Source organism: Nocardioides sp. zg-1308 (genome assembly GCF_013155375.1).
In the GTDB taxonomy this organism is placed as follows: Bacteria; Actinomycetota; Actinomycetes; order Propionibacteriales; family Nocardioidaceae; genus Nocardioides; species Nocardioides renjunii.
In genome coordinates this window covers 339,964-394,934 of record NZ_JABJQY010000002.1, presented here as the reverse complement: position 1 = coordinate 394,934, position 54,971 = coordinate 339,964, and the positions used below count along the sequence as shown (strand labels likewise).

Below are 54,971 nucleotides of genomic sequence, written 5' to 3'. Positions count from 1 at the left end.
ACGCGCTGAGCCTGTCGTTCGCGCTCGAGACGGGCCTGGTGCTGGAGGAGCGAGGCGACGACACGGGCCGCCACTCGCTGCTCCCGGTGACCCGCGACGCGACGTACGTCCTGGTGCCCGTCGGCGGCGGCTGGAAGGTCGTCGACTGGGAGGCGAAGTTCACGCACGGCCCCGTCCGGCTCGTCTCGGGTTAGTCAAGAAGGTGCCGATCCCACCCGTAAGGGCGCATACTGGGTCAGATGAGCAACCCGAGCGGCTCGCGGCCGAAACACCTGAAGAGCAGCCCCTTCGCTCCCGCCCCCGAGGTCGTCGTGGAGAACTACGACATCGGCGACCGGGTGTCCCATGACCTCTACGGTCTCGGCACGGTGACCAAGGTCGACAGTCACGCCGTGACCGTCGACTTCGGCTCCCAGGCGGTGCGGATCAAGCCGCCCTTCGCCAAGATGCAGCACCTCTGACCCGACTCTCCTGACCCGGCAGGTGACGCGGACGCACTCGGGCGTCCGTTCGTCGTCGCTGGACAGTCTTACCTGACCGACGTACTTTTTACTCGTGTCAGTAACTCGCTCCGCCACCTCCGCGGCACGGCGTGCGCAGATCCTCGACGCGACCATCGAGGTCATCGCCGAGGAGGGCTTCGCCCGGGCGAGCTTCGCCCGCATCGCCGAGCGTGCAGGTCTGTCGAGCACCCGGCTGATCTCCTACCACTTCGCCGGCAAGGACGAGCTCGTCGCAGCCTTGGTGGAGCACGTGGTCAGCGGGATCGGCGAGCACGTCGGCGCCCTGGTGGGCGCCGAGACGACGGCGCGCGGTCGGCTGCGGGCGTACGTCGAGGGGGTCGTGGGCCACGCCGACAGCCACCGCGCGCAGATGAGCGCCCTCCTGCAGGTCGTGCTGTCCGGGGCGTGGGGCGCCGGCGGCCCGGTCGGACCGAGCGACGCCAGCCACCTCGAGCGGATCCTGCGGCAGGGGCAGGAGGCAGGCGAGCTGCGGGACTTCGACGTCCGCGTGGTGGCGGCGACCGTCCAGCGGGCCGTCGAGGGGGTGCCGCTGCAGCTGCAGGCCGACCCGGGCCTGGACTGCGCGGCGTACGCCGCCGAGCTGGTCGAGCTGTTCGACCGCGCGACCCGGGCGGACCCGTGACGCTGCTGCGGCCGGTCGTCGGCATCGTCGGGTCGACCGCGCTCTACTACCTGTTGCGCCACCTCGGGGTCAGCGTCTACGCGGCGCTCGTCGTCGGCGCGGTCCTCTCGCTGGTGCCGGCCTGTGTCGCGCTGGTGCGGGGCAGTCGGCCGGGCGGGCTCGAGGCCTTCTTCACCGTCCTGCTGTTCGCGAGCTTCGCGATCTCGCTCGTGCCGGGCGACGAGCGGTTCCTGCTCGCCAAGGACGCGCTGGTCACCGGGGGTGTCGGCGCCTGGTTCCTCGCCAGCCTGCGGTGGGCGGACCGCCCGCTGGCCTACCAGTTCGCCCGGCCGATGGTCGAGGGCCGCCTCGGCTGGCCGGGGGACTGGGAGGGCCTGTGGGAGCGCGAGGCGTGGTGGCGCCGGATGTGGCGGACCTCGAGCATCCTCTGGGCGATCGGCACCCTGGTCGACGCCGCGGCCCGGGTCGTGATGGCCTACACCCTCCCTCCCGACGCCGTGCCGGGGCTCAACCTCGCGCTCTACGTCGGCACGGCCGTGCTGCTCAACGTCGTCACGACGGTGGTGTACGTCCGCGCGGGGGCGGTCGGCCGCCGACGCGAGCGGACCCCGGCCTGACCGGCGTACGGTCGGAGCATGGCTGACCTCGAGGCTGCCCTCCGCCCGCACGTCGACTCCGGCGCGATCCCGGGGCTCGTGGCCCTCGTCGCACGTCATGACGAGGAGGAGGTCGTGGCCCTCGGTCGGCAGGGCACGAGCGGCAGGCCGATGGAGCGCGGCTCGATCTTCCGCGGCGCCTCGATCACCAAGCCCGTCACCGCCGCCCTGGCGATGGTGCTGGTCGACGAGGGGCGGCTCGACCTCGACGCCCCGGTCGCCGACCTGCTGCCCGAGCTCGCCGAGCCGCGGGTGCTGCGGACGCTGGGGAGCGAGCTGGACGACACGGTCGCGTGCGAGCGCCCGATCACCGCCCGGCACCTGCTCACCGGGACGGCCGGCCACGGCTTCGCCACCTGGGACTCCACCGTCGTGCCGCTCCTGCTCGAGCGGCTGGGCCAGGCCTCCGACGACATCGGCGAGGTGCCGCCTCCCGACGAGTGGATGCGCCGGCTCGCGGAGATCCCGCTCATGCACCAGCCCGGCGACGGCTGGACCTACAACGCGTCCTACGACGTCCTCGGCGTGCTGCTCGCCCGCGCCGCCGGTCAGGACCTCCCGGACCTCATGGCCGAGCGCCTGCTCGAGCCGCTCGGGATGGTCGACACCGGCTTCTCCGTGCCGCCCGAGAGCCTCGACCGCTTCACCACGCTCTACAGCCACGACGACGCCGGCGTGCTGCAGGTCAGCGACGAGCCCGACGGCGTCTTCACCACGATGCCCTCCTTCCCGTCCGGCAGCGGCGGCCTGGTGACCACCGTCGACGACTGGCTCGCCTTCGGCCGGATGCTGCTCGCCGAGGGCGAGAGCCCGGACGGCCGCGTGCTGTCGGCGGAGGCGGTGCGCCGGATGACGACCGACCAGGTCAGTGCGCAGCACCGCGAGATGGGCGGCTTCTTCCTCGACGGCCAGGGCTGGGGGTTCGGCGGCGGCGTCGACACCGAGCTCATCGACCCGTGGAACGTCGTCGGCCGCTACGGCTGGGTCGGCGGCACGGGCACGTCGGCGTACGTCCACCCGCGCGAGGGCGTCGTCGCGGTCCTGCTCAGCCAGGCCGGGCTCGACGGGTCCGTGCTCGAGCTGTTGCAGGCGTTCTGGAGGGTGTCGGCGGCCTGAGCGGAGCCGGGTCCGGGGGATGGGACACCCCGACGGGCGTGGTGCGTGCCAGTGCCCTCGTTACGGTGGAGCGCATGACCGACGAAGTGCAGCAGGCAGCGATCGAGGCAGCTCAGCGCGTGGTCGAGGAGGTGAGCTCCTGGGAGTACAGCGCCGAGGACGGCATCATCGCCCGGCAGCTCGACGACGGCCTGCAGAAGGCCGGCGTACGCCTCGACGACGACGAGCGCGAGCGCATCCTCGCCGAGATCGACGGCATGAAGGACGAGCAGTCGAGCGCACCGCAGGTCCGGTCCGCGACGCCGGTGGAGTGACGCGGCCATGGATGTCCGCGGCGTGCTGACCGAGGGCTTCGGCCGCATCACCGAGCTCTACGCGAGCGTGGCCGAGGACCTCGACGAGGAGACCCTGCACCACCGCCCGGGCGGCACCGGCAACCCGGTCGGCTGGCTGCTGTGGCACCTCGCACGGGTCCAGGACGACCACGTCGCCCACCTGGCCGGTGAGTCGCAGGTGTGGGAGAGGTTCCAGGACCGCTTCGGCCTGCCCAACGGCACCGACGACATCGGCTACGGGCACAGCAGCGAGCAGGTCGACGCCATCCGCATCGAGGACCCCGCACTGCTCGTGGACTACCACCACGAGGTCACCCTGGCGACCGCGCGCTACCTGCAGACCGTCGACGAGGCGGAGCTCGAGCGCGAGGTCGACCAGAGCTGGGACCCGCCCGTCACCGCCGGGCAGCGGTTGATCAGCATCCAGGGCGACTGCCTGCAGCACCTCGGGCAGGCGGCGTACGTCAAGGGCCTGCTCCGGTCCTGACCGGAGGTCCGCCGTGAACCGCAGCCGACGCGCGTCCGTCGTCGCGACGGGCCCGCTGCTCCTCGCGCTCTCGCTCGGCCTGGCTGCGTGCAGCGACGACGACGAGCCTCCGGCGGACCGGCCCGACGCGCCGGCAGCGGACGAGGGCGGAGGAGCCGAGGACCCGCAGGACGAGCCGGGTGACGGCGGGTCGGGCGCGGAGGACGGCGGCACGGGTGCAGGCGCTCCGGCGGGCGACACGAAGGCCGGGCTTGCGGCCCGGACTGCGCTCGGCGAGGTGGACGGGACGGTCTTCGCGATCGAGCTCGACGACGGTGCCTGGTCCGTCACGGTCGTGACGCCCGACGGCGTCGAGAACGAGGTGGAGCTCTCCGCCGACGCCACGACCGTCGTCGGCGACCCGGTGGCCGAGCCCGACGACGACCCGCAGGAGGCCGCCGAGCGCGAGCGCCTCCTCGACGTGCCCGTCGACCACCTGGCGGCGATCGAGGCCGCCCTCGCCGCGGTGCGCGGCTCGGTGTCGACCGTCGAGCTGTCCGAGGACGACGGCGCCGCGGTCTGGGAGGTCGTGCTCGACGAGGACCGGCCCGGCGAGACCACGGTCGAGGTCGACGCCCGCACCGGCGAGGTGCTGCGGACCGAGCGCGACGACTGAGCCCGCTGCCAGACTGAGGACCGTGCCTCCCGAGCTGGTCGTCCGCGCGGTCGGCTTCGCGCCGGTCAAGGGCATGCGCCACCTCGGCCTCGACCACGTCCGGCTCGACGAGCAGGGCCCGGTCGGGGACCGGCAGTGGTGCCTGGTCGACGTCGTCGCGCGGCGCGTGCTGCGTACGGTCCAGCACCCGTCGCTGATCGGGGTCGTGGCACGCACCGAGGGACCGGTGCTGTCGATGACGCTGCCCTCGGGGGACTCGGTCGCCGCGGAGCCGGTGGCCACCGGCGAGACCGTGACCTGCGACTACTGGGGCCGACCGGTCGACCTGGCGCTGACGGACGGCCCGCACGCCGGCCTCGTGTCCGACCATCTCGGGCGCGACGTGCGCCTCGCAGCCGCGCCGCGGGGCGGCGTCGTCTTCAACGCGCCCGTGACGCTCGTCGGCACCGCCTCGATCGAGCACCTCGCGCGGACCGCCGCTCACCCGGCCCTGGTCCGCGAGGCGGGGCGGTTCCGCGCCACGCTCGTGGTGGAGACCGACGAGCCGTTCGTCGAGGACACGTGGCTCGGCACGGAGGTCGCCGCCGGACAGGCACGCCTGCGCGTCGGCGGGCCGGTCCCGCGGTGCGCCGTGGTGGACAGCCATCCCGTGACGGGCGAGAAGGACGTCCGGCTGCTCAGGGCGATGACCGGGTCACGGCCGACCAACGCGGCGGGGGAGCCGATGCTCGGGATGTACGCCGCGTGCGTGGCGCCCGGCGCCGTGCCGGTCGGCTGAGCCGCGGTCGGCTGGGCAACGCCGGCCGACAGGCAAGGCGTAGGTCAGCCTCTCCTTACTGGAATCGTTCAAGAAAAGGGTGTTGAGTAGGTGCCGACCGACAGAGCCGACAGAGAGGAAGCTCCCATGACCCAGACGGCCAACCGGACCTCCGCGACCCACACCTCCCACCCTGCCTTCCAGGCCTCCGAGCGTCTCGCCGGACACCTGCAGCAGCTGCTCGTCGACCTGACCGACCTCCACATCCAGGGCAAGCAGGCCCACTGGAACGTGGTCGGCAAGAACTTCCGCGACCTCCACCTCGTCCTCGACGAGGTCGTCGAGGCCGCACGCGGGTTCTCCGACGACGTCGCCGAGCGCATGCGCGCCGTGTACGTCACCCCCGACGCCCGGGCGAAGTCCGTGGCGGCCCAGACCTCGCTGCCGGAGTTCCCCTCCGACGAGGTCAACACCGGCGACTGCGTCGACCTCATCGTCGCCGCGCTCTACGCCGTCGCGGGCACGGGTCGCCGCATCCACGACGAGGTGGACGCCGAGGACCCGACGTCCGCCGACATGATCCACGCGATCCTCGAGCGCCTCGAGCAGCTCGCGTGGATGATCGACGCGGAGAACCGCGTCGCCAACAGCAGCCTGCCCCGCTCCTGGAGCGAGTGAGCAGCGCAGCAACACGTCGGAGGGGGTCGGCTCGGTGAGCCGGCCCCCTCGGCACGTCCGGGTCAGCCGCAGGGCACCGAGCCCAGGCGGGCCAGTCCCTCGCGGTCGCCCGGCCCCAGCTCCACCTGGCCGGTGCTGTCAGCGAACATGAGCTCCAACGGCTCCTCGACGTGGTCGAGCCCGACCACGTGGGCCAGCTCGTGGAGCACGATCGCCTCCATCAGCCGCGGCACCTGGTCGACGGAGGCGTCGGTGAACACGTCGATGTCGAGCACGACGCCACCGGTCACGTAGTAGCGACGCCCGCGACCGCCCTCCTCCGAGGCCGCGCCACCGATGCCGGCGACCGCTCCCTCGAGCTGGGGGAACTCGACGTCGTCGGCCCAGCCGATGACGACCGGCTGGCTCCCGCCGAGCGGGACGAACGACCCGGTGAAGGGCCGGCGGTCCGTGTCGCCGTCGTCCTCGAAGGCCAGGCCGGTGGCCGCCGAGATCCGGCTGACGGCGCGGTCGACGAGCGCCCGCGCGCCCTCGGGCATCCCGGCCGGGTTGACGGCGTACGGCACCGGCGAGCACGGGTCCCAGGCGACCGGCTGGTCCGAGCCGCGCTGCGTGGCCGCGAAGGCGTACGCCCCCCGGGATGCCTCGATGGGCGGCGCCGGGAGGATGCGCTCGCCGCCGATGCCGACGAGGCGGCGCACGGAGCCCATCTGGGCGGAGGGGTGGAAGACGACGACCGCGGCCAGGAGCGCCGCGGTCACGACGAACGACAGCACGGTCGAGGTCGTCGGTCGGGGCACCCGACGAGTATCGCCCGGGACCCCTGAGGGACGGGGCGGAACCGGCTCAGCGCAGCAGTGCCGGGAGCAGGGCGTCGACCCGGCCGGTGAGCACCGCGAGCGCGTCCTCGCGGGCCTCGACGGGACCGGCCGCCCAGGCGAGCAGGATCTGGGCGAAGAGCCCGTCGAGCATGCCGTAGCAGGTGGAGGAGTCGACGGCGGGCTGCTGGTCGGCGAGCGTGGCGTAGCGGGAGACGACCCGCCAGATCATCGCCTCGAGCTGGCCGTCGATCTCGAGGACCACCTCCCGGAGCGCCGGCTCGAACATCGACTGGTTGCGCAGGTCGTACCAGAGCTGGTGCATCGGACCCTCCTCGCGGATGGTCTCGGCGAGCTTGGCGGCGAAGCGCGTCCGGAGCTCGTCGGCCGACGTCGAGGTCTCGACGATCTCGTCGTAGCGGGTCACGCAGCTGCGCTTGTAGTAGCGCACGCAGTAGGTGATGAGCTCCTGCTTGTCGGCGAAGTAGTAGTGCACGACGCCGTGCGAGAAGGGGGAGTGCTGGGCGATCTCGCGCAGCGAGGTCCGGGCGTAGCCCAGCTTGCCGAGCGTCACCAGCGCGGACTCCGCGAGCTGGTCGCGGCGGTTGTCGTGCTTGCTCACGCGCGCGGCCGCCGACGCCACGGGATCGGCGACGGAGGAGGCGGAGCGGGCGGCCATGCGGCTGATCCTACGCACACGGGCCGCGTCTTGACATGTGACCGAAGATTTCCTTGACACTTGTCAAGACACAGGAGCAGTGTGACGGCCATCACCCACCAGCCTCCTGAGGAGACCTCGATGAGCGGAACCGACCTGACCGGACGCGTCGCACTCGTGACGGGAGGCGCGCAGGGGCTGGGCGAGGGCATGGCCCGCGCGCTGGCCGCCGCCGGGGCCCGCGTGATGATCGCCGACGTCAACGAGGCGGGCTCGGAGACGGCCACGAGCCTGGGCGACGGACACGGGTTCGTGCACCTCGACGTGACCGACGAGGCCGGCTGGGAGGCGGCGACCAGCGCCTGCGTCGACCGGCTCGGCGGCCTCGACGTCCTGGTCAACAACGCGGGCATCGAGATCAGCAGCCTCATCACCGAGGTCGAGGTCGACGACATCCGCAGGATGCTCGAGGTCAACGTGCTCGGCACCACCCTCGGGCTCAAGCACGGCCTCCGCACGATGCGCCCGGACGGGGCCGCCGGCAAGGGCGGCACCATCATCAACATCTCCTCGGTGGCCGCGACCATCGCCTTCCCGGCGATCTCGGTCTACAGCGGCACCAAGTCGGCGGTCGACCGGCTCACCCGCGTCGCCGCGATGGAGTCCGGCAAGCTCGGCTACGGCGTACGCGTCAACTGCGTCTATCCCGGACTCGTGCCGACCGCGATGGGCGCGGGCCTCGCCGACGACATGGCGCGGCTCGGGCTCTACGGCAGCGCCGAGGAGGCGGTGGGCGCCGTCATCGAGCTCACGCCGTCCGGGCGCCTCGGCGAGGTGCAGGACATGGCGGACGCCGTCGTGTTCCTCGCCTCCGACGCGGCCCGCTTCATCAACGGCGCCGGCATCCCCGTCGACGGCGGGATGGGCATGTGACCAGCCCTCGTCCCCTCCGTCCGTCCGCCGTCCCCACCGCCCGAGAGGCACAGTCATGAGCGAGAAGAAGGTCGTCGTCTACGGAGCGTCCGGCTACACCGGTCGCCTGATCTGCGAGTACCTGCGCGAGCACCACGTCCCGTTCGTCGCGGCCGGGCGCAGCCAGGAGAAGCTCGAGTCCTCGCTGGCCCACAACGTCGCCGGCGTCGAGACCGCCGACTACGAGGTGAGGAAGGTCGAGCACGACGTCGAGAGCATCGCCGAGCTCCTCGACGGCGCCTCCGTCGTGCTCAACACGGTGGGTCCGTTCAGCACGCTCGGCCCCACCGTCGTCGAGGCGGCGCTGCGGGCGGGGGTGCACTACACCGACACCACCGGCGAGCAGGACTGGCTGATGGCGTGCGACGAGCAGTGGGGCGAGCGGTACGCCGAGGCCGGGCTGCTGCTGTCGCCCGGGATCGCGCAGATGTACACCACCGGCGAGATCGCCGCGCAGCTCTGCCTCGAGAAGCCGGGCCTGGACACCCTCGACATCGCCGTCTTCTGGGGCGGCTCCCCGACCATCGCCTCCACCGAGACGATCCTCGTCAACGCCGCCTCGTCGGCCGCGCACTACCTCGAGCAGAACGCGTACGTCCCCTTCGACCCCGCGCAGGGGCTGGTGCCGCTGGTCGTCCCCGGCCAGCACGAGCTCGCCCAGTCCCTGCCGTGGGGCGGCACGTCGCACCCGGTGTGGTTCCGCCGCGACCCGCGGGTGGCCACCTGCAAGGCGCAGGGAGGCGTCTTCAACGCGGCGCTGATGAACGGCGTGCCGCAGATCGTCGCCGGCGCGCTCGAGGCGACCAAGGACATGAACGCCGACGACCGCGCGGCCGCGCTGACCGCCACGGCGCGCCAGGTGATGGACCAGATGCCGCCGCGCGAGAACCCGCGGGTCAACAAGTCGCTCGACTCGGTGCACGCGTCGGGTCCGCTCGGCCGCGCGCACTGCGTCATCCACGGCAACTCCAACTACAAGCAGACCGGCCTCCTGCAGGCCTATGCCGCCTACGCGCTGCTGCAGCAGCCGCCGCGGCGGGTCGGCTTCGCCTCGGGCTGCCAGGCGTTCGGCCACCACGAGCTGCTCGGGGTGCTGCGCTCGTTCGGCCTGGTGTCCGCGCCCGTGCTCACCACGCAGGACTGAGCCGGCCCCATGCGGCTGCACGACTACCTCGACAAGGGCGCCAGCCTCGGCGCGGACCGCCCCTGCCTGACCACCGACGGCACCTCGTCGTCGTACGCCGAGGTGGTGGCGCTGTCGCACCGGGTCGCAGCCGCGCTGGTGGCCCGCGGTCTCGGCGACGGCGGCCGGGTCGCGATCCTCTCGGCCAACGACCCGGTGGCGTTCACCTGCGTCTTCGGGATCAGCCGCGCCGGCGGCGTGTGGTGCCCCATCAACCCGCGCAACGAGGCGGCGGAGAACCGGGAGCTGCTCGCGCTCTTCGACGCCGAGGTCGTCGTCTACGCATCCGGCTTCGCCCCGCTCGTCGCCGCGATCCGCGACGACCTGCCCGACGTGCACACGTGGGTCTGCCTCGACGCCCCGGACGCCGGCGCGCTCACGTGGCAGGCCTTCCTCGACCACGGCACGTCCACCGTCGTGGCCGACCGCCCCTTACTCCCCGGTGTCGACGGGCAATCAATGCTGGTCGGCACCGGGGGCACCACCGGTCGGCCGAAGGGTGTCATGCTGACGCCGACCAACCTGGAGACGATGACCGCGCTCACGCTGATGGGCTACCCGTTCGACGGGCGCCCGGTCTACCTCGCGCTGGCGCCGCTCACCCACGCGGCCGGCGTGCTGTGCTTCCCGGTGCTGGCGCTCGGCGGCGAGGTCGTCATCATGCGCACGCCCGACGTCGAGGGCTTCCTCCGGCTGGTGGAGGCCCACGGGGTCACCCACACGTTCCTGCCACCGACGCTGATCTACATGGTGCTCGGCAGCCCGTCGCTGGACTCGACGGACCTCAGCAGCCTGCAGTGCTTCTGGTACGGCGCCGCGCCGATGTCGGCCTCGCGGCTCGAGGAGGCGCTGGTGCGGATCGGGCCGGTCATGGCGCAGCTGTTCGGCCAGACCGAGGCGCCGATGATGATCTCGATGATGCCGCCGGCCGACCACTTCCGCGCCGACGGGACGATCGCCGTCGAGCGGCTCACCAGCGCCGGTCGTCCCGCGCCCCTCGTGACCGTCGCGATCCTCGACCCGTCCGACCGGCCGGTCGCGACCGGGGAGCGCGGCGAGATCTGCGCGCGGTCGTCGCTGGTGATGGCGGGCTACTGGAAGGACCCGGTCGAGACCGCGACCACGCTTCGCAACGGCTGGCTGCACACCGGCGACATCGGGTTCCTCGACGAGGAGGGCTTCCTCCACATCGTCGACCGCGCGAAGGACATGATCATCACCGGCGGGTTCAACGTGTACTCGACCGAGGTCGAGCAGGCGGTCCTCGCCCACGCCGCCGTCCAGGACTGCGCCGTCATCGGGCTGCCCGACGACAAGTGGGGCGAGCGCGTGGTGGTCGTCGTCCAGGCCCACCCGGGGGCGTCCGTGGACACCGACGAGCTGACCGCCTTCGTGAAGCAGCGGATCGGGTCGGTGAAGGCGCCCAAGGAGGTCCACGTCTGGTCCGACCTGCCCCGGTCGAAGGTGGGGAAGGTGTTGAAGACGGAGATCAAGCGGGAGCTGGTGGGGTGATCAGCTGAGCTCGCCGGGGTGGGTGAGCAGCCCGAGGTCGTCGGCGACCTGGGTCAGCTCCGGACCGAGCCGCGCGAGCAACGGGGCGCCTTCGGGCCGGTAGGGGATGGCCTCGACGAAGCCCAGCCCGATCAGGTCCTTCTCGGCCGGTTCCGCTCGCACGTACTCGACCTCCAGCCAGTCCACGACGTCTCCGACCGCTTGCGGCTGTGACGCGTACGTCGCCTGGGCCCACCGTGCGACGTCGGCGAGGAGCAGGTAGGGGAGCAGCTCCCCTTCCTGGTCTGCGAGGTGCTCGTCCATGAGTGGAGTCAGGCGTGGGAAGTCGTGCACAAGCCGGGTTGCCAGTTCCTGGGACGGTGTCATGACGCCAGCGCCTCTCGCAGTTCCGAGGCGAGCTTCTGCGCCAGGCTGCGGTCCGACGCAGGGGCATGAGGATTGTTCTGCAACCACTTCTCCAGTCCGCGCAGGGTTTCTTCGCCCTTGATGATGTGTCGCCGATTGTGCACCGTCTCGCCCGTCCGCAGCTCGTGACGAATTGCGTCCATCGTGGTTCCGTCCCCGGTGCGGCGTGGGTTGTCGACACCTTTGAAGAGCTGCTCGACGTAGTTGTTCAGCTTCGGGTCCTCGACGTCCGGCCGTCGGCGCCCGGTTTGCGGTCCCGCCCCAGCCAGCTGGTCGGGTGCTTCATGCTGCCGCGCTCACCTCGCGCCGGCACGCGGACGAACCTCTCGGCGCGTGACCTGATGACAACGAGCTCGTCGACGGCCCGGTCGAGGCGGGCGGCGGCCGTCGTCACGCCGGCGCTGAGCGCTGTGAGGAGGGCGTAGAAGCGAGGCGCCTGCGCGCGGACCCGCGCCGCCGCGGCGCCGAGTGCCGCCCCGCCGGCCAGGCCGCCGGTCAGGCCGGTGACGATCGCCGACACGGCCGCGCCCTCGACGATCATCTGGGCGATCTCCGCCAGCAGGGCTCGGGTGCGTTCCCGTGCGGCCTCGACCGCGTCGGCGTACTCCTCGCACGCAGTCGCCACGGACGACAGCTCCCAGGCGGTGTCGCCCACGAGTGATCCGAGGTCGGTCAGCGCGTCGACCGCGAGCGGCACCTCGGGGGAGCGTTGCAGCTCGACGAGCGCCACGGCGGCCTCGAGGTGGTCGACCAGCCCGGCGGTCGCCGCCGCGGCCCGTCGCCACTCGGCAGCCGCCGACCGCAGTCCGTCCACGTCGGCGGAGGGCCAGACGAAGCCCTCGACCTGGTCGAGGATCCAGGCGTCCACGGTGCCGAGGGAGGGTTCCTGGCCGCCGACGCCCGGGGGCAGCCGTGGCGGCTGCACCCGGACGTACGAGTCGGCCAGTCCGCCGCCGACGTAGGCAGCGGTGCGCACCCCGGCCGAGGCCGACTCCGCGGCCGCGTGCTCGGCGCTGGTCGCCTCGAGCAGGCGGCCGGCACCGATGAAGGCGTGGGTGAGGTCGGCGAGTGCGGCGAGCGACTCATGGGCACCCGAGTCGTACGCACGGGCGACGGTGGCGGACGTCGCGTCGTTGCCGGCCATGCCGCCGTGGTGGCCGAGGCGCACGGCGAGCGCCTGCGTGAGCACTGCCGCGGTCTGGTTGGCGGTTAGGCAGGCGTCCGCAGCCCGGGTGAACCCGCCGCACTCCACACTGATCTGCACCCCTCCACCTTGATGCGGTCGGCGGGCCCCCGCCATCCCTCTGTCGCAATCTGTGGAGAGGAACGGTTGCGACTCTATTCGAACACAGGTACGATGTGAGAAGCACGTCGATCCACCCGGTCCAGAGCGTCCGGCAGTCCCGGCTCCTCGAGGAGAAGGTCGGGCTGAGGGTCGGGACAGTCGTCCAGAGAACTCCGGTTGGTGCTCCGGAGACGCCACCTGGCTCACGGGCGACGAGCTGGCAGCCGAGCCGACATGCCTCACCGCCCACCCCGGAGACCGGGTGGAGTCCGTGGAGTGTGTCGAGGAGGTGACCCCGATGGAAGCAGTGAACGCCTACGTCGCGTGTGCCGACGACATCGCCGCGGCCATCAAGGGCGTCGCCCACCTCGAGCCGATGTTCCTCGCCACCGCTGACAAGGAAGCGGCGCTCCTGGCGCTCGCGGAGGCGCGGTCCCGCCTCGACGCCCTCGCGTTGCGGGTGCTGGCCGCATCCGACGATGTCGGGGAGGCGCACGGGCTCAAGGACGCTGCTGCCTGGCTCGCAGTGGAGAGCCGCTCGACCCGACGGGCGACGCGCGCCGACCTGGCGCTGGCGCGCGCACTCGAGCAGCACGGCGAGGTGGCCGACGCCCTGGCCTCGGGTGTGCTGCGCACGGAGCAGGCCCGATCGATCGTCGGCGCCGTCGACGCGCTGCCGCGCTCGGTCACCACGCAGACACGTGAGCTGGCCCGCGACACGATGCTCGGGCTGGCGGCGGCCCACCACGACGCCCACGACCTGCGCCAGATCGGCAAGCGGATCCTCGACGTCGTGGCGCCCGAGGTGGGGGAGTGCCACGAGGCGAGGCTGCTCGCTGAGGAGGAGGCCCGGGCGGCCGCTACCGTCGAGCTGTCGCTCGTCGACGACGGCGAGGGTCGGTGCCGTGGTCGGTTCACGGTGCCCTCCCACGTCGGCGCGATGCTCCGACGGCACCTGCTGGCGCTGGCCAACCCCGCCCGCCACACGCAGGAGGAGCTCACGGACGAGGGCGGCGCCTGGAAGCCCCTGGGCCGGCGACTCGGCGAGGCGTTCGTCGAGTACGTCGAGCGCTACCCCGTCGACCACACGCCGCAGACGGCCGGGGTCAACGCCACCGTGGTGGTCACCATGACGCTCGAGCAGCTTGCGGGCGAGCACGCGACGGCCCTCCTCGACGACGGCAGCCGGATGAGCGCCGGCGAGGCGCGTCGGCTGGCCTGCGAGGCAGGCATCATCCCGGCCGTCCTCGGCACGGCGTCGCAGCCCCTCGACCTCGGCCGTACGGCCCGCCTCTTCACCAAGGCGCAACGCGTCGCTCTCGGGCTACGCGATCACGGCTGCACCGCCCGCGGTTGCGACACCACGGCATCCGGCTGCCACGCCCACCACGACGCCCCGTGGTCGCGCCGGGGGCTGACGGACCTCACCAACGGACGGTTGCTCTGTCCCCGGCACCACCGGCTCGCGCACGACGCCCGCTACGAGATGGAGGTCCATGCGGACAACTCCGTGACCTACGTCAGACGCAGATAGGCCGACCGTGGCGGGAGGTGAACAACACGTCCCGAAATCCATGCGGCTGTCAGCGCGAGGTGATCCAATCTGGCGCGCCAGATCGTGCAGACCCAATTCACAGGAGTTGTCGTGCAGTCCCGAGGTCGCTCATCCATGCCCACCAGTCGCGCCCTGCCCCTGGGGGTGATCGTTGCCACGGTGACGATGGTCGCGAGCGTGCTGTCGCTGCCGGCGAACGCCGAGCCGTCCCTGGCGGGCAGCGTCATCCGTGTCGTCGACGGCGACACCATCGAGGCCGGTGTCGGGTCCGGAACCGAGCGAGTGCGGTTCCTCAACATCGACACGCCCGAGGTCGGCACCTGCATGGCAGACCGCGCGACGGCCTTCACCGAGCGACAGCTTCCTGCCGGGCGGGAGGTGCAGCTGCGGGTGGACCGGGATCGTCGCGATCCGTACGACCGCCTCCTCGCGCTGGTCAAGCCCACCGGTGGTGAGTGGCTGTCCGTCTCGCTGGCCGAGCGCGGACTCGGGTTCCCGCTCGCCATCGCCCCCAACACGCGCTACTACCCGAGGGTCGTGGCGGCGGCGTCCCGGGCCGAGCGGCAGGGCGTCGGGATGTTCGACCCGCGTCGCTCCTGCACCCCCGTGTCGCGTGCTCGTCGAGCCAGCACCCTGACCTCCGAGGCCCAGGCCATGCCGGTCCGGTCGAGGACGCAGTACCGAGCGGCGATGGGCAAGCTGGACAAGGCCGCCGCACTCCTCACGTTGGTGACGGCCGCCAGGTACGGCGCAACGGCGTCGTCCTGGTTCACCTCGTACGCCCGTGGCCTCCGTGTGCCGGCGCAGAAGCGGGTCCGCGCCGTGCGCGCCGCCAAGACCCGACAGTGGCACGCCGCCGCGAACGCCTCGAACAACGGCGGCAGCGGCACCAACGGCGGCAGCGGCAACAACGGCAGCACGTCGTCGAACAACTCGCACGACGGCTGGTGGCCTCCCGGAGTGCCACACAGCTACAACGGTCCGCGGTGCTACCAGCCCGGTGGTGTCGTCTGGTACCCCTGCTGACAGATCGGACCGTACGGCCGGGCGCGGGACTCAGGCCGTGACCTGCGCCCACCGGGCGAGGTTGGCGTCGACGGCCCGCGAGTAGTGCTCGTCGGCTGCCGTGGCGATCGCCGTCAGCGCGGCGAGGGCTGCCACCATGTCGGCGCGCCGGCCGCGCCAAGCGTCGTACGACGCTTCCTCCGCCGCGCTCGCCTGCCCGGACCACCCGGCCTGCAGCTGGTCGTGGGTCTGGTCGACGTCGTAGGCGAGGGCCAGGAGGCCGCGGTGGCAGGAGGCCAGCTCGCTCACGGCACGGCGCAGCTCGTCGAGGTCCACGTCGAAGGCGGTCACCCGAGCCGCCCGCCGAGGTCGGTCGCCCGGTCGGCGCCGTGGGACTCGGCCGTCTCGACGTCGCGGCGGGCGAGGTCGATGGCGCCGAGCAGTGCGGACAGCGAGTCGACGACCTCCGCGGCGGCGTCGTCCCACTCCCGCCACCGCGTGGCGAAATGGGTAGCGGCGTCGCCGCGCCAGGAGGCGAGGAGCGCGTCGACGGTGCGCTCGGCGGCGTGGCGCCGCTCGTCGAGCTCGGCCAGGCGCGCGGCGAGGCGGGGTGTGGCCGCGTCGTGCGCGGCGAGGTCGTAGGCGAGGCTTCCCGAGAGGATCACGTACCGACCCTGACCCGGGGCGGCGTGCCGGCGACACCCCCTCCGTGCGATCTGTGGAGAACGTCGTCGTCCCTCTCCACAGGTCTGGGTGGACGGGTTTCCGTCCGCCCGCGACGGGCAGAGGCTGGCCACGTTCGACGACGAGGAGTACCCATGCTCGACGCACTCGGCTTCACCGGCTCCGTCCGGGTCGCACCGCCGCTCAACCCGGCGGAGACCGGCTTCCTCCGCGCGCTCACGGACTCGGGACGCACGCTGCGCAGCACGCCGACGGGGCGGGGCAACGACGCCGTGCCGTTCGCCCGGCTCGCCTGGGTCGCCTGCCTGCGCGGGTGCTGCCTAGAGTGGGACGGGTCCGAGGCGACGCGGTGGATGGCGCCGTCCCTCGAGTTCCTCGTCGAGCACCTGCTGGCCCCGGGCGCCCTCGGCAAGGGCCGCCCGCGGTTCGAGGACTTCACCTTCGACCACGTCCTCGACGGGGCGGTGGTCGGTCGGTCGTACGACGACGCGGAGCCCTGGCTCGTGGAGGTCACGGGCAACCGGACGTCAGGTCGTACGCTGCGCGCGCCGTGCGGCGAGGAAGCCGACGAGGACGACGCGGACGCGTCGCCGTCCGCGATGCCGACGCTCGCCGCCAACGTCATCGCCTTCCGGCCGCGCCGCGCCTGAGGCGGCAGCGAGGGTGTTCAGCTCTGTCGCCGCGACGCCCTAGGGTGAGGCAACCCCACCTCGGAGGTACACGTGGACACCATGACGCCCGTCTACAGCTCGGGCACCCTGCTGCTGATCGCCGCGGCCGCCGTCGCCATCCTGCTCGTCCTCATCATCGTCCTCCGGATGCACGCGTTCATCGCGCTCGTCCTGGTCAGCTTCGGCACCGCGGTCGCGGCCGGCGTGCCGGTCGCCGAGGTGCCGGTGGTCGCCATAGCCGCGTTCAGCACCACGCTCGGGACGGTCGCGTTGCTGGTCGCGCTCGGCGTGATGATCGGCCGGCTGCTCGAGGCGACGGGCGGCGCCCAGGTCCTGGCCGACACGCTGATCAGCCGTTTCGGCGAGAAGCGCGCCCCGATGGCGCTGGGTGTCGCCGCCCTGCTGTTCGGCCTGCCGATCTTCTTCGACGCGGGCCTCGTGGTGTTCCTGCCGATCATCTTCGCCGTCGCCAAGCGCTTCGGCGGCTCCGTGCTGATGTACGCCCTCCCGGCCGCCGGAGCGTTCGCGGCCATGCACGCCATCGTTCCGCCTCACCCGGGACCGGTCACCGCCGCGACCGAGCTCGGCGCCAGCATCGGCCTGACGCTGCTCGTGGGCGTCGTGGTGGCCGTCGTCGCGTGGTTCGTGGGTGTCTACCTCGTGACCATCACGTGGCTGGGCAAGGTCCAGGTCCCGATCGACGACTCGGTGCTGACCGGTGGGCAGCAGGCCGACCACGACAACCCGCCGGCCTTCTGGCACGTGCTCGCGATCCTGCTGCTGCCGCTGGTGCTGATCGGCGCCAACACCATCCTGACCACGCTGCGCACCAACGGCTCGATCGCCGAGGAGGGCACCTTCGTCGACATCCTGGTCTTCGTCGGCCAGACGCCGGTCGCCCTGCTCATCGCGCTCCTCGTGGCGACCTACACGCTCGCCATCCGGCGATACTCCCGCGGCGAGATCGAGACGCTGCTCAACGACTCCCTCGGCCCTATCTGCGCGATCATCCTCATCACCGGCGCCGGCGGGATGTTCGGCGGCGTGCTGCGCTACAGCGGGATCGGCGAGGCGCTGTCGGACTCCCTCGCCGACCTCGGCCTGCCGCTGATCGTGTCGGCCTTCGTGATCGCGACGATCCTCCGCGTCGCCCAGGGCTCCGCGACCGTGGCGCTGACGACCACGGCAGGGCTCATCTCCGCCGGTGTCGCCGACGCCGACCCGTCGTCGCTGCAGCTGGTCGCGCTGGTCCTGGCGATCGCCGCGGGTGCCACTGTCCTCTCGCACGTCAACGACTCGGGCTTCTGGCTGGTCGGCCGGTTCTTCGGGATGGACGTGAAGACCACGCTGCGCACGTGGACGGTCATGGAGACCACGCTCGGTGTCTCGATCTTCGTGCTGGCCCTCGGCATCTGGGCCGTCGGATGACCAAGGACGCGTCGGCCGACGGTGGCGCGGACCGACCGCTGCACCTCGTCTTCATGGGCGTGTCCGGCTCGGGGAAGTCCACCGTCGCCCAGGCGGTCCGCGAGCGGCTGGGCTGGGAGTTCGCCGAGGGCGACGACTTCCACCCCCCGGCGAACGTCGCGAAGATGCGCGAGGGCCGGCCGCTCACCGACTCCGACCGCTGGGGCTGGCTCGAGTCGCTGGCCGACTGGACCGCGGAGCGCGACGGGCGTGGCGAGCCGACGATCATCACGTGCAGCGCCCTGCGCAAGGCCTACCGCGACGTGCTGCGCCGCGGCGGCGAGGCGACGTTCTTCGTGCACTGCACCGGCGACAAGCACATGTTCCTCGAGCGGATGAGCTCCCGCGACCACTTCATGCCGCCGAGCCTGCTCGAGTCGCAGCTCGACACCCTCGAGCCGCTCCAGCGCGACGAGCAGGGGATGGACGTCGATCCCGCTCTCCCGGTCGACCGGCTCGCGGCGCTGGTCCTGGCGCGGCTCGACCTGTCCGGCCGACCGGACTGACCCGGCCGACCGGACTGACCCGCCGACCGGCCTGACCCGCCGACCGACCTGACCCGCCGTCAGTTGAGGACGACGATCCCCGCGGTGAGGGCCGTCGCGAAGCACACCCACGCCAGGTAGGGCACCAGCAGCCACGCCGCCGCGCGCGAGCGGTGCCACGACCACGCGATCAGCAGCACGACGGCGGCCGCCAGCACGACGATCTCGACCAGCGCCACGGTGTAGAGGTCGGCGGCGAAGAACAGCGGCGTCCACGCGAGGTTGAGCAGCAGCTGCGCCACCCACAGCCACATGACCCGGTCCCAGCCGCCGGCGCGCCACAGCAGCCAGCCCGCGACGCCGATGCCGAGGTAGAGCACCGACCACACCGGCCCGAAGAGCCACGACGGCGGGGCGTACGGCGGCAGGTCGAGCGCGCGGTACGTCGCCTGCGAGCCGGCCGCCGCCAGCCCGCCGAGCCCCGCCACCGCGGTCACCGCGGCGAGGAACGGGATCAGCGTCCACCACTGACGGGCCGGCGGCACGAGGGGCATGTCCCGAGAGGTCATGCCTCCATCATGCCGACCGGCACCGACCGGCGCCGCGCTCGGAGCACCGCGTCGGCCAGGGCGATCTCCTCGCCGGTGTGCGGGTGCGCCTGCGTGCGGGGACGCGACTCGCAGACCTCGACCTCCCACTCGTCGTCGAGCGCCGGCAGCAGCTGCTCGGCGGTGAAGAGGTAGGAGTGGTGGCCGTGCCGCAACCCGGTGGCGAGGTCCTCGGGGTGGTGGCCCACCACGAGCAGCGTGCCGCCCGGGGCGACCGCCGAGCCGAGCCGGCGTACGAGGTCGGTGATCGCGCCGTCGGGGAGGTGGACGAAGTGGGAGGTGACCAGGTCCCAGGTCTCGCCGTCGGGCTCGAAGGTGCGTACGTCGACGCGGCGGGTGGTGATCCGCTCGCCGACGCCGGCCTCCCGGGCGTGCTCGGCCGTCCGGGCGAGCGCGGCATCCGCGAAGTCCACGGCCGTCACGTCCCAGCCCTGGGAGGCGAGCCAGATCGCGTCGCCGCCCTCGCCGCACCCGACCTCGAGCGCCCGACCCGGCGGCAGGCCGGTGACCTCGGCCACGAGCTGGGCGTTGGCCCGGCCGCTCCACACCTTGTCGCCGGAGTAGCGCTCCTCCCACGCGGGGCGCTCGAAGTGCTCGGCGCGCCGCTCGGCGACGGCCCGGGTGGCGTCCGCGGACGCGAGCTCGGCGTTGACGAAGGCGCCGACGCGCATGCCGTGGGCGGCCGAGGCCATCAGCGTCATCGAGATGTCGGTGGCGTTGCCGGCCGCGAAGACGCCCGGCACCACCGTGGCGCCGGTCGGCTCGACGGCGAGGACGGTCCCGAAGGGGACACCGTTCATCTCGAAGGGCTGCGGCTCGATGCCGAGCGGCGCGAGCCAGTCGGCCCGCACGTGGGGCTTGGAGGCCACCACGATGGCCTGCCGCTCGAGGACCGACCCGTCGGCCAGCCGCAGCCCGACGAGGGTGTCGCCGTCGGTCACGACCTCCTGCGGGGTGCCGTGCGCGACGCGGACGCCGATGGCGCCCATCTTCTCGAGCTCCTCGTCGGGCAGCTCGACGCCGTCGTGGACGACCAGCACCACGTCGTCGGACAGCTGGCGGAAGAGCAGGCCCTGGTGGCCGGCCATCGGCGAGGTGGCGAGGACCGCGATCGCCTTGTCGCGCACCTCCCAGCCGTGGCAGTAGGGGCAGTGCAGCACGTCGACGCCCCACCGCTCGGCGAGGCCGGGCACGTCGGGCAGCTCGTCCACCACCCCGCCGGTCACCAGCACGCGGCGTCCGCGGAAGCGCCGGCCGCCCTCGGTGGTGACGAGGAAGTCGTCGGCCGCGCCCGAGAGGCCGACGACGCGGTCGCGCACCACCTCGACGCCGTACGCCGCCACCTCGGCGCGGCCCGTCTCGAGCAGCTCCAGGGGAGGGACCCCCTCGCGCCCCAGGTAGTTGTGGGCGTGGTCGGCGGGTGCGTTGCGGGGCTCGCCCGCGTCGACGACCACCACCGACCGCCTGGAGCGGCCCAGGGCCATCGCACCACTCAGGCCGGCTGCGCCACCGCCGACCACCACCACGTCGTACATGTCCGTGCTCCTGCTGTCCGTGTTCTCGCTCATGTCGTCCATGGTGCGCAGGTGATCGCCACTATGACAAACATCCTTGCTGGATCGGCAAAGCGTGTGCACACTGGAGCGCATGGACGACGAAGGAGTGCTGCGCGGGGTCGGTCCCCGGTTGCGTCAGCTGCGGCTCGAGCGCGAGGCCACGCTGACCGACCTGGCCGAGGAGACCGGCATCTCGGTGAGCACCCTCTCCCGGCTCGAGGCGGGCCAGCGCAAGCCCACCCTCGAGCTGCTGCTGCCGCTCGCGCGCGCCCACCGCGTCGCGCTCGACGAGCTGGTGGACGCGCCGGAGACGGGGGACCCGCGGATCCGCTCGAAGCCGGTCGTGCGGCACGGCCGCACCTTCATCTCCCTGACCCGGCGGCCGGGCGGGCTGCAGTCCTTCAAGATGGTGCTGCCGGTCGACAACACCCCGCCGCCGACCCTGCAGACCCACGAGGGCTACGAGTGGCTCTACGTCCTCAGCGGCAAGGTGCGTCTGCTCCTCGGCAACCGCGACATCACCCTCGAGCCGGGCGAGGTCGTCGAGTTCGACACGCGCACGCCGCACTGGGTGGGCAACCCCGGGCCGACGCCGGCCGAGGTGCTGGCGATCTTCGGGCCCCAGGGTGAGCGGATGCACGTCCGCTCCTGAGGGGTGGTCCGCGGCTGGGGGCCGCGTGGCACCGTGGGCCCATGGCGATCCGCACCGGCACGACCGTGAAGTGGAAGTGGGGCCGCTCGTGGGCGGAGGGCAAGGTCACCGAGGTGCACCACGGCGACGTGTCCCGCACGACGAAGGGGGCGGAGATCACGCGCCACGGCAGCGACGACGACCCCGCCTACGTCATCGAGCAGGAGGACGGCACGGTCGTCCTCAAGCTGCAGAGCGAGGTCGAGCGGGCCTGACCACTCCACTTCGACGGACCCGACGCACCGGGCGCCGGCCATGACCACGCGATGGCTCTTCGGCGACCAGCTGGGCCCCCACTTCGCCGACGACCACCAGGGCCCGCTGCTGATGGTGGAGTCGATCGGCGTGCTGCGCCGGCGCCGGTTCCACCGCGCCAAGGCCCATCTGGTGCTGAGCGCGATGCGCCACCGGGCCGCCGAGGCGGGCGAGCGGATGACCTACGTGCAGGCGGACACCTACACCGAGGTGGTCGTGCAGCACCAGGATGCCGGTGACGTCGAGGTCCTGCACCCGACGTCGTACGCCGCGCTGGGGCTGGTCGAGCGGCTCGGCGTGACGGTGCTGCCGGCCCGCGGCTACGCGACGGCGCGCGAGGACTTCGAGCGCTGGGCCGAGGGGCGGGGGAGCAGGCGGCTCCTGATGGAGGACTTCTACCGGCGCGCCCGGCTGGCGCACGGCGTGCTGGTCGACGGCGGGGAGCCGGTCGGCGGCAGGTGGAACTTCGACCACGACAACCGGCTGCCACCGCCGAAGGGCGCCGAGACGCTCGGCGTCACCGACCCGTGGTGGCCGACCGAGGACGAGATCGACGCCGAGGTGCGCGAGGACCTCGACCGGTGGGAGCGCGACGGGACCGTCCGGACCATCGGCAGCGACGGCCCGCGCCTCTTCGCCGCCACCCGGGCGGAGGCGCTGGCCGCGCTGGAGCACTTCGTCGAGCACCGGCTGCCCGAGTTCGGTGCCTACGAGGACGCGATCCTCGAGGGCGACCCGTGGATGGCGCACAGCCTCATCAGCGCCTCGATGAACCTCGGCCTCCTCGACCCGCTCGAGGTCGTCGAGCGCGCCGAACAGGCGTACCGCAGCGGCGCGGCGCCCATCGCGAGCGTCGAGGGGTTCGTGCGGCAGGTGATCGGCTGGCGCGACTACGTGTGGCACACCTACTGGAACCAGGGCGACGACTACCGCCACGAGAACGCGCTCGGCGCGCGGCAGCGGCTGCCGCAGTGGTTCGCCGAGCTCGACGCGGACGCCACGGACGCGCGCTGCCTCTCGCACACGCTCGGTCGTCTCTCCGAGCACGGCTGGGTGCACCACATCCCGCGGCTGATGGTGCTGGGGTCGTACGCCCTGCAGCGCGGCTGGTCGCCGCAGCAGCTCACCGACTGGTTCCACCGGGCGTTCGTGGACGGCTACGACTGGGTGATGGTGGCCAACGTCGTCGGCATGTCGCAGCACGCCGACGGCGGGGTGATGATGACCAAGCCCTACACGTCGGGCGGTGCCTACATCAACAAGATGTCGGACCACTGCGGCTCCTGCCGCTTCGACCCCAAGGTCCGCGTCGGGGACGACGCCTGCCCCTTCACCGCCGGCTACTGGTGGTTCCTCGACCGGCACCGCGAGACGTTCGCCGGCAACCACCGGATGGGCCGCGCGCTGCAGGGCCTGGACCGGCTCAAGGACCTCCCGCTCCTCGTGGAGCAGGAGGAGCGGCGCGGCAACCGGGCACCCCGCGTCAGCGACCAGACGGACTAGCCCCGGCGCGCGGCCTTCTTGGCCTCGGCCTCGGCACGGCGCTCGACGAAGCGCGTCGCCTCGCCGTCGAGGGCGGCCACCGCGGCGGCGAGCTCGTCGCGGGCCTTCTCGCCGTCCTCGTCGAGGTGCTCGAGGTCCCACACGCCCCACTGCCGCAGCAGCGGCGTGACGATGTCGTCGTGGTGGATGCGCAGGTCGTAGATCCCGGCCTTGGCCATCTGCACCGCCTTGCGCGCGAAGCCGGGGATCACGCTGCCGGGCATCTGGAAGTCGACGACCTCCTCGGTGATCGCCCGCATCGTCTGGCTGGGCGCCACCTGCAGCGCGGCGGAGACGATGTTGCGGTAGAAGATCATGTGGAGGTTCTCGTCCTTCGCGACCCGGCTGAGCAGCTTCTCGGCGATCGGCTCCTCGGTGTAGCGGCCGGTGTTGCGGTGCGAGATGCGGGTGGCGAGCTCCTGGAACGAGACGTACGCGCACACGTTGAGCAGCGACTTGTCGAGCGCCTCGTAGCCCGTCTCCATCGTCTCCATCCGGGCCCGCTCGAGCTCGACGGGGTCGACGCCGCGGGTGACGAGCAGGTAGTCGCGGATGCAGAAGGCGTGCCGGCCCTCCTCGGCGGTCCACCGGTTGACCCAGGTGCCCCACGCGCTGTCGCGGCCGAAGGCGCGGTCGATCTCGCGGTGGTAGCTCGGCAGGTTGTCCTCGGTGAGCAGGTTGACCTCGAGCGCGGTCCGTGCGATCGGCGAGAGCTGCGACTGCGCGACCTCCCAGGGATCGCCGCCCAGGTCGGCGAAGTCGCGCCCCAGGCTCCACGGCACGTACTCGTGCGGCATCCACTCGTCCGCGAGCCCGAGGTGGCGGTTGAGGTTCTCCTCCACCGTCGGCTCGAGCTCGGCCATCAGCTGGGTGGTGTCGAGAGCGGCCATGGATCCATCTCCTCAGGTCGTGAGGAGCGGTGTCCTCGGGTCCCTGCCTACACCCGTGCGACCGGCCTGACCAGAGGGCCGTCCCATCCGGCAGCAAGCCTGAGGCGGAAGTGGTCCAGACGCCCTTACACCGGCGCCACCCCAGTTCTGCGAAAACGCCACGGAATGTCGCGCGACTCTTTAGGTTGAGTCTCGCTCCGGTCCCCCGACCGGGGCGGTTTCGTCGTCAGAGCCGCTCACCACACGCGAGGCACACATGACTCAGGATGCAGCCCGGCCCCGGAAGGGCGCTGGGAACACGGTCGCCGGTTGGCCACTGGGCCGCAAGATGGCCCTGGCCCTGGCGATCCCGCTGCTGCTCGCGGCGGTCCTCGGTGCGCTGCGCGTGGTCGGCGACTACACCGACTCGCGCCAGGCCGCCAGCAGCGCCAAGCAGGTCACCGTCATCGCCCCCGCGATCGACTACCTGACCGCCGCCGAGTCGGCGATGGTCGCGGCGCAGTCCGACGACGCGGCGAGCCAGGGCGACCTGATCGACGCCATCGACGACATCGCGACCACCTCCGAGGCGCTGGTGCAGTCGCGCGGCGAGGCCGACCTCAACGACCGCCAGTCCGAGCAGATCGACGCACTGCTCGACCTCAGCCAGGCGATGCGCGCCGAGGGTGCCGAGAACCTCGGCCCCGCCACCTGGATCGCCCTGGTCCGCCAGCTCGAGTCGAGCGTCTCCCAGCTCGTCACCAGCGTCAACGCCGCGCAGGAGACGCCCGAGCCCCGCCTCGAGCAGATCTCGCAGGCCATGAGCGGCCGGCTCTCCCTCGCCCTCCAGCAGGGCCTCATCGCCACCACGCTCGCGCAGTCCAGCTCGCAGGACCTCTTCTCGGAGATCGGTGTGGAGGCGGCCGCCATCGACCGTCTCGCCGGCTCCGTCGAGGGCTCGGACGAGCAGACCGCCCTGCTGCGTACGCAGAACACCCGCCACGCCGGGGAGATCCGCGACGACGCGGCCACCGACCTCGGCGGACGCGACGCGTACGCCCCCTACGACGAGATCACGTCCTCGCTGGTCAGCGGCGTGACCACCACCCTCGACGAGGCGGCCTCCGACGCTCAGCGCAACGCCCTCATCGGCGCGCTCTTCACGCTGCTCGCGCTCACCGCGGCCGTCCTGCTCGCCCTCTTCATCGCCCGCAGCCTCCTCGAGCCCATCGGCAAGGTCCGTGAGGGCGCGCTCGCCGTGGCCCGTCACCGGCTGCCCGACGCGGTCGCCCGGATCCGTGCCGGCCAGGAGCCGGAGCCGATCAAGACGATCGACGTCCACACCAACGAGGAGATCGGCCAGGTCGCGCGAGCGGTCGACGACCTCCACCGCCAGGCCATCCACCTCGCCTCGGGTGAGGCCCAGCTCCGCCAGACCGTGAACGCGATGTTCGTGACGCTGTCGCGCCGCTCCACCTCGCTGGTCAACCAGCAGCTCGCGCAGATCGAGCGCCTCGAGCACGACGAGGAGGACCCGAAGCGCCTGGAGTCGCTCTTCCGCCTCGACCACCTCGCCTCGCGGATGCGTCGTACGGCCGACTCGCTGCTGATCCTCGCCGACGCCCCGAACCGCGCGGCCGGCCAGTTCAGCCTCACCGTGGGCGAGGCCCTCCAGGCCGCGACCTCCGGCGTGCAGGACTACCAGCGCGTGCAGATCCTCTCGCACCTCAACACCCGGGTGGGCGACGAGGCCGCGGCCGACGTGGTCCACCTGCTCACCGAGCTGGTCGACAACGCCCTGACCTACTCCCCGCCCGTCGAGCCGGTCCGCCTCGCCGCCAAGCTCGGCCCCGACGGCGTCACCATCACGATCACCGACTCGGGCCTCGGCGTGCCGCAGGCCGAGCTGGAGCAGCTCAACAGCGACCTCCAGCACGGTGCCGAGGCAACGCCCGACACCGCCCGACGGATGGGCCTGTTCGTGGTCTCCCGCCTCGCCGAGCGCCACGACATCCAGGCCCGCCTGGCGCGCAACCCCGGTGGCGGCATGACGGCCACCGTGCTGCTCCCGCCGTCGGTGCTGCCCGACCTCCCGCAGGTCGCGGCTCCCGCCGCCCCGGCCGCCGCTGCCGCGACGACCCCGGAGGTCCTCGAGACCGCCTCGGTCGCCGCCCCCGCCGCCGCTGCCGAGTCCAAGCGCGAGTCCCGCTCTCGCTCCCGCGCCGAGAAGGCCGAGGCCAAGGCTGCGGAGCGCGCCGCCGCCGCCGAGGCGAAGGCCGCGAAGAGGGAGGCCGAGAAGGAGGCCGAGCTCGAGCCGCAGCCCGCTGCCGCCGCGGCCGCTGCTGCTCCTGCCGTCACCCCGGACCGGCCCTCCCTCGAGAGCCTGCTCCCGCGGCGCGAGCCCGGCGCCAACATGCCGCGCACCGGCGCCGAGGCGTTCCTGCCTCCGGAGACATCCGGGGCCACCGGTCCGCTCTTCGGCAAGCGCAGCGAGCCCGCCGCGCCCGCCGCCTCGACCCCGGCTGCCACGACCGATGCCGCCTCGACGGACGCCGCCGCCGACCTGACGCCCGACGTCGAGCCGGCCGAGCCGACCACGCCCGAGAAGGTCGCGCCGGTCGTCCCGATCACCGCCCTCGCCTCGCGCCAGCGCCAGGCCGTCGAGGAGGCCCGGGCCGCCGAGCCCGTCTCCGAGCCCGAGCCCGAGCAGGTCTCCGAGCCGGTGGTCGAGCCCGAGCCGGTCGCGGAGCAGGTGTCGGAGCCGACCCCGGTCGCCGAGGAGCCCGCCCGCGTCTCCGACCCGCTGTCCGACCCGCTCTCCGACCCCCTGCCCGTCGACGCCTTCGGCGACGACCGCCCGTCCGCCGAGGCAGAGGTCGAGCCCGAGCCCGAGCCGGTCACCGAGCCCGAGCCCGAGCCCGTCTCCTCCGGGGAGCCGGCCGCCGCGGATGACCTGCACGTCGACGCCAGTGACCCGCTGGGCCTGGGCACTCCTGCCCGCGAGCCCGAGCCGGTCCAGGCCGTCGCCGAGCCGGAGGCCGAGCCGGCCCAGCCGGTCCACGAGCCCGTGGTCGAGCCCGAGCCCGAGCCCGCCCCGGCGGCGTACGAGGCGCCGTTCCCGACGCCGTACGAGGCGCCCGCCGCGTTCGCCGGCGACTCGCTCAACGGTCACCTGAACGGTCACCGCAACGGTGAGCTGAACGGCCACGACGGGCTCAACGGCCACCTCGAGGCCCAGAACGGCAACGGCCTGCTCCACGACGGCGCCGAGCCGGCGCGCGTCAGTGGCGACTCGCCGATCTTCAAGTCGATGCGCTCGGGCTGGCTGACCGGTGAGGCCGGCGAGTTCCACGAGACCGAGGTCGACCGCGGCTGGGAGATCGCCGAGCAGGTCGCCGAGGAGTCCCCGGTCGTGGAGTCGACCGTCACCGGACTTCCGCGCCGCGCCCCCGGGGAGCGTCTCGTCCCCGGTAGCGTTACCCCGCCCACGGCAGCCAAGACGCGTGACCCCGAGGCCATCCGTCGCCGGCTCCAGGCACACACCGCGGGAGTCTCCCGTGGTCGACGAGCAGCCCAAAGTCCCCCTCAGCACACGGAAGCAGGCCCCGCATGACGTACGAATCCGCCGCCCCCGCCGCCAGCTCCGCTGGTGACGACCGCGACCTCGACTGGGTGATGTCGCGCTTCGTCGAGGAGGTCCCCGACGCCGCGCATGCCATCCTCGTCTCGGCCGACGGCCTCCTCATGGCCTCGAGCACCAGCATCCCCGGTGAGCGCGCCGAGCAGGTCGCCGCCGTCTCCTCCGGTCTCGCCAGCCTCGCGGTGGGAGCCGCGCGCCTGTTCGAGGGCGGGTCCGTCATGCAGACCATCGTGGAGATGGAGATGGGCTTCCTGATGCTCATGAGCGTCGGCGACGGCTCCAACCTCACGGTCCTCACGACCGAGGAGGCCGACATCGGCCAGGTGGGCTACGAGATGGCCCTGCTGGTCGACCGCGTGGGACGTACCGTCGAGGCCCAGGCCCGCGTCGGTACGGGCGGCTGAGCCGGCCCCGTGCGATGACGCCGCCTGTCGAGCCGGAGGACGAGGGCTACCGCCCACGCCTCATCCGCTCCTACACCATCACCGCTGGTCGGACGGCCACCAAGGTCGATCTGGCCATGGAGGCGACACTTCGTCTCCAGGCTGGTGCTGAGGCGCCCGTCCTCACCCCCTCTGCCGCGCAGGTTCTCGAGGTCTGCGACCGGCGATCCGTGGCCGAGGTGTCGGCTCTGACCAAGATGCCGATCGGCGTCACCCGGGTGCTGCTGGGTGACCTGATCGAGCAGGGCCTGGTCCGCATCCAGGCCACCATCACCGAGAAGACGTCGACAGATGAGCGACTCGAGCTCATCGAAAGGACCCTCCGTGGACTTCGAAACTACTAAGGCACAGCGAGCGGCTGCGTCGACGAAGATCGTCATTGCTGGCGGCTTCGGCGTCGGCAAGTCGACGCTCGTCGGCGCCGTCTCGGAGATCGATCCGCTGCGCACCGAGGCACTCGTCACCAACGAGTCCGAGGGCGTCGACGATCTCGCTGCCGTGCCCACCAAGGCGACCACCACGGTCGCGATGGACTTCGGCCGACTGACCCTGGCCGAGGACCTGGTCCTGTACCTCTTCGGTACGCCGGGCCAGCGACGGTTCTGGTTCATGTGGGACGACCTGTGCCGCGGCGCCATCGGCGCCATCGTGCTGGTCGACGTGGCGCGGCTCGACGAGTCGTTCTCGCCCCTGGACTACTTCGAGTCCAAGGGCATCCCCTTCATCGTGGCCGTCAACGAGTTCGACGGCGTGCCGCGCTACCCCGCCGAGGAGATCGCCGCCGCGCTGGCCCTGCCCGCCGACGTGCCGATCATCAGCCTCGACGCTCGCGACCGCGAGCAGGCCAAGGGTGCGCTCGTGAAGATCACCGAATACTCCCTCATGCGACTTCGTGAGTCGCTCACCGCGAATGCGAACTAGACCCATGGCCCAGCCGATCCGACGCTCCCGTCCCGCCCGCACCGCGGCAGCCGCCCTCTCCTCCGTGGCCCTCCTGGCCACGCTGGGCGCCTGCGGTGGTGCCGCCAGCGGCGAGTCCGCCGACGCGCTCACCGACGTCCAGCTCGCCTTCAACGGCGCGCTGACGGTGTGCACCGACAGCCCGTACGCCCCGTTCGTCTACGAGGAGAAGGGCAAGCTGGTCGGCTTCGACGTCGACCTCGGCAAGGAGATCGCCAAGGCGCTGAAGGTCGACGTCGACGTCCTCGACGTCGCCTTCGACGACATCACCTCGGGCGACTCGCTCAACAACGACGTGTGCGACGTGGCCATCTCGGCCATGACGATCACCGGCGAGCGGGCGCGCGTGCTCGACTTCTCCAGCCCTTACTTCGACGCCAGGCAGGCGCTCGTCGTGCCGCGTGGCTCGGGCCTGGACGAGATCTCCGAGCTCGGCGGTCAGCGGGTCGGCGTCCAGAAGGACACCACCGGCGAGACCTACGTGAGCGACTACGCCCCCGAGTCCACCAAGGTGACGGCCTACGACGACGCGGCGGCACTGCAGGCTGCGCTGGGCGCCGGTGAGCTCGACGCGGCGCTGCTCGACAACACCGTGTCCGGCGCGTTCGTCGCCGAGAACCCCAACCTGAAGCTGTCGCGGGAGTTCGAGACCGGTGAGCAGTACGGCATGGCGGTGAAGAAGGACGGCAACATCCCGCTCCTCCGCACGATCAACGGCACCCTCGCGGACCTCCGCGAGGACGGCACCTACGACGAGATCTACGACCAGTACTTCGGCTGATCGCGAGCCGCGACGCCGGCCGGGCTGCTGCCCGGTCGGCGTCGTCGGCATTTCGGGCGCGTACGACGTCAGGGCGCGATCGTCAGGAACAGGAACGACGCCAGCAGGACGAGGTGCACGCCGCCCTGGAGCGGCTTGGCCCGGCCGGGCACCACGGTGAGGATGGCGACCGCGGCGGTGAGCAGCAGCAGGACGCTCTGCAGCTGGTTGAGGCCGAGCGCCAGCGGACCGTCGAGCCAGATGCTGGCGACCGCGATGGCCGGGATCGTCAGCCCGATGGACGCCATCGCCGAGCCGAGCGCGAGGTTGAGGCTCACCTGGACACGGTTGCGGGCCGCAGCCCGCACCGCGGCGATCGTCTCGGGAGCGAGCACGAGCAGCGCGATCACGACACCGACGACCGCCTGCGGGAAGCCGAGCGCCGCGACCCCGGACTCGATGGCGGGGGACTCGATCTTCGCCAACCCGACGACCGCGACCAGCGACACGACCAGCAGGCCGAGGCTGACGAACGAGGCACGGTTGCTCGGCGGGTCGGCGTGGCCGTCGTCGTCGAGGTCGAGCCGCTCGTGCTCGAAGGAGTCCCCGCCGCCCGCCGAGGTCACCACGGGCGAGTGCTGGCCCTGGGTCACCGGCAGGAAGAAGTCGCGGTGCCGGATGGTCTGGGTGAACACGAACATCCCGTAGAGCGCCAGGGACGCGACCGCCGCGAACGCGAGCTGCGCACCGGTGAACTCCGGTCCCGGCTCCGACGTCGTGACGGACGGCACCACGAGGCACAGCACGGCCAGGGCGATCACCGTGCCGAGGGCGGCGCCCGTGCCCTCGGGGTTGAAGACGGCGAGGTGGTGCTTGAGCGCCCCCACGAGCAGCGAGATGCCGACGATGCCGTTGAGGGTGATCATCACCGCCGCGAAGACGGTGTCACGCGCCAGGCCGGATGCGTCCTTGTCGGCGGTCACCATCAGGGTGACGATCAGGCCGACCTCGATGATCGTGACCGCCACCGCGAGGACGAGCGAGCCGTAGGGCTCACCCACGCGGTGCGCCACCACCTCGGCGTGGTGGACCGCCGCGAGCACGGCAGCGACCAGCAGCACCGCCAGGGCGCCCAGCACGAGGCCCTTCGGGTGTGCGAGCCAGGCCGGCACCAGCGCCACGACGGCCAACACGGGGGCGAGGGTCGTCCAGGATGGCCGCTGCATGCCTTCACCCTAGGGGCGACGCCCCAGCAGGCACTCAGGTCTCAGGAGTGCTGAGCTTCTCCAGCCGCGCGCGCAGCAGCGGGACGCGGTGGCTGTTGCCCGCGAGGGTGACGTACTGCTCGCCGAAGATCGCCAGCAGGGCGTCGTCGAGGCGGCGTACGGCGCCGGCGGGGTAGCGGTAACCCATCCGCCGGATGACCGCGTCGGCGTCCACGGACGTCAGGAGGTCGGCGAGGTCGTCGACGGTGTCGATGCCGAGCTCGGTGAGCAGCCCGGCGATCCAGTCGTAGTGGTCGGTGTGCGACCAGCCCGCGTCGCTGTAGTGGCCGGCGAGGAAGGTGGCGAGGTCCTGGCCGACGATGTGGTCGGCCTCGGGCTCGGTCGTGCTGCCGGGCGCCGCCGCCTGGATGCGCTCGCGGATCGTGGCGAACTCGCGGTCGGCGAGCTCGATGAGCCCCGCGGCCAGCGTGAAGCGGCGGTCGAGGTCGGCGGCGGCGTCCTCCGGCACGTTGCCCTTGTAGCGGATGTCGTGCTCGAACTCCGCCCACGCGTGCTGCAGCACGGTCCGCACCTGGACGCTCGCGCGCTCGCCGGCCAGGGCGAGGTCGTCCGCCTCGTCGCCAGCGTCGTCCCCCGCGTCCTCCGCGTCGTGGTCGCCGTCGACCCGGACGAGCAGGTGGCGGCTGGCGTAGCCGAAGCGACCGGACCGCGCCGTCTCCTCACCCAGGTCGCGGTCGTCGAGGATGGTGAGCTGGTCGGCCAGCAGCTCGGCCACCGCGGCCACGTCGTTGTGGACGTAGGTGATGACGCGCACGCCGATCTGGTCGGTGATCTGCTCGAGCGGCTCGGGGTAGAGCGGCACCCCCGCCTCGGTGCGGTTGGCCTTGGCCGAGAACGACGCGACGCTCTTGGTCCGGCCGGTGACGCTCAGGTAGTCGATCCCCGCGTCGTCGAGCAGGGTGCGGATCAGGGTCACGTAGCCGGCCGTGGCCGCCGTCAGCTGCGGCTGGCGGGCGGCGTACGCGCGCACGGCCTCGCGCACCGGCTCGGTCTGGATACCGCTGGTCATGGCGCCAGCCTGCCAGTGGGACGGCTACGCCGTCGACGTCGCCACCGGCCGGAGCCGCGTCGCGCCTGGCGGGGGAGCGGTCCGGGGTTGGTTATCGTCCAAGCACCATGACCACCCTGACGTCGCCCTCGTCCCACCGCTCGAGCGGCCGGACCGCCGCCCTGCTCGCCGGCCTGGCCCTGGCCGCCGGGCTCACCGCCTGCGGGTCCGAGGGGGACGACACGGCCACCGACCCGGCCGGGTTGTCGAGCTCCCCGACGCCCTCGGAGACAGCCACGGAGACTCCCGCACAGACGGAGTCCCCGACCGACGAGCCGACCGAGAGCACCCCGACCGACGCGGGCGGCGGGGCCGCGGCCACGATCCCCGCCACCGGCTCGGCGGGGGTGACCGAGGCCTCGCTCGTGAGCGCCACGGAGGGCGGGGGCGCCACGTCGACGATGGCGTTCGCGCTGGACGGCGACCAAGCGGTGGCGGACTTCGTCACCGGGCTCGGGGCGGGGCTCCCCGACACCGTGGCCGCCACGGTGCGCGACCTCGCGCAGCAGACGCCGGACGCGACGCCCTACGGCGCGGTCGTCGCGGTCGGGTGCGAGGCGCCCACGGGCGTGACGATCGAGGCGGGCGAGGCCGGCTTCGAGGTCGTCCCGCAGCTGCCCAAGGCGACCGTCCAGTGCCTGGCGCCGGTGACGTACGTCGTGGTGTTCGCGGCGCCCGACGCCTGACGCGGGTCAGCCCGGCGGCGGCGGGACCGTCGGGGTGACGGTCGGGGTCGGCGTCGGCGTCGGGGTCGGCGTCGGGGTCGGCAGGATCGGCACGACGGGCGGCAGGGGCGCGTTGTAGAACACGCCGAAGCCGTTGGGCACCCGGCGCTCGCTGCCGTCGGACGGCTCGTTGACGACCGCCATCGCCCCGGTGCCGTTGCGGGTGTACATCGCGGAGGAGCCGCCGCCGTCGAGGTTGATGGCGTTCTCGGCGCCGAGGGCGGTCATGAAGTCGGCGAGCTCGACCATCGTGTAGCCGCGGCTCGCGGCGGAGCGACCGTCGACGACCAGGACGTGCAGGCGACGTCCGTCGGCGTCGATGCCGACCGCGGTGCGCGGGTGGGCGATCGTGTTGTTGATGACGGTGCGCACGCCGTTGACCAGCAGCGGCCGGTCACCGCTGATGGCGGCGGTCGGGCGGCCGCCCTCGATGCGCTGCGCGAGCGTCACGCGCTGGCGGGGCTTGAGCGTCTTGAGCTGCTTGGCGCCCCGGCCGACGCCGATCAGCACGCGGTCCTTCTTGCGGATCTTCTGGCCGAGGGAGAGCGTGGAGCGGTTCGACACCACGCGGTTCTTGCGCAGCACGACCTCGCGGACGTACTTCTTGCCGTCGGTGACGGTGTAGCCCTTGGTGCGGTTGAAGGCGTGGGTGAACACGCCGATCTGGCCCTGCGGCACCCGCGGGTGGTTGAAGCCGCTGACGACCCAGTCGCGCGCCTGGCGGATGGAGTACTGCACGCTCAGCGGGCTCACGTGGGGGCCCGACGCGTCGAACCACAGGCTGGAGTTGACCCCGGGGATCCACCCCTCGCGCGAGCCGGTGAGGACGCCGCCGTCCTCGACCGTAACGCCGAGCGGCGCGTCGGTCTGGCCGATGTCGAAGAAGTCGCCGTTGACCGCCGTCAGCGCGGAGCTCCACCGGCCCAGCTGGCTCACGGTGCGGCGGCTGGTGACGAAGCTGGGGGTGAGCGCGCCGAAGCTGATGTTGGCGGCGTCGAGGTTGACGGTGACGAGGTTCATCCGCACCTGGCCGATCGGCTGGCGACCGTCGATCTGGTCCCACTCGCGCAGCGTCACGCCGGGCGCGATCTCGTACGTCGCCTCGTTGGCGATCACCGGCGTGCGGCCACGCCGGCTGACCTCCGGGCCGACGACCAGGCCCGGCCTGCCGTCCGAGGTCTGGTTGCGGCCGCGGTAGCCGCTGGCCGCGCCGGACAGGCCGTCGCGGCCGGAGGCGGAGCCGCTGCGGCCGTCGTCGGCGACCGACGGGGTGCCGAGGCCCACGCCGAGACCGGCGACGAGGACGCCGGCGGTGGCGATCGTCAGGACACGGGTGCGGGCGGGGGCGGAGGGCACGGGGCGGCGCGCGAAGAGTGACACGCGATCCAGAGTAAAGGACGACGTGGGACTGGTGGGAAAATTGGGACGAGCGGTCCGCGGCGGGCGGTCGGGCGGCGTACGCCGGTCGCGGCCGGGTCACCGCTGGCAGCGGTCCCGAACGCCTAGGCTGCGCCTCGTGCCCGTCGAGCCCGTGCCTCCCGTGCCGGCGCTCCCGTGGAACACCTTCCACGCCGGGGACAACCTCGACGTGCTGCCGCGGCTCGAGCCCGGGTCCGTCGACGTCGTCTACACCGATCCGCCCTACAACACCGGCAACGACTTCGCCTACGCCGACCGCTTCCGCGACGGCTCGCACGCCGACCCGTACGCCGGCCGGCACGCCGCGTGGACCGCCATGATGCGCCCGCGCCTCCTCGCCGTCCGCGAGGTCCTCGCCCAGCACGGGGCCGTGTTCGTCAGCATCGACGACAATGAGGTGGCCCACCTCCGGCTGCTGATGGACGAGGTGTTCGGGGAGGCCAACTTCCTGGCGCAGGTCGTGGTCAGCCTCAACCCGAAGGGCCGCCAGCTCGGCCGCGGGTTCGCGACCAGCCACGAGTACGTCCTGGCGTACGCCCGGCACCTGCCGGCCTGTGCGGTGGACGCCAGCACGACCGAGTCGGTGGACGAGGCGGACTTCCCGCTCCGCACGGACGACGGCCGGCGGTTCCGCTACCTGCCGTTGCGCAACACCAACAAGAAGTTCAACCCGCTCACCGCGCCCACCCTCCACTTCGCGCTGCATGGTGACCCGGTGAGCGGCCGCGTGGCGACCGCCGAGTTCCCGGGCAGCCAGCCGCTGACCCCGGTCTTCGGCGACGGCCGGCCGGCCGTGTGGCGCTGGTCGCGACCCCGGGTCGACGAGCGGCCCGACGACCTCGAGTGCCGGGTGATCCGCGGCCGGGCCGGCGAGCGGGTCGACATCTTCCAGCGCGACTGGCTCGAGCGCGAGGGCGGCCGCCGCAAGAAGCTGCGCACCATCTGGCTCTCCGAGGAGATCGGCTCCACCGACACCGCCGTCGCCGAGCTCAAGGCCCTGGTCGGCCACGTCTTCGAGTCGCCCAAGCCGACCGGTCTCGTCCGCCGGATCCTCGCGACCCTGCCGGACGACGTCGTGGTCCTCGACCCGTTCGCGGGGAGCGGCACCACCGGGCACGCGGTGGCGCTGGCCAACCGCGCCGACGGCGGCACCCGCCGCTGCATCAGCATCAACTCCGCTGAGCCGACCCGACCGGGCTCCAACGCCCAGCTCGCCGGGCTGGCGACCGTCGCCGACATCACCGTCGCTCGGCTGGCGGCGGTCGCGGAGCAGGTGGGCGGGGGGCTGGAGATCGCCCCGGTGGTCGGGTAGCGGCGGGTGCTTCCTCCGCACCTACACCCCCGCCGCCCGCTCGAGCGCGACGAGCTCGTCGTCGAGGTACTGCAGCAGCACCTGCAGGTGCGGGACCGTGCGCCGGCAGCCGGTGAGCCCGAAGCACATCTTGCCGTCGTAGGAGGTGCAGGTGATGTTGAGCGCCATCCCGTTGATCGGGATGGACAGCGGATACATCCCGGTCAGCCGGGCACCGTTCCAGTAGTGGGTGGTGCGCGGGCCGGGGACGTTGCTGACGATGAGGTTGTAGGGCGGTCGGACGATGCCCTGCAGCCGCAGCACCGGGCCGAGGATGGCGGGCGCCTGGCCGAGCGCGCTCATCGCCAGGATCTGCGCCGGGGTCATCGCCGACAGCGCCTCCTTGCCGTCCTTCATCGACCGGTGGATCGCGGCGAGGCGGTCGGCCGGGTCGCCGAGGTGGGTGCCGAGCTGCACCATCACGGAGCCGACCGCGTTGCCGCCGTCGGTGGAGGCGAGCTGGGACTGCTTGGCGTTGAGCCCGACCGGGACCATCGACACCAACGTGGTGTCCGGCAGCGCGTCGAGCTCGGCGAGGTAGGTCCGCATCGCGCCGCTGACCATCGCCAGCACGACGTCGTTGATCGTGGTGCCGCTCGCCCGGCCGACGGCGCGCAGCCGCTCGATCGGCCAGTCCTGGGCGGCGAACCGGCGCGAGCCGGTGATGCTCTGGTTGAGGATCGTGCGCGGGGCGTAGAGCGACAGCGCGGAGGTCTCGTTGCGCACACCCCGGTTGAGCGTGCGCACCAGCGCGCCGGGCATCCCGGCGGCCTCGGTCGCGAGCGCGAGCGCCGTACGCACGGTGGCGGCCGAGACGTCCGACAGCGAGGCGCCGGCGGTGGCCGGCCGTTCGCGCGGCGGGCGCGGGCGCTGCGCCCAGGGGGCGGGCATGTCCCGCTCGTCGGGGTCGGTCGAGAGCACGCTGGCCAGCAGCCGCATCGCCGAAACGCCGTCGACGAGGGCGTGGTGGGTCTTGGTGTAGAGCGCGACCCTTCCGTCGCGCAGGCCCTCGATCACGGTGGCCTCCCACAGCGGGCGCTCCCAGGCCAGCCGCGAGCTGTGCAGGCGCGAGCACAGCTCCAGCAGCTCACGGACGCGGCCGGGCTTGGGCAGGGCGCTGTGGCGGACGTGGTGCTCGATGTCGAACTGCTCGTCGGGCTGCCAGACCAGCTGCCCGGCCGTGCGGACGGAGCGGTGCGGGTGCTTGAGGAAGAGGGGCGACACCTGCTCGACGGCGCGCATCTGCTCGTACATCTCGCGGGCGTAGCCGCGCCCGGCGCCCGCCGGCTTCTCGAAGAGCTGGAGGCCGCCGACGTGCATCGGCATGTTGCGGTTCTCGGCGAGCAGGAAGCCGGTCCCCGTCGGGTCGATCGGATCGAGCACTCGGTCCTCCTCTGCCCCTCACCCCGAGGTGGGGCGCCCGCGCATCCTCTCGCCCCGTGACGGGCGCCACAAGGGCGCGCCCCGACCGTACGTCGTTGTGCTGAAGGCGGCCGGGGGAGGCGGCTCAGTCGGTGAGCGAGTGGGCCAGCTCGTCAACCAGGGCGTCGACGACCGCGACCAGGTCGCCGCCGGACTCGTGCGCGACCGCGCGCTGGCGCTGGTAGGACGCCCCGCGGGTCGGGATGTCCGCGACGCTGCGCAGCTCGTCCTCGCAGCCCAGCCGCTTGGCGACCGGGGTCAGCCGCTCGAGCAGGTCGTCGAGGTCCTCGGTGACGAGCCGCTCGCGGTTGCGGTCGTCGACGATGACGATCGCCTCGAGGCCGTAGCGCGCGGCGCGCCACTTGTTCTCCTGGACCTGCCACGGCGGCATCGTCGGCAGCTCCTCGCCGGCGGCGAGCCGGGTGTCGAGGTCGACGACGAGGCAGTGCACGAGCGCGGTCAGGGCGGCCAGCTCGCGCAGGTCCGACATCCCGTCGCAGACGCGGTGCTCGAGGGTGCCCAGGTGCGGGGCCGGCCGCAGGTCCCACCGGACGTCGGACATCGAGTCGATGATGCCGGTGGTGGTCTGGTCGGAGATGCACTTCTCGAACTCGGCCCACGTGTCGAACGCGAACGGCAGTCCCGCCGTCGGCAGCTGCTGGAACATCAGCGCCCGGTTGGAGGCGTAGCCGGTGTCCTGGCCGGCCCAGATCGGCGAGCTCGCCGACAGGGCGAGGAGGTGGGGGTACGTCGTCAGCATCGACGCCAGGACCGGCATCACGCGGTCACGCTCGGGCATGCCGACGTGCACGTGGACTCCCCAGATGAGCATCTGGCGGCCCCACCACTGGGTGCGGTTGATGAGCTCGGCGTAGCGGTGGCCCTCGGTGAGCTGCTGGTGGGACCAGTCGGCGAACGGGTGCGAGCCGGCGCCGAGCAGGTCGACGCCGAGCTCGCCGGCGGCCGGTGCGACCACGGACAGCGTGTCGCGCAGGTCGGTCACGGCCTCCCCGACGGTGTCGCAGATGCCGGTCACCACCTCGATGGTGTTGCGCAGCAGCTCCTTGTGCAGGCGTTCGGGCTCGTCGAGCCGGCCGCCGGCCAGCTCGTGCAGGTCGGAGGCGACGCTCACGAGGTCGCGGCTGACCCGGTCGACGAGCGCGAGCTCCCACTCCACCCCGAGCGTCGGCCGCGCCGACGCGTGGAAGTCGATGCGCATGCCTCCACTCTAGGGAGCCTCGCCGCGGCGAGGCTCACCCCTCCGACGGCCCGACACCCGCCGGTGCCACCATGGCCCGGTGCGTGACGACGACGGGCCCTCCCACGAGGGGGGCAGCCAGCAGGAGGAGGCGCGCGCCGCCGCGGAGCGGGCCCGCGAGATCAACCTGACGATGGACCTGTGCCTGCGGATCGGCGAGATGCTGCTGTCCTCGGGCGCCGGTGCCGCCGACGTGACGGCCACCATGCGGTCCGTGGCCGACCACTTCGGCCTGCGCACGGCCGACATCGACGTCACCTTCATCTCGCTGTCGATGAGCCACCAGCGCTCGCCCGACGACGTACCGACGCTGATGATCCGCCACGTGACGCAGCGCGACATCGACTACGAGGACCTGACCGCGGTCGACCACCTCGTCCGCGACATCCTCACCGACCGCGCCGACCTCTACCTCGCCCGGTCCCGGATGGCGACGATCGTCTCCCTCGGCCACGCGTTCCCGCGCTGGGCGGTGACCATCGCGTGGGCCGTGATGGCGGCGGCGGTCGGCGTGTTCCTCGGCGGCGGCGCGGTGGTCGCCGTCGTCGCCGCGGTGGCCGCCGTCCTCATCGACCGGGTCCAGCTGGTGATGGCCCGTCGGCGGCTGCCGTTCTTCTACCTCCAGGTGGCAGGCGGGGCCATCGCGACCCTCCTCGCCGCCGCCGTCGCCGCCTCCCCGGTCGAGGTCGACCCCTCGGTCGTGGTGACGGCCAACATCATCCTGCTGCTCGCCGGCATCGGGCTGATGGGTGCAGTGCAGGACGCGCTCACCGGCTTCTACCTGACCGCGAGCGCGCGGCTGATCGAGGCGATGATGGCCACCGCGGGGATCATCGCGGGCGTCGCGCTCGGCATCTCCGTCGCCGAGGGACTCGGCCTCGAGCTGGGTCAGCTGGTGCCCGGCAAGGTCCGGGCCTCCGACCTCCCGGCCGTCCTCGGCGGGGCGGCCGTGTCGGCGGCCGCGTTCAGCGTCGCGTCGTACGCCCCTCGCCGGGCGGTGCTGCCCGTCGGGCTGACGACCGCGGCGGCCGCCCTCGTCTCGCAAGCGGTCACCGCGAGCGGCTTCGGGCGGGCGGCGGCGGCCGGCGCCGCCGCCTTCTTCATCGGACTCGTCGCCTACGCCGTCGCCGGCCGCGTGCGGGTGCCGCCGCTGGTGGTCGCCGTGCCGGCGATCGTGCCGTTCCTGCCGGGACTCTCGATCTACCGCGGCCTGACGTTCCTGGCCGACGGCGGCTACTTCGTCTCGCAGGGCATCTTCGCGCTGATGACCGCGATCACGGTCGCGATCGCGCTGGCCTCCGGCGTCATCCTGGGCGAGTACGTCGCCCAGCCGCTCAAGCGCGAGGCGCGTCGGCTGGAGAACCGGCTCGCCGGGCCCCGCCTGGTCGGGCCCTACCGCGCCATGACCCGCGCCGAGCGGCGGGCGCTCAGGCGATCGACAGACGAGTGAGCTCGGCCAGCCAGCGCAGGTGCGCGCCGTCGTACGGGGGCAGGCCGGCGCTGACCGCCGCGACCAGCTCGTCGCTGCTGGCCTGCGCCGCGGCGACGACGTCGGAGGGATAGCCGAGCGACACCTGGTGCTCGGCGAACTCGTCCTCGTCGTCGACGAAGATCTCGCCCGGCGCGCGGCCGGCGTAGACGGGCTGGCCGTCGACCCCGGAGGGGAGCGGGTCGGAGAGCCGGATGACGTCGAGGTCGAGGTCGACGGCCCGGAGCACGTCGCCGTCCCAGACGGGCGGGGTGGTGACGTCGACGTAGAGGTCGCACCAGATGCCCGGCGCCTGGAACGTCGCGAGGTACCAGGCGTCCGCCCGCACAAGCGTCACCGCGTCGACCGCGGCGCGGAACTCGTGGCCCGGGCGCCGGTTGTGCGTGCCCCGCGGGAAGCCGATCCACTCGCCGTGCTCGTCCGAGCCGAGGTGGACCCCGTCGAACCGCCAGTGCGGGCGGTCGCCCCACTTGGTCATCTCGCAGCGGATCGGGGTCCCGGGGGCGTGGCTGCTCACGTCCCGACCCTAGGTGACCGGGCACGAAGTGCCCGGTGAGGGCTCAGCGCAGGGGCATGCGGGAGGTCACCCGGGCCACCACGTCCTGGTAGCGCGAGCCCGCGAGCTTGGCGAAGTGGTGGATGAGGTGGGCGTCGAGGCCGACGAGGACCCGCGCCTTCCCGGCCAGCGCGCCGTCGAGGATGATCTCGGCCGCCCGGTCGGGGGTCATCTTGGCGAGCTTCTTGTCGAAGAGGTCGTCGATGGACGCGCCGTCGAGGCCGGCGGCCTTGCGCCCGTTGCGGCTGATCCCGGTGCGGATGCCGCCGGGGTGCACGCAGGTGACGGTGACCGGGTGGCCGGCCACCAGCATCTCCTCGCGCAGCGCCTCGGTGAGCCCGCGGACGGCGTACTTGGTGGCGTTGTAGGCCGACTGGCCGGGCACGGAGACGAGCCCGAAGAGCGAGGAGATGTTGACCAGCGCGCCGTTGCCGCTGGCGATGAGGTGGGGCAGGAACTCCTTGGAGCCGTGGACGACGCCGTGGAAGTTCACACCGAGGATCCAGTCGAGGTCCTCGTAGGCGAGGTCGGTGAAGTCCCCGGTGAGGGTGACGCCGGCGTTGTTGACCACCAGGTTCACCCGACCGAACTCCTCGACCACCCCGGCCGCCCAGTCCTGCACGGCGGCGCGGTCGGAGACGTCGACCGCGTCGTGGCGCACCTTGGTGGCGCCGGCCTGCTCGGCCAGCCGCACCGTCTCGCCGAGGCCGTCGACGTTCCAGTCGGACAGCGCGAGCAGGGCGCCGCCGCGAGCGGCCTGCGTGGCCAGCGCGCGGCCGATGCCGGAGCCGGCTCCGGTGATGACGACGACCTTGTCGGTGAGGGTGGTCAGGCTCATGCCGGCAACTGTAACTCGGGGTTACCCGCCCGGGGAGGGGAGCCGGACGGTCAGGGTCGTGCCACCTGGCCGGCTGGACAGCGCGACCGAGCCGCCGTGCGAGGCGACGATCGCCTCGACCAACGACAGCCCGAGCCCGGCCCCGCCGTCGCGGTGGCGTGCGGCGTCGCCCCGGACGAACCGCTCGAAGGCGCGCGGCGCGAGGTCCGGCGGGAACCCCGGGCCGTCGTCGTGGACGGTGAAGCCCGCGGCCGTGCCGGTCACGGTGACCGTGCTGCCGGGAGGGGTGTACTTGCGGGCGTTGGTCAGCAGGTTGCTCACCACCTGGTGCAGCCGCGCCCCGTCACCCACCACCGTGAGCGGCGCGTCGGGCAGGACCAGCCGCCAGGAGCGCTCCGGGTCCACCACGCGCGCGTCGTCGACCGCCTCGAGCAGCAGCCGGGACAGGTCGACCGGCTCGCGGGCCAGGGGCCGGCCGGCGTCGAGCCTGGCGAGGAGGAGCAGGTCCTCGACGAGGGCCGTCATCCGCGCCGACTCGGTCTCGACCTTGGCCAGTGCGGTGCCGGTGGCCTCGGGCCGGCGGCGGGCCAGCTCGGTGTAGCCCGCGATCGTCGCCAGCGGCGTACGCAGCTCGTGCGAGGCGTCGGCGACGAACTGCCGGACCTGCTGCTCGCTGCGGTGGCGCTGGCCCAGCGCCGCCTCGACGTGGTCGAGCATCGTGTTGAGCGCGGCCCCGACCTGGCCGATCTCGGTCCGCTCGTCGGTGAGCCGCTCGGGCACCCGGTCGGCCATGTCGATCTCCCCGGAGGCCAGCGGGAGCTCGGCGACCCGGTGGGCGGTGGCCGAGACCTCGCGCAGCGGCGCGAGCTGGCGGCGTACGACGACCGTGCCGGCGACGGCGGCGGCGGCGACGCCCAGGAGGGTGGCCAGCAGCTCGAACCGGACCAGGTCGGAGATCGTCCGCGAGACGTCCGCCGTGGGCAGCCCGACGACCACCCAGCCGCCCTCGCCCTCGTGGCACACCACGCGGTAGCTGCCCAGCTCGGGGATGCGGACGGTGGCCGGCTCGTACTCGGCGTAGGGCATGTCGTCGTGGAGGGACTCCAGCTGGCGCTCGGACAGCGGCTCGGCGACGCCGTAGCTCTCCCCGTCGCCCTCCGACCGCACGGCGCCGGTGAGCTCGCCCTCCTCGGGCACCACGGCGACCAGGGCGCCCTCGTCCTGGCGCAGGATGTCGCGGAAGGGGTCGAAGCCGTCGCCGTCACCGTCCGGCCCGCCGTCGTCGCCCGGCCCACCGCGCGGTGCATTGACCGTCCGCACGAGCGACTCGGTCGCCTGGGCGTCGAGCTGGGCGTCGAGGTTGCGCTTCATCGCCAGCGTGGTGGCGGTGCCGATGAGGAGCGCCGTCACCGCGACCAGCAGCACCGCCACGGCGACGAGCCGGGCGGTGAGGGTGCGGGGCATCGTGGCGGAGAGCCTCACGGGCCCGCCCGGGCGGCCGGCTTGAGGACGTAGCCCGCGCCTCGCATGGTGTGGATCATCGGCTCGCGGCCGGCGTCGACCTTCTTGCGGAGGTAGGAGATGTAGAGCTCCACGACGTTGGCCTGGCCACCGAAGTCGTACTGCCAGACCCGGTCGAGGATCTGCGCCTTGCTCAGCACCCGGCGGGGGTTGCGCATGAGGAACCGCAGCAGCTCGAACTCGGTCGCCGTCAGGGCGAGCTCGTCGCCGCCGCGGTGCACCTCGTGGCTGTCCTCGTCAAGGGTGAGGTCGCCGACGGCGAGCAGGTTGCCGGCCTCGGCCTGCGCGGCGGTGCCGCCCCGGCGGATGAGGCCGCGCAGCCGGGCGACCACCTCCTCCAGCGAGAACGGCTTGGTGACGTAGTCGTCGCCACCGGCGGTGAGGCCCGCGATGCGGTCCTCGACCGCGTCCTTGGCGGTGAGGAACAGGACGGGCACGTCGCTGCCGTCGGCCCGCATCCGCCGCAGCACCTCGAGGCCGTCGAAGTCGGGCAGCATGATGTCGAGCACCACCGCGTCGGGCCGGAAGTCGCGCGCGGTCGAGACGGCGTCGGTGCCGGTGTGGGCCATCGCGAGGTCCCAGCCCTCGTAGCGCAGCGCCATCGCGAGCAGCTCGGCGATGTTGACCTCGTCGTCGACGACGAGCACCCGCACCGGCGAGCCGTCGGGTCGGGTGAGCTGCTGCACGGACAGCATCCTGCCGCCCGTTCCTGTGCGGTTGCTGTGAGGCGCCTGTCGCCTAGTCCGCGGCGGAGGCCTGGTTGAGCCGCGCGGCCTGCCGGGTGAGGTGCGTGCGCTCGGGGACGTTCGTCGCCAGCCCCGCGGCCTCGGCGTAGAGCCGGGCGGCCGTCGCGAGGTCGCCGGCCCTCTCGTGCAGGTACGCCGACGCGGCGCGGTGCCGCGGCACGTCCGGGTCGACCTCGGCCAGGGCGGCGAGGCCCGCGCGGGGCCCGTCGGCCTCGCCGACGGCCACCGCCCGGTTGAGCCGGACGACCGGGCTCCCGGTCAGCGCGAGCAGCTCGTCGTACCACTGCACGACCTGCACCCAGTCGGTCTCGGCCGTGGTCGGGGCGTCCGCGTGCAGGGCGGCGATGGCCGCCTGCAGCTGGTACTCGCCGCGCCGCTGCCGCGACAGGGCCGACTGCAGCACCGTCACGCCCTCCTCGACCAGGGTGGTGTCCCACAGGCCGCGGTCCTGCTCGGCCAGCGGCACGAGGGTCCCGTCGGCGCGGGTGCGTGCCGGGCGCCGGGCATGGTGCAGCAGCATCAGCGCGAGCAGGCCGTCGGTCTCGGGGTCCTCGCCGTGCGGGCCGGCGAGCTCGACGAGCTGCCGGGTGAGCCGGATCGCCTCGGCGGCGAGGTCCACGTCGCCGGAGTAGCCCTCGTTGAAGACGAGGTAGAGCACGCGCCGCACGGTCGCGAGGTCGCCGGGCCGGTCGAACGACTCGCCCGACACCGTCCGCTTCGCGCGGCTGATGCGCTGCGCCATCGTGGCCTCGGGGACCAGGTAGGCCTCCGCGACCTGCCGCGTCGTCAGCCCCGCGACCGCCCGCAGCGTGAGCGCGACCGCCGAGGCCGGCGTGAGGGCAGGGTGGGCGCAGAGGAAGAACACGTGCAGCGTGTCGTCGGCGTCCTCGGTGGGTCCCGGTCCGGGACGCCCGTCCACGACGACCTCACGCCGCTGGCGAGCGGACTCGGAGCGCACGGCGTCGAGGAACCGCCGCCACGCCACCGTGACCAGCCAGCCCTTGAGGTCCCGCGGCCCGGCCGTGGCACCGGCTCCGTCGTCCCCGCCGTCCCCGCCGGCTCCGTCGTCCCCGCGCCCGAAGGTGCGCCACGCCTCGACCAGGGCCTCCTGGACGGCGTCCTCAGCCGCCGCGAAGTCGGCTCCGCGGCGGACGAGGACACCGATCACCGCGGGCACGAGCGGCCGCAGCGTCGCCTCGTCGAAGGCAACCATGGCGGGAGGGTCCTCGGCGCGGTCAGTCGCCGGTGGCCGTGGGTGAGCCGTAGAAGGGCCGGACCTCGAGCCACTCGTGGATCGGCTTGCCGTCCTTGCCGGGCGCGAGGGACAGCTCGCCGGCGAGCTCGACGGCACGGTCCCAGCCGTCGACGTCGATGACGAACCAGCCGGCGATGAGGTCCTTGGTCTCGGCGAAGGGACCGTCGGTGACCGGCGGCTTGCCGGGGCCCTCGCTCCGGACCCACGCGCCCTCGGGGGCGAGCGCCTGGCCGTCGACGTACTCGCCGTTCTCCTCGAGGTGCTTGGCGAAGTCGTCCATGAACGTCATGTGCGCGTCGACCTCCTCGGGGGCCCACTGGTCCATCGGGACGTCGTTACCGGCGGCGGGGGCGCCGCGGTAGTGCTTGAGCAGCAGGTATCGGGGCATCTCGGTTCTCCTTGTCCGTCGCGGCCCATTGTGGCCGCGTCCACCCCGGGGACGGAGCCGTCGGCGGGTCCTCGACATGGCCCGCGAGATCTCCGGAGGCTCCTCACGGGCCCGGCACAGGTGCCGCACAGCAACCGGCGGGAGGCTCGGTGCCATGAGCGACGACCGCAACGACGAGACCCAGCCCGTACGCCCCGAGGGAGCGGCACCCCTCCGCACGCCCCCCGACCCGGCCGCGCCCGCACCCACGCCGGCGGCGACCGAGGCGCACGCCACCGACCCGGTGACCCGCCGCGGCTTCCGCGAGCGGCTGGGCCGCCTGCGTCGGACCGAGGGCGGCGACCGGTCCTACGGGTTGGCCGCGCTCATCGCGTCGGCGCTGGCGGGCATCATCGTCGGCGGCCTCGGCTTCGCGGCCGTGCACGCCATCGGCGACGACGGCGGCCGGGACCGTGGCGGCTGGATGCAGCAGCGCGAGGCGGACGACCGGGGTCCCGGCCGCGGTGGCATGCCCGGCGGCCCGCGCGGCGTACCGGGTCAGCTCCCCCCGACCACGCCCCCGGAGGACGAGGGCTCGACCTCCTGAGCAAACCCGGTTGCTGCCGTGGGCGAGAATGGCGCCCGTTGTGAAGATCATCTATCCGCCCGAGCTCCCGGTCTCCGCTCGGCGCGACGACATCGCCGCGGCGATCCGCGACCACCAGGTCGTGATCGTCGCGGGCGAGACCGGCTCGGGGAAGACCACCCAGCTGCCCAAGATCTGCCTGGAGCTGGGCCGCGGCGCCGGCGCGGCGGGCGGCGGCAAGCTGATCGGGCACACCCAGCCCCGCCGGATCGCGGCGCGGTCGGTGGCCGAGCGGATCGCCGACGAGCTCGGCACCGAGCTCGGCGACGTCGTCGGCTACCAGGTGCGCTTCACCGACCGGACCAGCCGCGCCAGCCGGGTCAAGCTGATGACCGACGGCATCCTGCTCGCCGAGCTGCAGCGCGACCGCGACCTCCGCAAGTACGACACGATCATCATCGACGAGGCCCATGAGCGGAGCCTCAACATCGACTTCCTCCTGGGCTACCTCAAGCGGCTGCTGCCGCGCCGCCCGGACCTCAAGGTCGTCATCACCAGCGCCACCATCGACGTCGACCGCTTCGCCGCGCACTTCGACGCCCCGGTCGTCGAGGTGTCGGGTCGTACGTTCCCGGTCGAGGTCCGCTACCGACCGCTCCTCGAGCTGCCCGAGTCCGACGAGGAGGGCGAGGCCGTCCAGCGCGACCAGACCGAGGCGATCCTCGACGCCGTGCGCGAGCTCTCAGCGGAGGGCCCGGGTGACGTCCTGGTCTTCCTGCCCGGCGAGCGCGAGATCCGCGACACCGCCGATGCGTTCGACGCCCTCGGGAGCGACCGGCTCGAGATCGTGCCGCTCTACTCGCGGCTCAGTGCGGCCGACCAGCACAAGGTCTTCTCCAGCCACTCCTCGGTCGTACGTCGCGTCGTGCTGGCCACCAACGTCGCCGAGACGTCGCTGACCGTCCCCGGCATCCGCTACGTCGTCGACACCGGCGTCGCGCGGATCAGCCGCTACTCCGTGCGCACCAAGGTGCAACGGCTGCCGATCGAGCCGATCAGCCAGGCCTCGGCCAACCAGCGCTCCGGGCGGTGCGGCCGCGTCGCGGAGGGCATCGCCATCCGGCTCTACTCCGAGGAGGACTTCGAGGCCCGCCCGGAGTTCACCGACCCCGAGATCCTGCGCACCAACCTCGCCAGCGTCATCCTCCAGATGGCCTCGCTGCGGCTCGGCGACATCGCCCGGTTCCCGTTCGTGGAGCCCCCCGACCGGCGCAACATCAAGGCCGGCACCGACCTGCTCGAGGAGCTCGGTGCCCTCACGACCGAGGCCGAGCGACAGCGTCAGGGGGAGCGGTCGTCCGGGCGACCGCCGGCCACGACGTCCCGGCCGGGCGTACGCCTGACCGCCGTCGGCAAGCGGCTGGCCCGGCTGCCCATCGACCCCCGGCTGGGCCGGATGATCCTCGAGGCCGAGCGGCTCGGCTGCCTGCGCGACGTCCTGGTCATCGCCGCCGCGCTGTCCATCCAGGACCCGCGCGAGCGCCCGGAGGAGCAGCGGGCGCAGGCCGACCAGCTGCACGCGCGCTTCAAGCACGAGTCGAGCGACTTCCTCACCTGGCTCAACCTGTGGCGCCACGTCAAGCAGCAGCAGCGCGAGCTCTCCTCCAGCGCCTTCCGCCGCATGTGCAGGCGCGAGTTCCTCAACTACCTGCGGATCCGCGAGTGGCAGGACTACGAGTCCCAGCTGCGCCAGGTGGCGAAGGAGATGGGCCTCGATGCACGCGGCTCGTCCCTCACCGCGCACTCGACCACCGAGAACGGCGTGGCCGGCGGAGCACCGTACGACGAGGACGGCATCCACCAGGCCCTGCTCTCCGGGCTCCTCAGCCACGTGGGGGCGCTGGAGGAGCGCGAGAAGGCGCGGCCCGGCGAGCGCCGGCCGATGCGGGAGTACGTCGGCGCGCGCAACGCCCGCTTCGCGATCTTCCCCGGCAGCGTGCTCAAGAGCCGCAATCCCGACTTCGTGATGAGTGCCGAGCTCGTCGAGACCTCGCGGCTCTGGGCCCGGCAGAACGCCGCCATCAAGCCCGAGTGGGCCGAGCGGCTGGGCGCCCACCTGGTCAAGCGGACCTACTCCGAGCCGCACTGGTCCCGCAAGCGGGCGTCGGTGATGGCGCGCGAGCGGGTGACGCTCTACGGCGTGCCGCTGGTCGCGGACCGGCTGGTGTCCTACGGCAAGGTCGACCCGCCGCTGGCCCGCGAGCTGTTCATCCGCCACGCCCTGGTGCAGGGGGAGTGGGACTCGAGGCACCGGTTCCTGGCCGAGAACGCGCGACTCCTCGAGGAGGCCGAGGAGCTCGAGCACCGCGCCCGGCGTCGCGACATCGTCGTCGACGAGCACACCCTGTTCGAGTTCTACGACGCCCGCGTCGGCGAGGACGTGGTGAGCGGGCAGCACTTCGACCAGTGGTGGAAGCGGGCGCGCCAGAAGAAGCCCGACCTGCTCACCTTCGACCCGGCGATGCTCACCCACGACACCGCCGGGCAGGTGCGCGCCCACGACTTCCCCACCGAGTGGCACGACAGCGACGAGGCAGGGCTGACCTTCCCGATCAGCTACCACTTCGAGCCGGGCGCCGCGGACGACGGCATCACCATCGACGTGCCCGTCGCCACCCTCAACCGGGTCGAGGCCGACGACTTCTCCTGGCTGGTCCCCGGCCTCCGCGAGGAGCTGGTCACCGAGCTGATCCGCTCGCTGCCCAAGAACCTGCGCGTGGCGATGGTGCCGGCGCCCAACACCGCGCGGGAATTCCTCGCCGCGACGCCGCCGGGTGCGGAGCCGCTGCTCGACGCGCTCGAGCGGTTCGCCCGCAGCACCCGCAGCCTGGTGATCGACCGCGACGCGTGGGACTGGTCCAAGGTGCCGGCGCACCTCCGACCGACCTACCGCGTCGTGACCGAGGAGGGCACCGAGGCCGCGCGCGGCAAGGACCTCGACGCGCTCAAGGAGCCGCTGCGCCCGACGTTCGAGCAGGCGATGGCCGACGTCGCGGCCGACTCCGGCGTCACCACGAGCGGGCGGACGTCGTGGACCTTCGGGACCGTCGAGGAGTCCTTCGTCCAGCGCCGCGCCGGCCACGAGGTGCGCGGGTTCCCCGCCCTGGTCGACGAGGGCTCGTCGGTGGGCCTGCAGGTCCTCGCCACGCCCGAGGAGGCCGCCGCCCACCACCGGCTCGGCGTACGGCGGCTGGTCCTGCTCGCGCTCGGACCGCCCACGCCGGTCGACGACGTGCTGGCCGCCGCCGGGCTGGACCAGCGCGCCAAGCTCGCGCTGGTCGGCTCGCCGTACCCGTCGGTGGGTGCGCTGCTCGAGGACCTGCGCGCGGGCCTCGTCGGCGACGTGGTCGACGCCCGGCCCACCGTGCGGGACGAGGCGGCGTACGACGCCCTGGTGGCGGCCGCCCGCGAGGCCGTCGCCGGCGGGCTGCCTGCCGCGGTGCACGACGTGATGCGGGTGCTGGAGGCCTGGCGCGCCACTGACAAGGCCATCTCCGGTCGCGCCGACCTGATGACGCTCCCGGCCATGACCGACATGCGCGCCCAGGTCGGCCGGCTGATGGTCGACGGCTTCGTCGGCGAGGCCGGCGCCGGGCGGCTGCGCGACTACCCGCGCTACCTCGGTGCCGTCACCCACCGGCGCGAGCGCCTCGACGGGCAGGTGGCCCGTGACCGCCAGCTGATGGACCAGGTCTCGGACCTGCAGGAGTCCTGGCTGCACGCGGTCGCCGCGCTGCCCGCGGGCCTGCCGCTGCCCCAGCACCTGCGCGAGGCCAGGTGGCTGCTCGAGGAGTACCGCGTCTCGCTGTTCGCGCAGCACCTCGGCACCTCGGTGAAGGTGAGCGACCAGCGGATCCGCAAGGTGCTGGGCCGCGCCGCCTGACGGCTCCTAGGCTGGGTGGCATGACGGAGCGCCCCCACCACCGCCCGATGACCCCCGGCGACGCGTTCTTCGCCGACCTCGCCGGGGGCGCGGACCCGGCCATGCTGCGCGAGGCCGGCGACCTCGCCGCCACCGTGCTCGTGCGCGGAGCCCGCGAGTCGCAGGACCCGGCCCTCGCCGAGCGCGTCGTGCACCTCGCCGAGAGCGAGGGGCTCGAGACGCTCGCCGAGGTGTGGTCCGGCGCGCCCGCCGACACCCTGGCCGGCAGCCTGTGGCGGCTGTTCCTGCTGCGCTCGTGGGTCTACGCCGACCCCGAGCGGGTCGCCACGGAGTACGAGGCCGGCCAGCGCCGCGTCGACGTGGCCCGCGTGGTCGCCGGCGTCGCCGACCCGCCCGGGCCCGACGAGCTCCGGCGGATGGTCGACGACGTGCTCCGCGGGATCGCCCGCGGGGACTTCGCGGTGACGCTGTTCCGGGCGGCCGCCTTCGCCCGCATCGTCGCGGCCGGTCGCGCGAGCCTCGGGGAGTCGTCGCACGACGAGATCACCCGGATGCTGACGCTCTCCGAGCAGCTGGAGTCGTCCGGTCACGCCGAAATCAGGCACACGCTGGGCTGAGGTTTTACAATGGTCCTGAGTGCGTCGGGCTGTGGCAGCCCCGGGTCCCGAAATAAGCCGCTACGAGCGGCCACGCGCCGTGAGGCGCTCCCGGTCCGGCGCACTCGCTCATTCCTCCCGGCCCCGCTCCGGCCCCGCTCCGGCCCCGCTCCGGCCCCGCTCCGTCGGGGCGCGGTCCCGGTGGCGAGGCCCTAGGCTCGCCGCGTGCCCGACGACCCGATCGCCCGCTACGCACCCGAGCTCGACGGCGAGCCCGACCCGGGCGAGGTCGTGTGGGCGTGGGTGCCCTACGAGGACGACCCAGCCCAGGGCAAGGACCGGCCGGTCCTCGTGCTGGGCACCGACGGCGACGGCTGGGTGGGGCTGATGCTCAGCAGCCAGGACCACGACCGCGACGCGGAGGACGAGGCGCGCCACGGCCGGCACTGGATGGACGTCGGCTCCGGCGGCTGGGACGCCCAGGGCCGGCCCAGCGAGGTGCGGCTCGACCGGCTCGTCCCCCTGAGGCGCGACGGCGTACGACGCGAGGGTGCGGTGCTCGACGCCGTGGTCTTCCACGCCGTCGTCGAGGCCCGCCGTGGACTGTCCCGTTAGGGTTCGACCCGTGCTCCACCGCCGCCCGTCCCTGCGCCGTGGCGCCCTGGCCGCCTGCGCCATGGCCGTCGCGCTGTCCACCGCTGCCTGCACCGACGACGCGGAGCCCACCCCCGAGCCGTCTCCGTCGCCGACGACGTCCGGCTCCAGCGAGCCGCGCGAGCTCGTCTTCGGCGTCTACGGCACCGAGGAGGAGGTGGCGGCCTACCAGCGCGTGGTCGACTCCTTCAACGCCAGCTCGACCACGCGGCAGGTCACGCTGAAGTCCTGGCCCGACCACGAGTCCGCGCTCGAGGACGTGCTCGCCGGCAACGCCCCGGACGCGTTCCTCACCTCCCGCATCGACCTCGACCAGCTGGTCGATGCCGAGGCGCTGCAGCCGGTGAGCCTGCTCCTCGACGAGCGCGGCGTGGACTTCGGCGACCGGTTCTCCCGTGACGCGGTCGACGCCTTCGCCATGGACGACGAGCTCCAGTGCATGGCCTACTCGGTTTCCCCGATGGTCATCTACTACAACACCGACATCATCGACTTCGACAAGATGGAGCGCCGGGGCCTCGACGTCCCGACGCTCACCTCCGAGGGCGTGCGCGAGCGCTGGTCGCTCGCCGAGTTCGACGCCGCGGCGCGGTTCGCCTCCCGGCGCGGCGACCCGCGCGGGGTGTGGATCGACCCGACGCTCGAGGGGCTGGCGCCGTTCATCTACTCCGGCGGCGGCCAGGTCTTCGACGACGACCGCGAGCCCACGTCGCTGGCCTTCTCCGACGACTCCACCCGCGAGGCGCTCAACGAGACCCTGTTCACCCTGCGCGACCCGACGCTGACGCCGACCAACGCCCAGCTGGCGCGTGCGACGCCGGTGCAGCTCTTCAAGCGCGGCGAGCTGGCGATGGTCGCGGGCTTCCGCAACCTCGTGCCCGAGCTGCGCGAGGCCGAGGACCTCGAGTTCGACGTCCTCCCGATGCCGATCATCGACGACCGCGCGACCGTCGGCGACATCAGCGGCCTGTGCCTGTCCGCCGACTCCGAGAGCATCGGCGACGCCGCGGACTTCATCGCCTACGCCGTCTCCGACGCCGCCATCGCCACGGTCGCCTCGACGGGCTACATCGTGCCCGCCAACACCGAGGTGGCCTCGTCCGACGCGTTCCTGGCGCCCGGCGAGGAGCCCGCGCAGTCCGACGTGTTCAACCAAGGCATCCGCTACATGGTCGTGCCGCCGTTCATCGACCAGCGTGACGAGCTGGTCGACGCCGTCACGCCGCTGCTCGAGCGGCTGGTGACGGCGCCGGGCGTGCTCGACCTCGACCAGGTCACCGAGGAGATCGACACCGCGTCGCAGGCGGTGCTGTCGCCGGAGGAGACCGAGGACCCCGAGGAGTCGGAGTCGCCGACGGACGAGCCGACCGAGACGCCGTCGGAGTAGGTCCTACTCGTCGGGCCGCTCGGTCCGGTCCGGCTCGGCCTCGGCGCCGAGGATCGCGCCCACCAGGGCGCCGGTGACCAGTCCGGCCTGCCACGGCCGCGCGCCGTAGGACGCGAGCTGGGTGCGTACGGCGTCCGCGAGGGCGGCCGGCTCCCTGGTCGCCGGGGGCGCCCACATCAGCCGGCGGAGGTAGTCGGGGGTGAGCAGGTTCTCGACGGGCAGGTGGTGCACCTCGGCGAGGTTGAGCATCGCCTCGCGCGCCGCCTTGAAGCGGCGGTCGGCCACCGCGTCGCGCTCGGCCCACGTGCGCGGGTGCGGGGGGCCGTCGCCGCGCGGGGCCCGGGTGGGCAGCTCGTCCTCGCCCATCTCGCGGACCTGCTCCAGCGCGTCCACCCAGGCGGAGGCGTAGCGGCTGGCACCGCGACCGTGGAAGCCCGAGGTGGACAGCAGGGCTCGGCGGTCGGCCGGCATGACGGTGGCCGCCACCACGATGGCCGAGTCGGGGAGGATCCGCCCGGGGGTGACGTCGCGCTCGGCGGCGATCCGGTCGCGCGCCTCCCACAGGGCCCGCGCCGCGCCGAGGGCCCGGCGTCCGCGGAGGCGGTGCACGCCGGACGTACGCCGCCACGCGTCGACGCGGACGGCCGGCTCGAAGTCCAGCAGGTGCTCGAACTCCTGGCGCGCCCACTCGGCCTTGCCGGCCTTCTCGAGCTCGGTGGCCATGTGGTCGCGCAGCTCGACGAGCACCTCCACGTCGAGCGCGGCGTACTCCAGCCACGGCTTCGGCAGCGGGCGGGTGGACCAGTCGGCGGCCGAGTGCTCCTTGCGCATCCGCTGCCCGAGGACCGTCTCGACGAGGGTCGCCAGGCCGACGCGCGGGTAGCCCAGCAGGCGGCCCGCGAGCTCGGTGTCGAAGAGGCTGGTGGGGGTGAGGCCGACCTCACGGAGGCACGGGAGGTCCTGGGTGGCCGCGTGCAGGATCCACTCGACGCCCTCGAGCGCCTCCTGGAGCGGCGCGAGCGTGCTCACGGCGATCGGGTCGACGAGCCAGGTGCCGGCGCCCTCGCGGCGCAGCTGGATGAGGTAGGCGCGGTTGGAGTAGCGGTAGCCGGAGGCGCGCTCGGCGTCGATGGCGACCGGACCGCTCGCCGCCGCCAGGGCGGCGCAGGCCTCGGCCAGCCGCTCGTCGGTCTCGACGATCTCGGGCAGGCCGTCACGGAGCTCGAGCAGCGGCGCCGGGGGAGCCTCGGGCTCGGGAGCTGCGACGGACTCGACGTCCGGCTCGGCGTCGGACTCGACGTCGGGCTCGACGTCGGGCTCGGCGTCAGGCTGCACGTCGGGCTCCAGGTCCGGTTCCAGGTCGGGCGTCTCGGCGGTCTCGGACATCGCTCAGGTGCCGCGCTGTCCGCGCCGGCTCGGCATGGCCGTGACGCCCTCGGGCACCGGCGGCAGCCCGACGGCGGTGCACATCAGCTCGCCCCACGCCTCGACGTGCGGCGTCATGTCGAGGCGGCCGTCCTCGTCGACGCCCGGCGTCCACGACGCGCGGATCTCGACCTGGGCCGTGCCGGGCTCGTCGGCCATCCCGCCGAAGCTCTCGGTGGTCACGCAGGTGACCGTGCCCGACGCGGCGTGGAAGTCGGCGCGGTGCGCCTCGAGCGCCTCGGTGAGCCACGACCAGCCGACGGCGGCCAGCATCGGGTCGGCGCCGAGCTCGGGGTCGAGGTCGGCGCGGGCGTAGGCCACGCAGCGGAAGGTGCCGTCCCAGGCGTCGTTGCCGGCCGGGTCGTGCAGCAGGATCAGCCGGCCGGTGCCGAGGTCCTCGTCGTCGACCGTCACATCGCCGCTCAGCGCGGACGACCACGGGGCGATGCGCTGGGGCGCCGGCATCTCCTCGCAGAGGACCTCCGGGCGCAGTGAGGCCCGACGCATGGACTCCACAGCCGCGCGGAACTCCGCGGGCCCAGCCGCGGCAGCGCTGCCGGGGTGGGTCTCGTGACGGGCCACCATGTGGCCAGAGTAGGCCAGCCATCCGCCTCGCCGATGTGCCGCCACGCCGCCTGACCTGCGAAGATTCGGGGGTGAACCACGCCGTACGCACGCCCCACCCCGGTCTGGCCGAGAGCCCGTTCCTGCGGGCCGCGCGGGGCGAGCAGCCGTCGCACACCCCGGTGTGGTTCATGCGCCAGGCCGGGCGCTCCCTGCCGGAGTACCTCAAGGTGCGCGAGGGCATCGGCATGCTCGAGTCCTGCATGGACGCCGACCTGGTCACCGAGATCACCCTGCAGCCCGTGCGCCGCTACGGCGTCGACGCGGCGATCTTCTTCTCCGACATCGTGCTACCGCTCAAGGCGGTCGGCGTCGACCTCGACATCAAGCCGGGCGTCGGCCCCGTCGTCGCGTCACCGGTGCGGACCTTGGCCGACGTCGAGGCGATCCCCGACCTCACGCCCGACCACGTGCCCTTCATCACCCGGGCGGTGCACCAGCTCGTCGCCGAGCTCGGCGCGACGCCGCTGATCGGCTTCGCCGGCGCCCCGTTCACGGTCGCGTCCTACCTCGTCGAGGGCGGTCCGTCCAAGGAGCACGCCCGCACCAAGGCGATGATGTTCGGCGCCCCGGACGTGTGGGACGCGCTGATGCGCAAGATCGCCGGCATCGCCGCGGCCT

58 protein-coding genes (2 of these 58 only partly in view) are annotated in these 54,971 nt (G+C 73.0%); 35 read left to right on the top strand and 23 right to left on the bottom strand.

Going from position 1 to position 54,971, the window contains the following annotated elements; genetic code table 11:
* The 10 genes from HN031_RS03655 to HN031_RS03610 all read left to right on the top strand — a co-directional run.
* Positions 1-194 carry the end of a hypothetical protein gene (locus HN031_RS03655; RefSeq protein WP_172266479.1) on the top strand. It extends 472 nt beyond the left edge of the window, so only the last 194 of its 666 coding nucleotides appear in the window; its start codon lies beyond the left edge, outside the window; its stop codon occupies positions 192-194.
* Positions 195-239: 45 nt separating this feature from the next.
* A complete protein-coding gene (locus HN031_RS03650; RefSeq protein ID WP_216652038.1) occupies positions 240-461 on the top strand; it encodes a hypothetical protein in 222 nt (73 codons plus the stop codon).
* Between the two features lie 94 nt (positions 462-555).
* Positions 556-1,146, top strand: a complete 591-nt coding sequence (locus tag HN031_RS03645) for a TetR/AcrR family transcriptional regulator (RefSeq protein WP_172266477.1) — start codon at positions 556-558, stop codon at positions 1,144-1,146.
* Positions 1,143-1,763, top strand: coding sequence for a VC0807 family protein (locus tag HN031_RS03640; protein WP_172265503.1), 621 nt, complete (start codon positions 1,143-1,145; stop codon positions 1,761-1,763). The genes HN031_RS03645 and HN031_RS03640 overlap by 4 nt, the downstream gene beginning before the upstream one ends.
* An 18-nt stretch (positions 1,764-1,781) precedes the next feature.
* Positions 1,782-2,918 (top strand): serine hydrolase, encoded by a 1,137-nt coding sequence (locus HN031_RS03635; protein ID WP_172266475.1) that lies wholly within the window; start codon positions 1,782-1,784, stop codon positions 2,916-2,918.
* 74 nt (positions 2,919-2,992) lie between these two features.
* On the top strand, positions 2,993-3,232 hold the full coding sequence (locus HN031_RS03630) for a hypothetical protein (protein WP_172266472.1): 240 nt from the start codon (positions 2,993-2,995) through the stop codon (positions 3,230-3,232).
* A 7-nt stretch (positions 3,233-3,239) separates the two neighbouring features.
* On the top strand, positions 3,240-3,740 hold the full coding sequence (locus tag HN031_RS03625; RefSeq protein ID WP_172266469.1) for a DinB family protein: 501 nt from the start codon (positions 3,240-3,242) through the stop codon (positions 3,738-3,740).
* A gap of 13 nt (positions 3,741-3,753) precedes the next feature.
* Positions 3,754-4,395 (top strand): PepSY domain-containing protein, encoded by a 642-nt coding sequence (locus HN031_RS22160; RefSeq protein WP_172266466.1) that lies wholly within the window; start codon positions 3,754-3,756, stop codon positions 4,393-4,395.
* A gap of 22 nt (positions 4,396-4,417) precedes the next feature.
* Complete coding sequence (locus tag HN031_RS03615) at positions 4,418-5,173, top strand: MOSC domain-containing protein (protein WP_367650639.1); 756 nt, start codon at positions 4,418-4,420, stop codon at positions 5,171-5,173.
* A 126-nt stretch (positions 5,174-5,299) separates the two neighbouring features.
* Complete coding sequence (locus HN031_RS03610; protein ID WP_172266463.1) at positions 5,300-5,830, top strand: Dps family protein; 531 nt, start codon at positions 5,300-5,302, stop codon at positions 5,828-5,830.
* Positions 5,831-5,892: 62 nt separating this feature from the next.
* Here HN031_RS03610 and HN031_RS03605 read toward each other — a convergent pair whose 3' ends face one another.
* Both HN031_RS03605 and HN031_RS03600 read right to left on the bottom strand, forming a co-directional pair.
* Entirely contained in the window at positions 5,893-6,630 is a 738-nt protein-coding gene (locus tag HN031_RS03605; RefSeq protein WP_172266460.1) for a hypothetical protein, read from the bottom strand.
* 46 nt (positions 6,631-6,676) lie between these two features.
* The gene (locus HN031_RS03600) at positions 6,677-7,327 is read right to left on the bottom strand and encodes a TetR/AcrR family transcriptional regulator (RefSeq protein WP_172266457.1); all 651 of its coding nucleotides are present in this window, start codon (positions 7,325-7,327) and stop codon (positions 6,677-6,679) included.
* A gap of 120 nt (positions 7,328-7,447) precedes the next feature.
* Between HN031_RS03600 and HN031_RS03595 the strand changes: the two genes are divergently transcribed.
* The 3 genes from HN031_RS03595 to HN031_RS03585 are packed head-to-tail and all read left to right on the top strand — an operon-like array spanning position 7,448 to position 10,973.
* On the top strand, positions 7,448-8,239 hold the full coding sequence (locus tag HN031_RS03595) for an SDR family NAD(P)-dependent oxidoreductase (RefSeq protein ID WP_172266454.1): 792 nt from the start codon (positions 7,448-7,450) through the stop codon (positions 8,237-8,239).
* 55 nt (positions 8,240-8,294) lie between these two features.
* On the top strand, positions 8,295-9,422 hold the full coding sequence (locus tag HN031_RS03590; protein WP_172266451.1) for a DUF5938 domain-containing protein: 1,128 nt from the start codon (positions 8,295-8,297) through the stop codon (positions 9,420-9,422).
* Between the two features lie 9 nt (positions 9,423-9,431).
* The gene (locus tag HN031_RS03585) at positions 9,432-10,973 is read left to right on the top strand and encodes a long-chain fatty acid--CoA ligase (RefSeq protein ID WP_172266448.1); all 1,542 of its coding nucleotides are present in this window, start codon (positions 9,432-9,434) and stop codon (positions 10,971-10,973) included.
* Here the strand turns inward: HN031_RS03585 and HN031_RS03580 are convergent, their stop codons facing one another.
* The 3 genes from HN031_RS03580 to HN031_RS03570 form a co-directional block, all read right to left on the bottom strand.
* Positions 10,974-11,276, bottom strand: a complete 303-nt coding sequence (locus tag HN031_RS03580; RefSeq protein ID WP_172266445.1) for a hypothetical protein — start codon at positions 11,274-11,276, stop codon at positions 10,974-10,976.
* Positions 11,277-11,335: 59 nt separating this feature from the next.
* On the bottom strand, positions 11,336-11,521 hold the full coding sequence (locus tag HN031_RS03575; protein ID WP_172266442.1) for a hypothetical protein: 186 nt from the start codon (positions 11,519-11,521) through the stop codon (positions 11,336-11,338).
* A 65-nt stretch (positions 11,522-11,586) separates the two neighbouring features.
* Entirely contained in the window at positions 11,587-12,642 is a 1,056-nt protein-coding gene (locus tag HN031_RS03570) for a hypothetical protein (protein WP_172266439.1), read from the bottom strand.
* 319 nt (positions 12,643-12,961) lie between these two features.
* On the opposite strand from HN031_RS03570, the gene HN031_RS03565 reads away from it, so the two are divergent.
* Both HN031_RS03565 and HN031_RS03560 read left to right on the top strand, forming a co-directional pair.
* Positions 12,962-14,197 (top strand): HNH endonuclease signature motif containing protein, encoded by a 1,236-nt coding sequence (locus HN031_RS03565; RefSeq protein ID WP_172266436.1) that lies wholly within the window; start codon positions 12,962-12,964, stop codon positions 14,195-14,197.
* Between the two features lie 135 nt (positions 14,198-14,332).
* Positions 14,333-15,244, top strand: coding sequence for a thermonuclease family protein (locus HN031_RS03560; RefSeq protein WP_172266433.1), 912 nt, complete (start codon positions 14,333-14,335; stop codon positions 15,242-15,244).
* Between the two features lie 30 nt (positions 15,245-15,274).
* On the opposite strand, the gene HN031_RS03555 is transcribed toward HN031_RS03560, so the two are convergent.
* Both HN031_RS03555 and HN031_RS03550 read right to left on the bottom strand, forming a co-directional pair.
* Positions 15,275-15,574, bottom strand: a complete 300-nt coding sequence (locus HN031_RS03555; protein ID WP_172266430.1) for a WXG100 family type VII secretion target — start codon at positions 15,572-15,574, stop codon at positions 15,275-15,277.
* Entirely contained in the window at positions 15,571-15,888 is a 318-nt protein-coding gene (locus HN031_RS03550) for a WXG100 family type VII secretion target (RefSeq protein ID WP_172266427.1), read from the bottom strand. Before HN031_RS03550 ends, HN031_RS03555 begins: the two co-directional genes overlap by 4 nt.
* Positions 15,889-16,041: 153 nt before the next feature.
* Between HN031_RS03550 and HN031_RS03545 the strand changes: the two genes are divergently transcribed.
* The 3 genes from HN031_RS03545 (at position 16,042) to HN031_RS03535 (ending at position 18,551) form a co-directional block, all read left to right on the top strand.
* Complete coding sequence (locus tag HN031_RS03545) at positions 16,042-16,557, top strand: hypothetical protein (RefSeq protein WP_172266424.1); 516 nt, start codon at positions 16,042-16,044, stop codon at positions 16,555-16,557.
* Positions 16,558-16,638: 81 nt separating this feature from the next.
* Positions 16,639-18,006 (top strand): GntP family permease, encoded by a 1,368-nt coding sequence (locus HN031_RS03540; protein ID WP_253943134.1) that lies wholly within the window; start codon positions 16,639-16,641, stop codon positions 18,004-18,006.
* The gene (locus tag HN031_RS03535; RefSeq protein ID WP_172266418.1) at positions 18,003-18,551 is read left to right on the top strand and encodes a gluconokinase; all 549 of its coding nucleotides are present in this window, start codon (positions 18,003-18,005) and stop codon (positions 18,549-18,551) included. The genes HN031_RS03540 and HN031_RS03535 overlap by 4 nt, the downstream gene beginning before the upstream one ends.
* Before the next feature lie 59 nt (positions 18,552-18,610).
* Here HN031_RS03535 and HN031_RS03530 read toward each other — a convergent pair whose 3' ends face one another.
* Positions 18,611-19,099 (bottom strand): TspO/MBR family protein, encoded by a 489-nt coding sequence (locus HN031_RS03530; protein ID WP_253943017.1) that lies wholly within the window; start codon positions 19,097-19,099, stop codon positions 18,611-18,613.
* Positions 19,096-20,706: a bifunctional NAD(P)/FAD-dependent oxidoreductase/class I SAM-dependent methyltransferase gene (locus tag HN031_RS21290; RefSeq protein ID WP_172266415.1), complete on the bottom strand. Its 1,611-nt coding sequence runs from the start codon at positions 20,704-20,706 to the stop codon at positions 19,096-19,098. Before HN031_RS21290 ends, HN031_RS03530 begins: the two co-directional genes overlap by 4 nt.
* A gap of 79 nt (positions 20,707-20,785) precedes the next feature.
* Between HN031_RS21290 and HN031_RS03520 the strand changes: the two genes are divergently transcribed.
* Genes HN031_RS03520 through HN031_RS03510 form a run of 3 tightly spaced genes read left to right on the top strand, consistent with a single transcriptional unit; the run spans position 20,786 to position 23,143 of the window.
* Positions 20,786-21,346, top strand: a complete 561-nt coding sequence (locus HN031_RS03520) for a helix-turn-helix domain-containing protein (RefSeq protein ID WP_172266412.1) — start codon at positions 20,786-20,788, stop codon at positions 21,344-21,346.
* 41 nt (positions 21,347-21,387) lie between these two features.
* Positions 21,388-21,600 (top strand): DUF2945 domain-containing protein, encoded by a 213-nt coding sequence (locus HN031_RS03515; RefSeq protein WP_172266409.1) that lies wholly within the window; start codon positions 21,388-21,390, stop codon positions 21,598-21,600.
* A gap of 40 nt (positions 21,601-21,640) precedes the next feature.
* On the top strand, positions 21,641-23,143 hold the full coding sequence (locus HN031_RS03510; protein WP_172266406.1) for a cryptochrome/photolyase family protein: 1,503 nt from the start codon (positions 21,641-21,643) through the stop codon (positions 23,141-23,143).
* Here the strand turns inward: HN031_RS03510 and HN031_RS03505 are convergent.
* Positions 23,140-24,072 (bottom strand): acyl-ACP desaturase, encoded by a 933-nt coding sequence (locus HN031_RS03505; RefSeq protein ID WP_172266403.1) that lies wholly within the window; start codon positions 24,070-24,072, stop codon positions 23,140-23,142. The genes HN031_RS03510 and HN031_RS03505 overlap by 4 nt on opposite strands.
* A gap of 328 nt (positions 24,073-24,400) precedes the next feature.
* Between HN031_RS03505 and HN031_RS03500 the strand changes: the two genes are divergently transcribed.
* Genes HN031_RS03500 through HN031_RS03480 form a run of 5 tightly spaced genes read left to right on the top strand, consistent with a single transcriptional unit; the run spans position 24,401 to position 29,875 of the window.
* The gene (locus tag HN031_RS03500; RefSeq protein ID WP_172266400.1) at positions 24,401-27,664 is read left to right on the top strand and encodes an ATP-binding protein; all 3,264 of its coding nucleotides are present in this window, start codon (positions 24,401-24,403) and stop codon (positions 27,662-27,664) included.
* Positions 27,661-28,095, top strand: coding sequence for a roadblock/LC7 domain-containing protein (locus HN031_RS03495; protein ID WP_172266397.1), 435 nt, complete (start codon positions 27,661-27,663; stop codon positions 28,093-28,095). The genes HN031_RS03500 and HN031_RS03495 overlap by 4 nt, the downstream gene beginning before the upstream one ends.
* Positions 28,096-28,109: 14 nt before the next feature.
* Entirely contained in the window at positions 28,110-28,478 is a 369-nt protein-coding gene (locus HN031_RS03490; protein WP_172266394.1) for a DUF742 domain-containing protein, read from the top strand.
* Positions 28,459-29,055, top strand: a complete 597-nt coding sequence (locus tag HN031_RS03485) for an ATP/GTP-binding protein (RefSeq protein ID WP_322423093.1) — start codon at positions 28,459-28,461, stop codon at positions 29,053-29,055. The genes HN031_RS03490 and HN031_RS03485 overlap by 20 nt, the downstream gene beginning before the upstream one ends.
* Before the next feature lie 4 nt (positions 29,056-29,059).
* The gene (locus tag HN031_RS03480) at positions 29,060-29,875 is read left to right on the top strand and encodes an ABC transporter substrate-binding protein (protein WP_172266388.1); all 816 of its coding nucleotides are present in this window, start codon (positions 29,060-29,062) and stop codon (positions 29,873-29,875) included.
* 68 nt (positions 29,876-29,943) lie between these two features.
* Here the strand turns inward: HN031_RS03480 and HN031_RS03475 are convergent, their stop codons facing one another.
* Positions 29,944-31,080 (bottom strand): calcium:proton antiporter, encoded by a 1,137-nt coding sequence (locus HN031_RS03475; protein WP_172266385.1) that lies wholly within the window; start codon positions 31,078-31,080, stop codon positions 29,944-29,946.
* A 34-nt stretch (positions 31,081-31,114) separates the two neighbouring features.
* A complete protein-coding gene (locus tag HN031_RS03470; RefSeq protein ID WP_172266382.1) occupies positions 31,115-32,149 on the bottom strand; it encodes a GTP pyrophosphokinase family protein in 1,035 nt (344 codons plus the stop codon).
* A 107-nt stretch (positions 32,150-32,256) separates the two neighbouring features.
* On the opposite strand from HN031_RS03470, the gene HN031_RS03465 reads away from it, so the two are divergent.
* Positions 32,257-32,874 (top strand): hypothetical protein, encoded by a 618-nt coding sequence (locus tag HN031_RS03465; protein WP_172266379.1) that lies wholly within the window; start codon positions 32,257-32,259, stop codon positions 32,872-32,874.
* 6 nt (positions 32,875-32,880) lie between these two features.
* On the opposite strand, the gene HN031_RS03460 is transcribed toward HN031_RS03465, so the two are convergent.
* Positions 32,881-34,293 carry a phosphodiester glycosidase family protein gene (locus HN031_RS03460; protein ID WP_172266375.1) on the bottom strand — a complete coding sequence of 471 codons (1,413 nt, stop codon included), beginning with the start codon at positions 34,291-34,293 and terminating at the stop codon, positions 32,881-32,883.
* Between the two features lie 136 nt (positions 34,294-34,429).
* Here HN031_RS03460 and HN031_RS03455 point away from each other — a divergent pair, with 136 nt between their 5' ends.
* Entirely contained in the window at positions 34,430-35,644 is a 1,215-nt protein-coding gene (locus tag HN031_RS03455) for a site-specific DNA-methyltransferase (RefSeq protein WP_367650638.1), read from the top strand.
* A gap of 21 nt (positions 35,645-35,665) precedes the next feature.
* Here the strand turns inward: HN031_RS03455 and HN031_RS03450 are convergent, their stop codons facing one another.
* Entirely contained in the window at positions 35,666-37,066 is a 1,401-nt protein-coding gene (locus tag HN031_RS03450; protein WP_172266372.1) for a wax ester/triacylglycerol synthase family O-acyltransferase, read from the bottom strand.
* Between the two features lie 124 nt (positions 37,067-37,190).
* Positions 37,191-38,324, bottom strand: coding sequence for a glutamate--cysteine ligase (locus HN031_RS03445; protein ID WP_172266369.1), 1,134 nt, complete (start codon positions 38,322-38,324; stop codon positions 37,191-37,193).
* A 79-nt stretch (positions 38,325-38,403) separates the two neighbouring features.
* On the opposite strand from HN031_RS03445, the gene HN031_RS03440 reads away from it, so the two are divergent.
* A complete protein-coding gene (locus tag HN031_RS03440; protein ID WP_322920111.1) occupies positions 38,404-39,813 on the top strand; it encodes a threonine/serine exporter family protein in 1,410 nt (469 codons plus the stop codon).
* Here HN031_RS03440 and HN031_RS03435 read toward each other — a convergent pair.
* From HN031_RS03435 to HN031_RS03410, 6 genes are read right to left on the bottom strand one after another with little or no spacing between them, the layout of a single operon-like run.
* Complete coding sequence (locus HN031_RS03435; RefSeq protein WP_172266366.1) at positions 39,791-40,369, bottom strand: DUF402 domain-containing protein; 579 nt, start codon at positions 40,367-40,369, stop codon at positions 39,791-39,793. The genes HN031_RS03440 and HN031_RS03435 overlap by 23 nt on opposite strands.
* A 43-nt stretch (positions 40,370-40,412) precedes the next feature.
* Positions 40,413-41,246, bottom strand: coding sequence for an SDR family oxidoreductase (locus tag HN031_RS03430; protein ID WP_172266363.1), 834 nt, complete (start codon positions 41,244-41,246; stop codon positions 40,413-40,415).
* Positions 41,247-41,267: 21 nt separating this feature from the next.
* A complete protein-coding gene (locus tag HN031_RS03425) occupies positions 41,268-42,710 on the bottom strand; it encodes a cell wall metabolism sensor histidine kinase WalK (RefSeq protein ID WP_172266360.1) in 1,443 nt (480 codons plus the stop codon).
* Positions 42,711-42,724: 14 nt separating this feature from the next.
* A complete protein-coding gene (locus HN031_RS03420) occupies positions 42,725-43,462 on the bottom strand; it encodes a response regulator transcription factor (RefSeq protein WP_172266357.1) in 738 nt (245 codons plus the stop codon).
* A 43-nt stretch (positions 43,463-43,505) separates the two neighbouring features.
* A complete protein-coding gene (locus HN031_RS03415) occupies positions 43,506-44,726 on the bottom strand; it encodes an RNA polymerase sigma factor (RefSeq protein WP_172266354.1) in 1,221 nt (406 codons plus the stop codon).
* Positions 44,727-44,748: 22 nt separating this feature from the next.
* Positions 44,749-45,156: a YciI family protein gene (locus HN031_RS03410; protein ID WP_172266351.1), complete on the bottom strand. Its 408-nt coding sequence runs from the start codon at positions 45,154-45,156 to the stop codon at positions 44,749-44,751.
* A gap of 154 nt (positions 45,157-45,310) precedes the next feature.
* Here HN031_RS03410 and HN031_RS03405 point away from each other — a divergent pair, with 154 nt between their 5' ends.
* The 5 genes from HN031_RS03405 (at position 45,311) to HN031_RS03385 (ending at position 52,301) form a co-directional block, all read left to right on the top strand.
* A complete protein-coding gene (locus tag HN031_RS03405) occupies positions 45,311-45,742 on the top strand; it encodes a hypothetical protein (RefSeq protein WP_172266348.1) in 432 nt (143 codons plus the stop codon).
* Between the two features lie 28 nt (positions 45,743-45,770).
* Entirely contained in the window at positions 45,771-49,664 is a 3,894-nt protein-coding gene (gene hrpA / locus HN031_RS03400; protein WP_172266345.1) for an ATP-dependent RNA helicase HrpA, read from the top strand.
* A 20-nt stretch (positions 49,665-49,684) separates the two neighbouring features.
* On the top strand, positions 49,685-50,281 hold the full coding sequence (locus tag HN031_RS03395; protein ID WP_253943016.1) for a hypothetical protein: 597 nt from the start codon (positions 49,685-49,687) through the stop codon (positions 50,279-50,281).
* A 204-nt stretch (positions 50,282-50,485) separates the two neighbouring features.
* Complete coding sequence (locus HN031_RS03390; protein WP_172266342.1) at positions 50,486-50,875, top strand: type II toxin-antitoxin system PemK/MazF family toxin; 390 nt, start codon at positions 50,486-50,488, stop codon at positions 50,873-50,875.
* 10 nt (positions 50,876-50,885) lie between these two features.
* Positions 50,886-52,301, top strand: a complete 1,416-nt coding sequence (locus HN031_RS03385; RefSeq protein ID WP_172266339.1) for an extracellular solute-binding protein — start codon at positions 50,886-50,888, stop codon at positions 52,299-52,301.
* Positions 52,302-52,304: 3 nt separating this feature from the next.
* On the opposite strand, the gene HN031_RS03380 is transcribed toward HN031_RS03385, so the two are convergent.
* Both HN031_RS03380 and HN031_RS03375 read right to left on the bottom strand, forming a co-directional pair.
* Positions 52,305-53,687 carry an HRDC domain-containing protein gene (locus tag HN031_RS03380; protein ID WP_172266336.1) on the bottom strand — a complete coding sequence of 461 codons (1,383 nt, stop codon included), beginning with the start codon at positions 53,685-53,687 and terminating at the stop codon, positions 52,305-52,307.
* A 3-nt stretch (positions 53,688-53,690) separates the two neighbouring features.
* A complete protein-coding gene (locus HN031_RS03375) occupies positions 53,691-54,311 on the bottom strand; it encodes a DUF3000 domain-containing protein (RefSeq protein WP_172266333.1) in 621 nt (206 codons plus the stop codon).
* Between the two features lie 71 nt (positions 54,312-54,382).
* Here HN031_RS03375 and hemE point away from each other — a divergent pair, with 71 nt between their 5' ends.
* Positions 54,383-54,971: the 5' portion of a uroporphyrinogen decarboxylase gene (gene hemE / locus HN031_RS03370; RefSeq protein WP_367650637.1), read on the top strand. The gene runs 458 nt beyond the window's last position; the window shows 589 of its 1,047 coding nt (coding positions 1-589); its start codon is at positions 54,383-54,385; the stop codon falls past the right edge of the window.

What these genes read in the sequence shown, in the direction of transcription:
- HN031_RS03505 (WP_172266403.1), bottom strand. Translation starts at nt 24,072, where the DNA reads ATGGCCGCTCTCGACACCACCCAGCTGATGGCCGAGCTCGAGCCGACG.
- HN031_RS03575 (WP_172266442.1), bottom strand. Translation starts at nt 11,521, where the DNA reads ATGGACGCAATTCGTCACGAGCTGCGGACGGGCGAGACGGTGCACAAT.
- HN031_RS03635 (WP_172266475.1), top strand. Translation starts at nt 1,782, where the DNA reads ATGGCTGACCTCGAGGCTGCCCTCCGCCCGCACGTCGACTCCGGCGCG.
- HN031_RS03535 (WP_172266418.1), top strand. Translation starts at nt 18,003, where the DNA reads ATGACCAAGGACGCGTCGGCCGACGGTGGCGCGGACCGACCGCTGCAC.
- HN031_RS03540 (WP_253943134.1), top strand. Translation starts at nt 16,639, where the DNA reads ATGACGCCCGTCTACAGCTCGGGCACCCTGCTGCTGATCGCCGCGGCC.
- HN031_RS03445 (WP_172266369.1), bottom strand. Translation starts at nt 38,324, where the DNA reads ATGCGCATCGACTTCCACGCGTCGGCGCGGCCGACGCTCGGGGTGGAG.
- HN031_RS03510 (WP_172266406.1), top strand. Translation starts at nt 21,641, where the DNA reads ATGACCACGCGATGGCTCTTCGGCGACCAGCTGGGCCCCCACTTCGCC.
- HN031_RS03565 (WP_172266436.1), top strand. Translation starts at nt 12,962, where the DNA reads ATGGAAGCAGTGAACGCCTACGTCGCGTGTGCCGACGACATCGCCGCG.
- HN031_RS03405 (WP_172266348.1), top strand. Translation starts at nt 45,311, where the DNA reads ATGAGCGACGACCGCAACGACGAGACCCAGCCCGTACGCCCCGAGGGA.
- HN031_RS03480 (WP_172266388.1), top strand. Translation starts at nt 29,060, where the DNA reads ATGGCCCAGCCGATCCGACGCTCCCGTCCCGCCCGCACCGCGGCAGCC.
- HN031_RS03595 (WP_172266454.1), top strand. Translation starts at nt 7,448, where the DNA reads ATGAGCGGAACCGACCTGACCGGACGCGTCGCACTCGTGACGGGAGGC.
- HN031_RS03395 (WP_253943016.1), top strand. Translation starts at nt 49,685, where the DNA reads ATGACGGAGCGCCCCCACCACCGCCCGATGACCCCCGGCGACGCGTTC.
- HN031_RS03560 (WP_172266433.1), top strand. Translation starts at nt 14,333, where the DNA reads ATGCCCACCAGTCGCGCCCTGCCCCTGGGGGTGATCGTTGCCACGGTG.
- HN031_RS03495 (WP_172266397.1), top strand. Translation starts at nt 27,661, where the DNA reads ATGACGTACGAATCCGCCGCCCCCGCCGCCAGCTCCGCTGGTGACGAC.
- HN031_RS03625 (WP_172266469.1), top strand. Translation starts at nt 3,240, where the DNA reads ATGGATGTCCGCGGCGTGCTGACCGAGGGCTTCGGCCGCATCACCGAG.
- HN031_RS03380 (WP_172266336.1), bottom strand. Translation starts at nt 53,687, where the DNA reads ATGTCCGAGACCGCCGAGACGCCCGACCTGGAACCGGACCTGGAGCCC.
- HN031_RS03585 (WP_172266448.1), top strand. Translation starts at nt 9,432, where the DNA reads ATGCGGCTGCACGACTACCTCGACAAGGGCGCCAGCCTCGGCGCGGAC.
- HN031_RS03530 (WP_253943017.1), bottom strand. Translation starts at nt 19,099, where the DNA reads ATGACCTCTCGGGACATGCCCCTCGTGCCGCCGGCCCGTCAGTGGTGG.
- HN031_RS03410 (WP_172266351.1), bottom strand. Translation starts at nt 45,156, where the DNA reads ATGCCCCGATACCTGCTGCTCAAGCACTACCGCGGCGCCCCCGCCGCC.
- HN031_RS03600 (WP_172266457.1), bottom strand. Translation starts at nt 7,327, where the DNA reads ATGGCCGCCCGCTCCGCCTCCTCCGTCGCCGATCCCGTGGCGTCGGCG.
- HN031_RS03475 (WP_172266385.1), bottom strand. Translation starts at nt 31,080, where the DNA reads ATGCAGCGGCCATCCTGGACGACCCTCGCCCCCGTGTTGGCCGTCGTG.
- HN031_RS03430 (WP_172266363.1), bottom strand. Translation starts at nt 41,246, where the DNA reads ATGAGCCTGACCACCCTCACCGACAAGGTCGTCGTCATCACCGGAGCC.
- HN031_RS03590 (WP_172266451.1), top strand. Translation starts at nt 8,295, where the DNA reads ATGAGCGAGAAGAAGGTCGTCGTCTACGGAGCGTCCGGCTACACCGGT.
- HN031_RS03515 (WP_172266409.1), top strand. Translation starts at nt 21,388, where the DNA reads ATGGCGATCCGCACCGGCACGACCGTGAAGTGGAAGTGGGGCCGCTCG.
- HN031_RS03470 (WP_172266382.1), bottom strand. Translation starts at nt 32,149, where the DNA reads ATGACCAGCGGTATCCAGACCGAGCCGGTGCGCGAGGCCGTGCGCGCG.
- HN031_RS03610 (WP_172266463.1), top strand. Translation starts at nt 5,300, where the DNA reads ATGACCCAGACGGCCAACCGGACCTCCGCGACCCACACCTCCCACCCT.
- HN031_RS21290 (WP_172266415.1), bottom strand. Translation starts at nt 20,706, where the DNA reads ATGAGCGAGAACACGGACAGCAGGAGCACGGACATGTACGACGTGGTG.
- HN031_RS03425 (WP_172266360.1), bottom strand. Translation starts at nt 42,710, where the DNA reads ATGCCCCGCACCCTCACCGCCCGGCTCGTCGCCGTGGCGGTGCTGCTG.
- HN031_RS03415 (WP_172266354.1), bottom strand. Translation starts at nt 44,726, where the DNA reads ATGGTTGCCTTCGACGAGGCGACGCTGCGGCCGCTCGTGCCCGCGGTG.
- HN031_RS03520 (WP_172266412.1), top strand. Translation starts at nt 20,786, where the DNA reads ATGGACGACGAAGGAGTGCTGCGCGGGGTCGGTCCCCGGTTGCGTCAG.
- HN031_RS03650 (WP_216652038.1), top strand. Translation starts at nt 240, where the DNA reads ATGAGCAACCCGAGCGGCTCGCGGCCGAAACACCTGAAGAGCAGCCCC.
- HN031_RS03545 (WP_172266424.1), top strand. Translation starts at nt 16,042, where the DNA reads ATGCTCGACGCACTCGGCTTCACCGGCTCCGTCCGGGTCGCACCGCCG.
- HN031_RS03375 (WP_172266333.1), bottom strand. Translation starts at nt 54,311, where the DNA reads ATGGTGGCCCGTCACGAGACCCACCCCGGCAGCGCTGCCGCGGCTGGG.
- hrpA (WP_172266345.1), top strand. Translation starts at nt 45,771, where the DNA reads ATGGCGCCCGTTGTGAAGATCATCTATCCGCCCGAGCTCCCGGTCTCC.
- HN031_RS03490 (WP_172266394.1), top strand. Translation starts at nt 28,110, where the DNA reads ATGACGCCGCCTGTCGAGCCGGAGGACGAGGGCTACCGCCCACGCCTC.
- HN031_RS03630 (WP_172266472.1), top strand. Translation starts at nt 2,993, where the DNA reads ATGACCGACGAAGTGCAGCAGGCAGCGATCGAGGCAGCTCAGCGCGTG.
- HN031_RS03580 (WP_172266445.1), bottom strand. Translation starts at nt 11,276, where the DNA reads ATGGACGAGCACCTCGCAGACCAGGAAGGGGAGCTGCTCCCCTACCTG.
- HN031_RS03465 (WP_172266379.1), top strand. Translation starts at nt 32,257, where the DNA reads ATGACCACCCTGACGTCGCCCTCGTCCCACCGCTCGAGCGGCCGGACC.
- HN031_RS03420 (WP_172266357.1), bottom strand. Translation starts at nt 43,462, where the DNA reads ATGCTGTCCGTGCAGCAGCTCACCCGACCCGACGGCTCGCCGGTGCGG.
- HN031_RS03500 (WP_172266400.1), top strand. Translation starts at nt 24,401, where the DNA reads ATGGCCCTGGCCCTGGCGATCCCGCTGCTGCTCGCGGCGGTCCTCGGT.